Source organism: uncultured Veillonella sp. (genome assembly GCF_934230905.1).
GTDB lineage: Bacteria > Bacillota > Negativicutes > Veillonellales > Veillonellaceae > Veillonella.
The window spans coordinates 1-57,671 of record NZ_CAKQFJ010000001.1 but is presented as its reverse complement, the minus strand read 5'-3'; the positions used below and the strand labels follow the sequence as shown (position 1 = coordinate 57,671).

Genomic DNA, 57,671 nt, shown 5'->3' with positions numbered 1-57,671 from the left:
ATATACAGATCCTGTATTTTCTGGTGTAATACCTAATGCTAAAATTACAGCTGGCACTAAAGCTTGTGTAGTTGCCGCTTGACTATACAAAAGTGTACTAGCAAAAAAGAATGCTACAGCTAACAAAAATGGATAAGCTATTACCATACTTGATGCAAGTGCTTTGATTTCAGGAATATGACCTTTTACAAAAGTATCCCCTAACCAGGCTACACCAAGTACACATACACAAGCAGATAAACCAGATTTAAATGTACTTGTATTCACAAGTTGTGCTGTATCTAATTTACAGAAGAAGGTAATAGCAGCTGCAATAATCATCATGAAACCGATAATCGCATCATTTCGGCCAAATATAACTGGTGAGATAATACCAATATTTTTAGAAATAGCAGTTGCATAGAATACGATACAAATAATACCAATTAAGAAAATCAAGACAGATTTTTTAGCGCCTGGTTTCAAATGAAAATCAACGCTTTTTTCTCGAGGTGGAGCCACATGTCCTGCTGCCAAACGTTCTTGGTAAACAGGGTCAGAAGACAAATCATTATTTGCGAAGGTAGACATGATAAATGCTGTAATCATAACCGCAACAAAGGTTGTCGAAATGCAAATCGCAAGCAGTGTTGGATAGTTTACACCAAATGGTTCGAGAAACCCACTCATAGCTACAACAGCAGCAGATACAGGACTAGCTGTAATACCGATTTGGCTAGCTACCACAGCAATAGATAATGGTACAGAAGGCTTAATATTCTCACTTTTTGCAACCTCTACAATAACTGGAATCATAGAGAAAGCTGTATGGCCTGTACCAGCTAAAATTGTTAAGAAATACGTAACCGTTGGTGCTAAATAATTGATGTGTTTAGGATTCTTACGTAGAATATTTTCCGCAATGCGCACCAAATAATCTAACCCGCCCGCCAATTGCAACGCACAAATTGCTGCGATAGCAGACATGATAATAAGAATAACGTCCCAAGGGATTTGTCCAGGGAACATGCCCATGCCCAAACTCAACAATACAACACCAAGTCCTCCAGCATAACCGATGCCCATTCCGCCCAGTCGTACACCTAAGAAGATGGCACCGAACAAAATAATGACTTGCATAACTACATAAATGTCCATACGATGACCTCCTTTGAATTTATATGCTTATATATATAGTATCATAGACAGGCAATACAATCATCGTATTTTGAGAATATATAGAAAATAGTTTACAGTCATCAAGAAAACCCAACCATTATAAGATAATTGGTTTTAAATCTTCTAATACACCTTCTTCTTCTGTGGCTTTTTTAATGCTTTCACCTACAATACGAACCATATCTTCAAGTTGTTCTACAGTAGAAGCCAATGGTGGCATAAGAATAACAACATCACCAATAGGTCGACAAATAAGACCTTGTTCACGAGCAAGAACAGCTACTTTCGCACCTACCGCATCATTGGGACGATAGGCTTCATGAGTAGCGACATCCTTTTCAAGTTCAATGCCTACAATAAGACCTCGTTGACGTACTTCTTTTACATGTTGTAACTGTTCGATTGGTTTAAGAGCCTTTGTAAAAGCTTCAATTTTCTTAGGCAATCCTTCAATCACTTTTTCATCACGGAACACCTTTAACGAAGCCAACGCCACAGCGCAAGCTAACGCATTACCGGTGTAAGAATGACCATGATAGAACGTTTTCTTTTCTTCAAAACTGCCAAGGAATGCATCAAATACGCGTTTGGTAGTCAAAGTGGCCGCCAATGGTAAATACCCACCTGTAATACCTTTAGACAAGGTCATAAAATCTGGAGATACACCTTCATGTTCACAAGCAAAGAATGTACCGGTACGACCAAAACCGGTGGCTACTTCATCAACTATGAGGAATACATCATGTTTAGCCGTTAATTCTCGTACACGTTTCAAATAACCATGAGGCATAACAAGCATACCCGCAGCAGCTTGTACTAATGGTTCCATAACAAGAGCGGTAATTTCATCTCCTTCTTCGTTAAGGATGCGTTCAAGTTCAGCTAACGATTCCTCAAACGCTTTATCGCGATCTGCTACATCACGGTATACACCAGGGCTTGGCAAAGTCAAAGGTTTAAACAATAAATTATGGAATACTTGGTGGAATAATTGAATGCCACCTACTGATACTGTACCTAATGTATCCCCATGATAACCTGCATTAAGAGCAATAAATTTAGTTTTCTTGGTTTGCCCTACTTGTTGACGATATTGATATGCCATTTTGATAGCAACTTCTATTGCTGTACTACCATCATCAGATAAGAATACCTTCTCTAACCCTTCTGGTGCGAGCTCTACCAACTCTTTACATAGTTGAGCTGACGGAGGGCTCACCAAACCAAGTAATGTACTATGAGCAATCTTATCCACTTGATCTTTCAACGCTTGATTAAGAACTGGATGATTATGACCATGAATATTAACCCACAAAGAGGAAACACCGTCATAATATTTCTTGCCCTTATCATCAATTAAATAAACGCCTTCACCACGTTCAATAACTACAGGTTCTTGCTCTAACCAATCTTGCATTTGTGTAAATGGATGCCACACGAATTCATGGTCCCATTGTGCGATTTGTGAAAGTTGTTTCTCTGCCATCATAACACCTCATACGTAAACTCTATACATTTATACATATATTTATAGTTTTCTAAATGCCCCATAGAGCATGCCAAATCTTAGCCGAATCTATAAAAAAACGTCCCCATCCAAGTTTGATACGATCTTGATTAGGACCTTGATATGGAGGAACTACACCTAACACAGGAATCCCAGTATAGCGTGTCATATCTTCAATATTAGTCTTTAATAAAAATGGATCTACTACAGTCGTATCATTAACAATAATACCTTTGACTTCAATATGATGCTGCTTAGCATACTCATAAGTAAGAACAACACGATTAATAGAACCCAAGCGGCCATCAGCTACAAGTATAGCTGGATAGGCAATATCTTTCATAAGATTGGTAAATGTAATATCTTTTGTAAGAGGCGTTGTAATGCCACCAGCACCCTCTACAAATGTAATGTCATGCTGTGCCACAACCGTTTTTACATGGTCTACAACCTCTGAGTAATCAATGTCCACACCCGCCAATTCTGCCGCTAAACGTGGGGAATAGTCACCAGCTAATGCAATAGGATTTACCTCATGACGACGAGATTCAGGAATACCTACAGACTGCATCAAATAGGTAGCATCCTTACTTTCAAGGCCCACACACATTTCATCTTCATCCATCGTTACACATTGAGAAAATGGCACAGCACTAGACGATACAGGTTTAACCATACCCACATCAAAGCCATCATCCACGGCCAATGCACCAAGTAAACCTGTGATAAACGTTTTACCTACATCTGTATCCGTACCAATAATGGATACACCTAACTGTTTCATACAAGCACCTCTTTACCATATCGAATCAGTATTAACAACTTTCCATATATAGTCAGTTGACAATTCAATTACAGTATAAATCCTACAACCACAACAGTCAACTATACAAAACCCTTTAAAGTTAACAATCCAACTGTAATACATACAAAGGAATCCCGCTACATTGAGGTGCTAAGATTACTCCGATGAGACTAGTTTACATGCAAAACACATAGAAATAGAGGGTCCCTTTCCACAGGGACTTTGGCCTTCCTTTGGATGTATATGTAACTCGATGGGACCTAATTTATATCTACAGTTATAGCAAGAGCCGCTCATACCCTCGCAGCGACTTTGGCCCTGTTCCATAGGAACAGACCCGGCCGGTGGAGCGAGAGAGTATGAGCGGCTCTTGATAACCTAAATGTAAAATTGTAATAGGGACACATCGAGTAAATAATTAAACCTCAATATAACGGAATTCCCCTGTATCAGGATCCATCATCCCCCCATAGAATCCCATGCCTCTTGGGAATAGTGGATGATGACGCAAGAATTTTACAGTATATCGTACATTTTCTTCAGAAATATGGAAACGATCCATCCAATCGATTAGACCTGGTTCAATCATACGAATAGCATCTTCATTAATACCTTTAGCTTTCATAGCTTCCATAAATTGTTCTGCAGAAAAATCAATCATACCACAGTTTTCATGGCCAATAACAAGTACATCTTCAATACCCATACCATACGTAGACACAAGTAAGCTTTGAACGATATTATCAATCGGTTGTGTAACGCTATTACCAGCTGTCTTAATTGTAATGATTTCACCTCGTTCAAAGCCCAAAGATTCTTCAAGCATGCCCACTAAACGTGTATCCATACACGTTACGATGGCTAACTTTTTCGTAGGATGACTCGTCAATCCCTTTTGAGCAAGTTCTGGATGTTTTGCTACATATTCCTTATTTTTTTCAACAATACCATTAATATCAATCATAATGCACCTCGCATATTCTATGAGACATTTTGCTGTTCTCTACTTATATGAATAGGAATCATACTTCATTAAGCATAATTATCCTATATTTGATTATATAAAGTTTCTCCGTAAGATACAATACCCTCGATTAATTCCCTTACTTATGGTACTATTAAATTGTAGTTTATTTATACATCCTGCGCGATACCACAGGATACATGTACCATAAGTAAGTACTATGAGGAGGTTTTATGATGGGTATCAATGCAAAAACACTACCAGGCATTTTGCTCTGTGCAATCCTGGCTATTCCATGTTGGCTATTAGGACAATATTTCCATTTTATCGGCAGTCCAATTTTTGCAATTATTCTCGGTATTATTATTGGTTCTTTATTCACATCTTGGAAACGAGAAAAAACAGGTGCCGGTATCGGATTCACTTCCAAAAAAATTCTACAATGGGCTGTTATCCTTCTCGGCTTCGGGCTTAATATCACACAAGTATTACATGTAGGTTGGGTTTCTTTGCCAGTTATCATCTCCACCATTGCTACATCGCTTATTGTATCTTTCATTATATTTAAGGCTACACATATTGATTCTAATACAGCCGTATTAATCGGCGTTGGTTCGTCGATTTGTGGTGGCAGTGCCATTGCTGCCGCAGCGCCTGTTGTGAAAGCTAGCGATCAAGATATTGCCCAAGCGATTTCTGTTGTCTTCTTCTTCAACGTAGTTGCAGCCTTTGTATTCCCACCTCTTGGCGATGCTATTGGATTGTCTAATATGGGCTTTGGCCTATTTGCAGGTACTGCTGTTAACGACACATCCTCTGTAACAGCAACAGCTGCTGTATGGGATAGTATGAAAGGCACTGGTACACAGGTTCTTGAATATGCTACCATCGTTAAGTTAACACGTACATTAGCGATTATCCCTATTTGTTTAGGACTTGCTAGCTATCAAGTATACAAAACAAAACAGGCTGCTAAAGCCAGTGAAAACGCAGAATCCGTTAACATCACAGCTATCTTCCCTAAATTCGTACTCTACTTTGTAATTTGCTCTCTTATTACAACAATATTATCCTACGCTAACGTAGATATTCATTTCTTAGATATATTCAAAACCGTATCTAAATACTTCATTACCATGGCCATGGTTGCTATTGGGCTTAACACCAATCTTATTAAGCTCATCAAATCTGGTGGCAGTGCACTTGCATTAGGCGCTGCTTGTTGGATTTGTATCGCTCTAGTCAGCCTAGGGATGCAACATGTCATCGGTTTATGGTAGAATAAACTAAAGATAGATTTAAGACAGAATAGATTTCTATATAGTGTGTATAACACACTGTATGGGGATCTATTCTTTTATTAATCATATAAATTTACATTATATACATCAATAAAAAGGGGATTGTATGTACTTTTTACAAGGTTTATTAGTAGGTCTCGCCTCGTTTGCACCGATTGGAATGCAAAATCTATATATCATCAACACGGCCCTCGTCCAACCATTGCCACGTATTCTGTTGACCATCACCATCATTGGTCTATTCGATATGACCTTGAGTACAGCGGCCTTTTATGGTATAGGAGCTTTGCTCGAAACATGGCCATTCTTTAAGCTGATTATTCTGATTGCAGGCGGCATACTCGTAGCCTACATGGGATATAAAACATTTAAGGCTACACCTTCTCTCAAAAAGGTTGATACGAATATCCCCATCAAAAACATTCTGTTAATGGCTCTCCTCGTTACATGGGGCAATCCAAAGGCCGTCATCGATGCCTCCATGATGCTCGGCGCCTTTCGCGCTAATATTCCTGCTGAAAGCATCTATCACTTCTTCTTTGGATTCCTCGCGATGACACCCATCTGGTTTGGCTTTTTAGCGGGAGTCATATACCTTCTTGCAAAGAAAATCAAAATATCTCATTTAGTATGGATTAATCGCGCTTGTGGGTCCATATTAATCATATACGGCGTAAAGCTTATCTATGATGGAATCATAATGATGATATCGTAATGATATCATCCACATAAACACAAAACAGGTATTTCTTAAAACTACTACTGCTTATTACTGCATTTTATAGTAGTCTAGTTTCAAGAAATGCCTGTTTTTATTTTTATATAGAATTGTAATTAAAATTCATCTAATACTTGTAAAAAGATATCTTTAAATGCTTCTGCATACGTATTAAGATTCTGTGCATTGACATAAAAATAGTAATCTCTTTCTATGGGCTTACCATAACTTAATATACATTTACGTTCGATTCCAGGAATAGAATCTACTAAATATTTAAATCGATCTACTAACAATATACCTTGACCAGCAGCAACGAGAAAACGTGCTTCCTCTAGATTTTTAACATGTATAAAAGATCCAGCAAACCCAAGAGATTTACGATAATTATTTTCTTCATCCAGACGTTGATCTTCATCACAAACCAGAATCAGTGGTAAATCCAGAAGCTCTTTAAGCTCCACCGCGCCTTCTGTTGTATAGCCTTTCGGCACCTCTGCTATAACGGTAGCTGTACTAATGGCATAACTATTAAAATCGTAGTCATTTGTCATTTGCCAATAATCATTAAAAATAATATCTACTAAATTATCATCGAGCATCTGGTATAACTCAGAATGACTACCACTATACATACGCACATCGAGATCACGATACCGCTTTGTCGTGCGCATTAAAGCTTGTTGTAATGCTATACCACTATAGCGATTTAAGTAGCCAATACGCAAATATTTCCGCTCATTCTTACCAATACGTGCCGTCTCCTCCTGCAAATTTTTAATTCGTAGCATCATATGTTTACCATTACGATATAAGTACTCTCCTGCAGGAGTTAAATGAAAGCTCCGTTTTTCACGCACCATTAATGGCACACCTAAACTGGCCTCTAATGATTTAATTTGTTGTGAAATAGCCGATTGCGACACATAATTTTCATAAGCAGCCTGTGTAAAACTATTATGCTCTACAACAGAAACAAAATACTCCAATTGTTTTAATAACATGATAAACTCTCTCTATACACATAATTTCAAACAATAAACCTATTACTATCTAGAACCCTAGATACTCTCCCGTAATAGGCACCGCCACACAAACACAGCAGCTAAAAAAAAGATTCCCGCAGTACTCCAAAAGACGAGACCATAACCAAACCAATTGGCAATCATTCCACTAATAATAGGTCCCAATACATTCCCCATCATAGCTACACTAGATACAGCGCCAAATACAATACTTCGACGTTCTTTAGGTACCGCCTTCGAAATCAAAGTATTGGCTATAGGAGTGATAAATCCCATAAAGAACCCTGCAATAGTCCGAAATATACCTAAGCTCCACACATTAGGCATAAGGTATTGAAGGATAAAAAATCCACCTACACCACAGGTTGCTGTTAATAATATGTGAGGCATAGACATCCATTTAGTTAAGCGACCAATTGAAATAGAGGCCAAAGCACTGAACAAACCAGCCCCAAAAATAATAATACCTACAATAGTAGCTACAAACTCATCATTGACCTGCATATAATGTTTAATATACAGCGGCAATATAGGGCCTATACCAGTAATACCAAAATTACATAAAAATTGCATGATTACAAGCAAACGAACGCGAGGTATGGACAAAAACGATTGTATTAATGACCATTGTGACTCCTTCGAGTCCACCTTATGTGTATGCTGTAAATTAGGCATTAATAGATAAATACCTAATAAACACAAACCAGATAATATGGAAAACATAAAAAATGGAGCCCGATAGCCCAGTAAGTCAGCCGCTAATCCTCCCATGAGAGGACCAAAGACTAAGCCCATCACCATGGAAGCTTGATATAGCCCCATTGCCCATGGAACATGTTCCTCTGGTGTTATTAATACAATAATACCAAGTCCAATGGGTACAAAACCACCCACCAAGCCTTGTAATGTACGCAATACTAACAATTGGCTTGGTGTTTGTGCAAAACCACAAGCACCAACAGCTAGCATCAGAGTAGCAAGTATAAACATCATAACACGCCGTGGTCCAAGTTCGTTCGCTTTTCGCGACCAAAAAGGAGCACTTAATGCAACCATACAAGGGGTTACACCAGATACAAGTCCAGCCCACATAGCCGCCTCACCTTGATTGGTCAGCCCTAAGTCCACCAAATATAAAGGTATAAATGACAACACGCCAATAATGGTAATGCCTGCACCAATTTGTATAGCACAAATCAAATAGATAATGCGCTTCCATGAAATATCCATATAACCTTCAAGCTATTAATTATAATACATTATTTAAATATACTTACGTTCCTATTGTATCGTAAACAGACCAAAAAGACCATCTCTTCCAATCTGGTAAAAAACTAGGGGTACAAAAAAACTCTCATCTCTAAGCAAAACAATAGAGACGAGAGTTTTTATAGCAAGAATACATATACGAAATTCTTATTATTATTTTTGTTTGATCATCCAATAAATATAGTAAAGAACAACAGCATATGTAAATACATCGAGCGCTGGCATAAATGGCACCATCTTAGAAATGCGGCCAAATCCATGCACATGAAGGTTAGCTGCTACAATAGCAACCAAATTCAATCGATGAATCCATATAGCTTTTTTTCGAGACATGGATTTGGCCTTATTGCCAATCCAAGTAGTTAAATAGATAACACCGAATATCAATGCAATGAGCATAGCGGCAGTTGATATATAGCCGGCCCAAAATGCTAATGGATTATCTAACGCTTTAAGGAAGTATATATACCAATGGATACATACCATCACAACGCCTACAATCCCTACAATGCGATGAACTTGATACATTTCAGTAGGATTATATCGTGTAATAAACCATTTTGGTCGTGTTGCTATATATGTTAGTACAAGCCAGGAAATATAAGGTACTAAACCAAGATGAAGCTTCCAAAACCAGTGACCTTTACCAGTACCTAAATAACCATATTCAAGCATTCCCATAAAAGCTAATGATAATACTGCAATCCAAATCAAAATATGATATTTACTTTTATACTGTTTTTTTGCTACCTCTGCCATTACCGAGACTCCTCACATTTAATCCTCTATCATTTCACAGAACGTCATATAAATAATATCAATTTTCATTATCATAGTAAAGTGAAAATGTATTCCAATCTCACATAGAAATATGAAAGTTACTCATATGTAATAGTATAGAAACAATCATAACAGCTAAATGGATTATAATCAGCATAATAAACAGCAAAACCCTCGCAACTATGAAAGTAATAACTTTCACAATTACGAGGGTAATAAGAATGGTAGTATATCACAAGATATGATATAGACTATCAATTATTAAATTATTTGTGATCTCGTTTACGATATACAATAAACGGACGTGTCAAATAATTGAGTGGAACACTTAAGCAGTGTACTAAACGGCTAAATGGGAAGATAATAGCCACGACCATCCAAGCCAACATGTGGAATTTAAACATGAATGGGACACCTTCCATCAAGGATGGATCCGGCATAAAGGATACTAAGCTACGGAACCAAGGGCCGATAGATACGCGGTAATCAAAGAAACCAGATGCATTAAGCAACGTACCAGCCATACCGCTGAAAATAGCTAATGTTAAGAACAAATATAACCATTTATCAAGGCCAGATGTGTTAACTTTCATAGCAGGCACAGTAAAACGGCGTTTCATCAAAAGCAAGAAACCTACAATGAAAATAATACCAGCAACAGCACCCATATATAACGCACCTTCATGGTACATATGGTCATTAATACCAATAGCAGCCGTCCAAGTTTTAGGAATTAATACACCTACAACGTGACCACCGATAACGCATAGCAAACCAAAATGGAACAATGGGTTAGCAATACGCAATTGTTTTTTCTCTAAAAATTCACTCGATTTTGTAGTCCAGTTTCTTTCAAAATAGAAGAAACGAACCAAGGTACCTACGATTAAGAAGGTGAATGCGATGTAAGGCAATGCGCCCCAAAGAAATAGATTCATCGTGCACCGTCCTCCAATCCATTTGCAACAGACAAGATAATATCAAACAAGAATGCATAAGGCAGTTTAGCCTCAATGAAGCGTTCTCTAATGTATTCCAATTTTGGCTTACAATAGTCGTAAATTTCTTTTGCTTTATCTTCATCGATAACAGCACATAATTCAAGAAGTGCAGGAATATAATCCGGCATTTCTTTTGGCAAATCATAGCCATTTTCAAGGAAGAAAGCTTTGAATTTAACGAGTTCTTCTGCTTGTTCCCCTGTACCTTGTAATTCATAAGTCGATAAGTACATCGTTGTATTTTGACTGAAATCAAAGGTACGAACATATTGGTCTTCGAATTCTCTTTTATCAGATTCTTCTACATAGTCGAAGAATTCTAACAAACCTTGACGAAGTTGAGGATGCGCAACGGATTGCGCGTCCTCTCTCCACTCAGGTAATTCGTTATACCATTGTTCATCAGGATAGCGTAGAAGAAATGACGCAATAAGAGCGATTTTCTGAGCATCCTTCATTATTGACATCCCCCTGTAGGGCAAGCAAAACCACGATTGTGTTGCATTTCAAGGCGACCTTCGCGAGATACTTTTACATCAGAAGGAATAACAAAGCGATCATTATATTTAGACAATGCTAACAATTTGTACATACCGTACATTTGCTCATCTGTTAAATCAACTTTGTGTTCAATAGGACCGTCACCTGTTTCACGACGACGCATATATTCACGCATGTCGAGAACACGTTGCAATGTACGAGCTAAGATATCAGTATTACCTGCTGTAAACAGATTAGCTAAATATTGTACAGGCACACGCATTTCATGTGCATCTGGCAAGTATACATCAGATGTTACACGTTGCAAGATTGGGCTGAGTGGTGGCACATACCAAACCATTGGCAATGTACGGTACTCAGGATGCAATGGCAATGCCACGCCCCATTCTTTAACAAGTTTGTATACAGGAGATTTTTGAGCTGCTTTAATCCATGCTTCGGAAATACCTTCCTCGCGAGCTGCTTTAATAACTTCTGGATCATGAGGATCCAAAATCAAATCTAATGTATTTTCATAAATATCTTGTTCATTTTTTGTAGCCGCCATAGCTTCTACTTTGTCCATGTCGTAGAATACAACACCAACATAGCGCATACGACCTACACAAGTTTCAGCACAGATTTGAGGCAAGCCATTTTCTAAACGTGGGTAACAGAATACGCATTTTTCAGCTTTATTAGTTTCCCAGTTATAGAAGATTTTTTTGTATGGGCAAGAAGGAACACAATGTCTCCAACCACGACATACATCTTGAGATACAAGAACCACACCATCTTCATCGCGTTTGTAGATTGCACCAGATGGACACGCAGCCACACATGCAGGGTTCAAGCAGTGATTACAAAGACGTGGCAAGTAACGCATAAATACTTCTTCGTAATCAAATACGATATCTTGGCCCATCTTAGCTAAGTTCACATCGGAACGAGCATGTTGACCACCTGCTAAATCGTCATCCCAGTTAGGGCCCCAAGTCACTTCCATTTTTTGTTTAGTCACAAGGGAACGAGGACGTGCAACTGGTTGGTTGTTTTTACGACCACCATGAATCAATGTTTCATAGTCATATGTCCAAGGTTCGAAATAATCTTTCAATTCTGGTTGTTCAGGATGGAAGAATAATTTCATCAAACGATTTGTTTTAGAACCTGTAGAAAGAGCTAATTTACCGGAATTATCTAAAGTCCAGCCGCCCTTCCATTTTTCTTGGTCTTCCCAATTGCGTGGATACCCTACGCCTGGGCGAGTTTCCACGTTATTAAAGTACATATATTCCGCGCCTTCGCGGTTCGTCCATGTATTTTTACAAGTGATAGAGCATGTATGACAGCCTAAGCACTTATCCAAATTTAGGACCATGGATACTTGAGCTTTAATCTTCAAGCCAATCCACCTCCTTCAATTTACGAGCCACAATTGTCATATCACGTTGGTTACCAGTTGGGCCATAGTAGTTAAAGCCATAGCTCAATTGACCATAACCGCCAATCATATGTGTCGGTTTCATGTGAATATGAGTTGGTGCATTGTGTGTACCACCGCGACGATCTTTCTTAACTTGCGTACCAGGAACGTTAATATGACGATCTTGGGAGTGATGCATATAGGAAATACCGCGAGGAATACGTGGGGATACAACTGCACGAGCTGCCACTACACCATTTTTATTGAAAGCTTCTACCCAGTCATTATCTTTAACGCCAATTTCTGCGGCATCGTCTTCGTTAAGCCAAATGGTTTGACCACCACGGAATAATGTCAACATTTGTTGGCTATCGAAATACATACTATGTGTAGACCACTTATTATGTGGTGTTAAGTATTTCAATGTGATTTCTGGAATACCTTCTTGTTTGTAGTCACCTTGTACTGGTTTATAGCTCAATACAGGTTTATACAATGCCATAGCTTCACCATAATCACGCATCATTTCATGATCACAATAGAAGGATTGACGACCTGTTACGGTACGGAATGGTACCTTATCTTCTGTAGATGTTGTAAATGGTGAGTAGCGACGGTTTTTATCGTTCTTACCAGTACTTGTTACAGAGCTAATGATAAAACGTGGTTGACGAACCATGTCATCAAAAGTAATTTTTTCTTGTTCGCGACCTTTTGCGTTCTTTTCAAGACCAGAAAGACCAGTTTTTTCTTCCATCGCTTTCCAAGAGCGAACAGCCAATTTACCATTTGTACAAGAAGATAATGTCAATACAGCATTACAAGCTTCTTTACATTCGTAAATGCTTGGACGGCCATGTGAAATGAATTCTGGATTATCGATTGTACCATTTTGTGCATACAATGTTTGATATTCATCAGATACATCCCAAGCCATGCCATGAGCCCCCATTTTGTTTTCGATGTTAGGTCCCAAAGCAATGAATTTTTCGAAGATTCGGCTATAGTCGCGTTTTACATGAACGAGGTTAGGCATTGTTTTACCAGGAATTGGTTCACATTCACCTTTGCTCCAGTCGAGAACCTTACCTTCTGGTTGAGCCACTTCACCTGGGCTGTCATGACCAAGAGGCAATGCTACGATATCTTCGTATTCTGTGAAGCCAGACTCTTTTGCTACGCGAGATACTGTTTCTGCAAGGGTACGGAATGTATCCCAGTCAGATTTAGTTTCCCATGCGCAATCAACAGCCGCTTGGAATACGTGTACATATGGATGCATATCTGTAGAAGACAAGTCTTCTTTTTCATACCATGTAGCTGCAGGGAATACGATATCAGAGTATAGGCCAGTAGAAGCCATACGGAAGTCGATATCGATTAAGAGGTCAAGTTTACCTGCCCCATCAGCTTCACGCCATTTGATTTCTTCTGGACGTGTAGGTGCATCGTCATCTTCTAATACCGCATTTTTAGTACCTAATAAATGCTTCAAGAAGTATTCATGGCCTTTAGAAGAGGAACCGATAAGGTTCGCACGCCATACAAACAAGTTGCGTGGGTGGTTTTCTTTAGCCGCAGGATCTTCTACGCAGAATTGTAATTCTTTGTTTTTCAACGCTTGCGCCACATATTGGTTAATTTCTGCTTCTGTACCAGCACCAGCTGCACGAGCATCATTAATCAAGTCTTGGCTACCTTTATTGAAAGTAGGATACGATGGCAACCAACCTAAACGAGCCGCTAATACGTTATAATCGCCAGGGTGACGATAACGAGGCTTAGCTAATTTAGATACGCGGTCTGCCAAGTCGATGCAATCAGAACGGTATTGTTCTGTAGCAAAGTAGAACCAAGATGTACCATTTTGCAAACGAGGAGCTTTACTCCAGTCGTTAGCTGTCATGATACCGCCCCAACCTTCAACTGGACGAAGTTTTTCTTGACCTACGTAGTGAGCCCAACCACCACCGTTAACACCTTCAGTACCGCAGAACATGATAAGGTTCAAGATTGTACGGTAAATCACATCTGCATGGTACCAGTGGTTGATACCACCACCCATGATAATCATGGACCGACCTTTAGTTTTTTCTGCATTGTCTGCAAATTCACGAGCTGTAGCAATCGCAATATCTGCTTTTACGCCAGTAATTTTTTCTTGCCATGTAGGTGTGTATGGAGTGTCATCAGTATAGCTTGTAGCCACTTCACCACCGATACCACGATCGATACCATAGTTAGCAAGAATGAGGTCGTATACAGTAGTCACTTTCACAGGACCATCTACAGTTTGTACTGTAATAGTTGGAATAGCACGTTCAATAACACCTTCATGCTCTTCATCACCAAAGTACGGTAATTTAACAACAGTCACATCTTGGCGTTGGTCAAATACGGATAATTGAGGGTCAATTTTAGCCCCTGTATCGCGGTTTTCAAGGCGCAAGTTCCATTTTTCAGGATGTGTATGACGATCGCCCATTGTACCGTTTGGAACAACGATTTCGTTTGTTGTTTCATCAATCAATACAGTTTGGAAATCGGCGCCTTCTTCTTTACTACCCAAATCCTTAGCATTTAAGAAACGACCAGGTTGTACGGCACCGTTGATGTCTTCAACGCGTACAAGGAATGGCATATCGGTAAACTCTTTAGCATACTCTTTGAAGTATGGAGTTTCCTTGTCGATGTAGTATTCTTTTAAGATTACGTGGCCCATTGCCATAGCAAGAGCCGCATCAGTACCGGCTTTCACATTAAGCCAAGCATCGGAAGAAGTTGTGGATTCCGCATAGTCAGGAGATACGGACACAACCTTAGTACCTTTGTAACGAACCTCTGTCAAGAAGTGAGCATCAGGTGTACGCGTCAATGGTACGTTGGAACCCCAAGTCATGATGTAGCCAGCATTGTACCAGTCACCAGATTCAGGAGTATCTGTTTGTTCACCCCAAACTTGAGGGCTGGATGGTGGCAAATCGGCATACCAGTCGTAGAAGGACAATGGTGTACCGCCCATGAGGTTAAGGAAACGAGCACCTGCTGCATAGGACAACATGGACATCGCTGGAATTACAGAGAAGCCTGCGTTGCGGTCAGGGCCATATGTTTTTGCTGTATATAGTAAAGATGCTGCAGTGATTTCTGTCGCTTCGTCCCAAGTAGAGCGCACAAAGCCGCCCATACCACGGGCAGATTTATATTTTTTCGCCTTTTCAGGGTCTTCTACGATAGATTTCCATGCTTCGATAGGATTTTTAGCTGTTTTCTTTGCTTCTCTCCAAAGCTCAGCCAATTCGCCGCGTACATATGGATATTTTACGCGCAATGGGCTGTATAAATACCAAGAGAAGGTCGCGCCACGAGGGCATCCACGTGGTTCGTAATCCGGCATATCATCCGGTGTTTCCGGATAATCTGTAGCTTGGTTTTCCCAGGCTACGACGCCATTTTTAACGTAAATGTTCCAGCTACAAGAACCAGTACAGTTTACACCATGTGTTGTGCGGACTACTTTATCGTAGGACCAACGGTCACGATAAAAATTTTCCCACTCACGACCGCCATCTTCTGTTATTTGATGGCCGCTTGGAGATACGTCCTTCTTGCGAAGAAACTTGAATTTCTGAGACAATAAACTCATCTCGTGTCCTCCTTAAAACTACAAAAAAGCCCTTGCGTTAGCAATGCCAACAACAAGGGCGAATATCCACAATTATTCGATATTACTGATATTAGGGTCGATCGTGTCGCTATCTAAATCAAGTAATCCGATTAATGCATCTAAGTCACAGATTACCAGATGGTGTTTATCATAGGCTACATAGCCTAATTTTCGTAACTCACTGAGCATGCGGTTTAAACTTTCCCGAGATGTGGCAGCAAATTCAGCTAATTCTTGATTTGTTAAGGCGATGTCGATGTAAATACCGTCATCTCGCTTAATCCCATAGCTATTAGCTAAACGCAATAGTGTTGAATAGAATGCACCTTTTTTGCCATACAACAACAAATCTCTGTATTTTGCTTGTTGTCGCCGCATATGAAGTGTATAGATTTTCATCATCGCAATGGCCAACGAATGGTCCTTTGCAATGGCTGGTTCCAACACATCATAACGGATGGAATAGACCGAGCATTTTTCACGTGCAATCGCATTGAACACGTAAGTCCGGGTATTCGTCTCGTACAAAGGAATTTCGCCAAGTACATTATTTGGCCCCACCAAACGATGAGCAAAAATATGACCACTTGCCTCAAATTTCTTAATACTAAGTCGACCTTGACGAACAATAAAAAAATGATCTGCTATATCACCTTCGTGAAACAAAAACTCTCCTTTTTCAAGGTGAATTGTTTCCCCTGGTAAAGCAAGTAACTGGTTAATTAACTCCTGTTCCATACTATCACCGTGCATCTTTCAGTGTCATTTGTGCATACTGCTTGTGAAAGTCACCGTCACAAAAGATTATGCACAAAAGGCACATTTACTATATACTTTACGTATATTACTCCTATTATAACCGATTAATTCTCAGATAAGTGTGTTTTTCGTCACATTCACATTATATTCTGTCTTATATAATAATGGTGTGATTTTAGGCACACTCTTTATTATTATAGTACCATATTTTATAAGGTTTTTTAACGAGATGTGTCATATATTCGTGTGAAAAGATCTACCCTTTATCACATGTGTTTTAGTTAAAGGAGAGCTCTCATGTCAGAACTGAAAATGCCTCAAGTAGGCGCGAGTCGCAAAGAGATTGTTGCGAACTGGCAACCAGAAAACCCGGAATTTTGGGAAAAGTTTGGTAAAAAAATCGCCAAACAAAATCTTACTATTTCAACCATCGCATTAACGATTGCGTTCTGCATATGGTACCTATGGGCAACCATCGCTGCGCAACTTAATAATGCAGGATTTCATTTCACCACAGAACAGTTGTTTACACTAGCTGCCTTCCCAGGTCTCGTGGGTGCAACATTACGCTTTGTATACACCTATATGCCAGCCCTTGTAGGCGGTAAAAACTGGACATTCTTTTCCACACTTATTCTACTAGTACCTGTTGTATGGCTCGGCTTTGCGGTACAAGATCCAACGACATCATATTCCACATTTATGATCTTAACAGCACTTATCGGTTTAGCTGGTTCCAACTTCTCGTCCTCCATGGCCTACATCGGCAACTTCTTCCCTAAATCTGAAAAAGGTACCGCTCTTGGTATCAATGGAGGGATTGGTAACCTCGGTGTTTCTGTAATCTATTTCCTAGCTCCATTTGCTATGGGTTCTGCTGCACTCGGTAATGTATTCGGTGTAACGCCTGCTATCATCAAAGGCAACCCTGTATACCTAGCCAATGCCGCACTTATGTGGATTATTCCAATCATTATTACCTTATTATTAATTCTAAAATATATGGTAAACTTACCATTGCCAAAGCCAAATCCTAAAAGCTTGGTTCAAATGTTTAGCAATAAACATACTTGGGCTATGACACTGCTCTATACATGTGCCTTCGGTGCATTTGCAGGATACTCCGCTGCACTTAGCCTTTTAGTTGGCAAAGAGTTCCCCGAAATTCCATTCGCTTACATCGCATTCGTTGGCCCACTTGTAGGTGCTGGTCTTCGTCCTGTAGGCGGTTGGTTATCCGATAAAATTAACAGCGGCACAAAAATTACATTTATTGGCCTCATTGGTTTATGTATAACAACTATACTCATTGCAGTAGGCGTTGACATTCATAACTTCCCATTCTTCTTTGCCATGTCTGTTTTAACATTCGTATGCTGTGGTTTTGTTACAGGCTCTACATTCCGTATGATTCCACACATCTTCCACGATGGTCTACAAGCCTCTCTAATCACTGGCTTCGTAGCTGCAGTAGCAGCTTATGGTGCATTCGTTACACCTAAAATCTTCGGTTTCGTATACTCTACATTTGGTAATATCCACCCTGCATTTGCAGTACTACTTGCATTCAATATCGTAACCGTGGCTGTATGCTTCTGGTTCTATGTACGAAAAGGGGCAAACATGAACGTATAAATTCATGTTCTACCTTATAGCTGTATAGAAAATATAATTTACATCATTAAAGAAAATATAATTCACCCTTAATTTGGGTAATGAAATACCCCCTCAGTCGTCCTCCACCGCCTTAACGGCCTGCGGCTAGGCCTTGGCCTAGCAAAGTCGGACTCTCTGAGGGGGTTATTTCATTAGAAATTAGATGTGAATTAGATTATCTACATGGTGAATTATATTTTCTATTACAGCAATTACGGTTATCCATGAATTTATGCGTTCGAAACAGATACAACGGTATACGGCCAAGGGCCTCGACCTCGGCCGTATACCTCTTCTAAAAATTAGTAAAGGCCTGTACTAATTTCAAAAGGTACACATATATGAGAGCTTGTATAACACTATATTGCTATACTTCTTATGTTGTTTTTATGTTGTTATTGATGTATACTATAAACATAAAGAGCGCCATTGACGTGTGTGAGCGTTAGGCTCATCTAAAAATTTGGGAAATAAGATGCGCCTAACGTGTAAGTATTGGTAGTACTTATTACGTTAGGCGTTATCTTAAGTTTATTTGAATAAACTTAAGATGGAAATTACTATTGAAATTACAAAAAGAATTATATAAATCTTCTCGAATTTACTCATAGCATCACCACCTTTCGGTGATGAACCTAACTCACGTCAATGACTCCTGTTATTAGTATAGCAGAGTTATAAATGATGTAATAGATTAAGTTAATAAGCTTTTGATTAAAAAATGAAGCGTCAGGCCTACCTGACGCTTTTATTCTTTCATAAATAATTATTAGTTAATTAGTCTAAAACGTAGAAAATAAAACTCATCATTTAGATTTACTAATTTAAAGTTTACCTCTAATGAAATAACCCTCTCAGTACGTCCGACTTTGCTCTGTCTTTTACGCCTACATATAAAAAAGACCCTCTTCAGAATCCGACTTTGCCCCTGTTCCGAAGGAACAGACCTGGGCGGTGGAGGATTATGGAGAGGGTCTTTTGTTTATTTTATATTATATTATTTTACTTCTGCCCAACCTAAAGCAGCACGTTTAGCATCAATATCTGCTAAGATTTTTTCAGCTACTTTAGCAGGATCTGTATTAACATACATAACAGAACCTAAGATGTCTTTAGTGTCTTCTTTCAACCATTTTGTTACAGCATCAGAGCCTTGTGTAGGTGGTTCAACACAGTGGTAAGAGTTAATCCCCATCAAGCGGAAGCCGAGAGATGCATCGATACCTTTTTCGTTAGACCATTCAGGACTAGACATAGCAAATGGTAATTGAGGCAAGTTAAGACCTAATTCTGCTGCGATACCACCGAAGATACCGGAGGAACGTGCATTATCTACACATTCGCCAACATGCCATACTGGTGGTTGATCATCACCCAAGAACTCTTGCAATGCAGGACTACATTTTTTAATAGCATCTGTATTACAGTAACCAAGTTTCATTAATGGGAAGGATGCACAACCATTTGTTAAGATGATACAACCGTTTTTAATAAGTGTATCAACGATATCTACAGTAGCTTTTTCGTAGATAACGCGTGGGTTGGAACAACCTACTACGTTAACGATACCACGAACTTTACCAGATTTTAAAGCCTCTGCCAATGGTTTGAAGGAACCATAATGTTTAACAGTGGATTCTGGAGAGAAGCCAACTTCTGCAGTGATTTCGTATGGAGGAATAAATACAGGCATACCTTTACGCAATTCATGCGCTTCAAGAGCACGATCCAAAATTTTACGAGCCAATTCTTTTGTTTCAGCTAAGTTAGTGTGGTGATGATCGTAACCGATATGCTCAGCACCTGGCAAACGAGCTGCATCAGATGTAGTAATAACTTTTGTGTTAAAGCAACGTGCTACGTCCATGATAGCAGGATATACGTCTTGAACGTCAGCTACCCAGCAATCAAGAGCGCCTGTACCAAGTACAAGTTCAGCACCGATAGCATTACACAATGGAATTACATTTTCATAACGGTACATGCTGGATAAGCCAGAGCAGCAAATACCATAGAATTGAATACCTTTAGCGCCGATAGCTTTTGCTTTTTCTAAATACTCTTCGGACGCACCGATTTTACAAATTTGAGAAACCAATGTTGGTAAGTGACCATGAACAGCGATATTTACATAACCTTTTTTCAAGGCACCGATGTTAACTTTAGATGTACGGCGGCCGCCTTGTCCGAACAATGCATCTGTTGCGATATCAGCAGCTACTACGCCTGTAAATGTGAAAGCAAGACCACAACGCAAGAATTGTTTCATGTTGCTTTCCCAATCGCCATCTGTACCTACGCATGTACGATGGTATGCATCGAATGCTTCATTGTACGCGGAAACAGGCAAGATATCCAAGTTTTTCCAAACTTCGCGACGTTCAGCAGGAGCTAATGCGGTAATTGTTTTATATTCACCTGGCAATGCACGGCTCAAATCTTCGAGCAATACATCTGCTAAATCATTAGCCACTTCTTTCAAGGAACGACCTTCTTCAGGGATGTTGAAAGCCTTACATACAGTACGGATTTTTTCTTCCCCTAAAATTGGAATATCCAATTGGTCATTAGCAGCCGCTTTCAAAGAAATCAAAATTTCACGAGCATGCGCACCATGTTGAGTTAAGCCGCCTGCAGCAGCACGTGTCATATTACGAGCTACAATAAGGTCAGCATCGGCACCGCAGACACCACGAGGGCTCTTAGGTGTAATTTTACAAGGGCCCATGAAACAGATACGACAACATACACCAGCAATACCAAATGTACATTGTGGTTGTTGTTTATCAAAACGATCAAATACAGTATCACAACCGATTTGCTCCATACGAAGAATCATTTCACGCACAGCAGGATCTGGTGTTTGTTCAATTACATCTTGTTTTGTAGGCCATGTTTTGCGATACTCAGCAACAGCTTTCATATAGTCATTTACACCATGCTCATGAGGCACGCCTGGTTCATGAGTGTGTGGCACCCATTTATCTGTAGGCAGCGCCTTTTCATGGCTATGATCGTGACCGTGATCATGGTCATGATCGTGATGATGATGACCACCACAATGGTGATGATGTTCACCATGACTGTGATTATGGTCATGGGTATTTTTATTTTCCACGTCTTTACTCATTTTGAACCTCCTAGTGGCCTACATAGGCCTACTGACGACAATAAGGATACATATTCCAAATCATAACGTAAGGTAAATTCCACCTAAGTTATGGGCTTTAAATCCTATCTAACAAATATGTTTTAATGTACTATAAGTATATTTTGTGAACGGACAATTGTCAATTGAATTTTGCACATATTTCAAAAAAATATTACTATATCCCCCATTATAACAATGTTTTTCAATCATATCGCTCATAAACTCTTCATAAAACAATATTCCGCCTAATTCCCCAGTTTTTTAGGATTTAAGACAGTAATGAGAAATAATCATCCCATTATACTATCCCCCCTACACCGATGCACTAAAAACTTTAATGTATAAGCTTAAAGATAAGGAAAAACAACCCCTCACAAATAACTTCGAGCTCCGCGTAGCGCAGTAGCGTGTCTGTATTAACGTTAGTCTACTAAAAACTTTAATGTATAAACTAAAGGATAAGGAAAAACAACCCCTCACAAACGACTTCGGGCTCCGCTTTAGCGCAGTAGCGTGTCTCCATTAACGCAGATGTGATAAAAACTTTAATGTACTTACTGAATAAGTAAGGATGAAAAAATCCTCCTCAAACGACTTCGGGCTCCGCGTAGCGCAGTAGCGTGTCGGCTTGAGGAGGATTTTTTTATCCGCCACCGTATTTAGGTATTACATTAAAGTTTTTAGTACATCAAGTACTTCTTGTGGCAATTCATTTTTACCGCCTTTGAGTTTTTCCACGTATTCAGAGCGGAACTCAAATGCTTTGTGTAATTGGTGATGGTATTCACGCACTTGGAATGGTGGTTCGAAACCTGGAACCTCTACATAGGAAAGGTTTTCATATTTATAGAATGGTTTGAAGTCCAATGTGCCTTCTACCAAACGTTCTAATAAATCAAGAGTCACTTCTTTAGGGATTTTCTTTTCTAAGAAGAAGCCTGTATTCATGATGTAGCAATCTACACCACAGTCTTTAAATAGTTTTTTATAGCTTTCATAATCACGTACTAAAGGATATGTACGGAATGGATTAGCATATGGTTCAATAACGAGTGCATTTGGGTCCACGTTTGCATCGAGTTTTTCAGCAGTGGAGCGACGTGTAGCAAGTGTAGCGCCCATAGTAGAAGCCAATATTGGATCATCAATTTTAAGGATTGGTGGCAATGTTTTATCTTTCATCAACCACACAATAGCATTCACTGGTTCATCAACTTGATTTACACGATTATCTGTCCAGAAGTGAGATTTAATCGCACGACCGTTATTATTGCGCACATCCTCAGCCAACACAACCTTGTTGCCATTTTCATCTAGGGTTACACCTACATTTTGCAATGTTAGCAAATATTTATTGGCAGGATGTTCCACAGGATAATCTTGCATTTTATCAAAATAAGTCGGTTCCATAGCTACAGAGGATAAATCATTTGTATTGATGATATACGCATCATCATGCAAGATGGAAATATCATAACGACCATCGTGTTTTTCATGTGTTAATGTAGATTTACCAGAACCAGATAAGCCAAATACACCAATTGTGAAAGCTTTACCATTGTTAAGATTATACCGTTTCATACCGCCATGGCAAGCCACATAACCATAACGGTTTGCCAACGACCACACCAGTGTTAATGTGCCTTTTTTATGTTCCCCGAAATAACGCATTCCAAGAATCATCGCACAGTTATGTGCTGGATCAAAAATAGCTAAACCACCTGGATGACCTGGCACAACATAATCAGGATCAGAATAGATATAAATATCCCCTTCTGGAATATCTTTACTATTGTTATAAAATTCTTTCACCGCAGCGTCAAAGAATTTAAAGTTCATAACCCAAGAATACATGATAGATGCATGATCCTTTGGAATCATAAGATGAGCACGAGCAGTAAATTTTTCATCAAGACCAACTACTACCTGTGTAGAAATCCATTCTTTGTTACGGCTGTCATATACAGCATCACGAGCAATGCCGGCCAATTCAACTTCATCAATGCCTTCATCACCAATAATACGGCGAGCCTTTGCATAACGACCGGTAGTTTTCCCATCATTCGTTACAAGAATCTTTGCATCAGCTGGCAAGCCTTGTTCTTCAGGTTTGAATACAGGCATATCAAGAACAATAACACCAGGTTCTTCAGTGGCAAACTGATATGCTTGTGCCACAGATGTTATTGGTGTTACATTGTTTCCATAAAATGCAGTTTCAATAGTACTGCGCATCTTAGAAAATAATGGGTTTGTTTTAATTTCACTTTGCTTCCAAACGCGTCTTGTCGACATAGTATCCAGATCCTCACCTTTAATATGTACATAATTTCTCTTGTAAAAATAGTTTAAGATAAGAAAATACCGCCTCGGCAAATACTTTCATTATTTTCTATTTTACCTTTTTCAAACAAATTTGTATACATAAAATAGACGAATTATAAGAAATTAATGCATGCTTATCTGGAATTAGTGCAACATATTTATTTTCTAGCTTTATTAATGAAGGCATCGATTTTGCCGACTAGCTCATCTACATTAAAATCACCACGCTCTGCGATCATCTTTATAGTAGCCACCTTAGCCATAACCTTTACCATCGGAGTTTTCAATTTCTCAAACTTAGGGTTCAAAGAAATTAAATAATCTACCACTTCAGGACTTTGTTTGATTAAGTTAGATAGCGTAGTCTTCGCATCGATATGGAATCTCCCATCTGCATCGATAGTAAGTGGTTCTTCATCGACCTCTTCTGCAGCCTCTTGAGCTAGAGATTTATCATTACCATTATTATCTGTATTTCCTACAAAATTAGTCTTATCCCAAGTCAACAAGGTACGAGAACCTTCAAGTTCACGAATATGAGTACAATCTTGCATCATTTCCAATACGCCTCGGAATTTACCATTTTCATCGCGCACGGCCGTATAAATAACATAGATGAATAAACCTGGTTTGTTAATCCAAAATTCCGCTTGGCTTTGTTCACCAGAACGGAATTTCTCTACGATTTCTTCTACCACATGAACAGACTTCGCAGGATGACAATTTTTCACCTCACGCCCAATAACGTTGGCGCTACGTGGGAAAATACGATGTGGTGTATCACTGTAGAACTTAATGAGTTCATTTTCATCCACATAGGACAAATCTACTGGAAGGTGACGGAATAACAAATTGATTTGCTCCAATGTCAATTTGCCAGTGGCTACATCTAGAACAGCATCCTTACCAACGGCAGCACCGCCTACAGGACCAACATATTTGGATAATAGTCCTGCCAAATCATTTAGGAACTCATTAGATACAGCACCGTTTTGACCGGAGTTATTTGCATTTAGTTGCGCCGCAGAATCATTGATACCAGGCACTACATAAAGGCCAGGATTATCAATGATAGCATAGCCAATTTCGTGGTCATTTTTGCTCATACGCACAAATTCTTCATCACTTAATAATTTAAAGGATGTTGGCAACAATACCTCTATCTCTTTAGCATTCAAATCAAGCAGTTTTTCTAAAGTTTCTGGCACGGATGCTAAGAATTTATCGTATTTATCTTCACGAAGCAGTGCATAAGACGCAGAGATAGAGTCACGCACAGCATCATCAAAGGTCCACATAATACGCGTTGGACGATCAAAACCATGCTCCTCAAGCATTGGATATAATTGATTTTGCTTACGAGACAAATGAGTACGCCACTGTGCTAAAGAGTCAAAAATTCCAAGCCACGGATTTTTAATAAAGTTCTCTTGTTTTAACAATTCTTTTGCTTCAAGAACTACTTTTTCTACAGCATTGATTTCTTCTAAGTACACCCACAACGGATGATTTTCAGGATATTCATTTTCAGCTTGCACTAATACACCGTCAAATAAATTTAACAAATCATCCATCTTTTCGAGGATTTCATCGTCTTGATACACACCTTTCAAGCTTTGCTCCGCGTAAGCAAACTCATCAGGTGTACAAGTGCCTAATTTTTCTTTCAAAATGCGGTTGCCCTCTTCTAAGGACAATTTGCCATCTAAATAATCTTCTTTAACGGATACAATAATTCTATAACGTTCATTGTTAATATCTAATTTCTGTTTTAATGGATTCATATGTGTATACCTCCAAAGGTTGATTAATGATTCTGATTTCATTATATCATTTTGATAGTAATTTTCAGTTGCTACAGATACATATTTAGATACATTCGAAAAATTTTAAATTCATAACCACAAAAACAACCCATAGAATATACTATATCTCTATTTATTCCAACATAATTAAGCCAAAAATACTTTCACCAGAACATAAAAAAGCGCCCATACTAAGTATGAGCGTCTTTCATTAGTTTTCAAAATTAATATATTCAGTTTTAGAAGATGCAACAGGATTACCATTAGAATCTGTAGCAGGATTAAATCGCCATGTAGAGATTTTTTCTACAAGTGCTTCGTCAAGAGCACTAACACCACTAGACTTTACAACCTCTATGTCTCCTACAGAGCCATCTTCATTAATGGTGAAACGCACATCAGCACTATGAGCTGCACCACCATAACTAGCGATATTAATTTGATCTAAGGACGGTGTAGATATCGCTACAGGAAGTTGAAATGGAGCCGCCAACACAGAAGCTACCATACTAATTACAAACAACGCACTCAACAAAGTACAACGCAACACTTTATTCATCATATTCTCCTTATTTAGCTGTTACAGCATGTTTAGGTAGAGTAATCGTCATGCCAATAATAGAAGGATGTGCTTTTTTATCTGTACCAATAGCTGGTGTAAATTGCCATTGTTTAATGGCCGCTTTTATCGCTTCATCCACAGGACCATACCCAGAAGATTGTTCTACAAAGACATTTTCAACTTTACCTTGCTTATTAATTAAGAAACGCACTCGCATATGATCTGCTACAGCAATGCCACTTGGAATAGTCGGCATAGTTGGTTTTACAATATTTACTTCACGAGGTGCTTCGATAAATCTGCCAGCAGCCGCATCAGCATGCGTTGGCATCATAGCACCTACCGCAAATGTAAGAACAGCAGCACAAGCAAATCGAGTTACTATATTCATGGTTTATTCCCCCTCTAGATTAATAATCATTGATATATACATATAATACTCGATTTAAATGAAGAAAAGAATACCTAACCACAAAATATACTCGATTAATTTTAATACTCTGTCTATCATTATTCTTATTGATAATTTTTATCATTTATGTTATATTTATATTGAACAAAGTAATCGGATTATACATCAAGTTGATGCAACAAATTAACAAAAGGAGGTTCATCATGAAACGCAGAAAACGTATCCAAATAAAGATCATGATGGTACTTGGTATAGTAGCCCTCCTAGGGCCAAACCATATACAAGCCCTTTTCCACTGACAACGTATCGTAAAAGGAGCTGACATCTAATTAGATGTCAGCTCCTTTTATATTGGCTATTCTATAAACTAAATAGTCATCGTTAGTGATTCCAGATTACAGAATCGATTGAAAGCTTTACTAAATTATAGCTTCTAATGGAATAACATGAGGCATACCTTTATCATCCATATAAATTTTTGTCTTAATACGATATACGTCTTCCATCATAGATTCTGTAAAGATATCTTGTGGTATCCCTTGAGCATATACTCTACCCTCTTTTAGGACAATAATTTCATCAGCAAACATAGCCGCCAAATCTAGATGATGCAATGTAACAAGTGTTGTAAAACCATGTTCTTGCGTTAAATGCTTCAATAATGTTAATAAATCAAATTGCTTATGCAAATCTAGTGCGCTAGTAGGTTCATCAAGAATTAAGATCTGAGGTTCTTTCACAAGGGCCTGTGCCATGAATACAAGTTGTCGTTGACCACCACTAAGCTCCATAATGCTACGGGAAGCAAACTGTTGTAAATTTAACCGTTCTAACGCCTTTTGTGTTGCTTGAATATCTTCCTCTCTTACACGGAAAGACATAGAACCCATACGTCCTAACATAACGACTTCAAAAACAGTTAGATTCACTTTACAATCATTATCTTGAGACAAATAACTAACGGTACGGCTGAAATCCTTATTAGAATATTCAGTTACAGATTTGCCATTAATGGCAACGTCACCTTTACCTTTCAAGATTCCCATAATGGTTTTTAGAAGAGTCGATTTACCAGCACCGTTGGTACCAATAAGAGCGGTTAATTTACTAGTTTTAGCGGTAAAATCAACGCCCTTTAATATCTGTTCCTCTTCTTGAGTAGAATACCCAAATGTTAGATTATGAACTTCAATCATTTGAAATAGCTCCTTTTCCTAGTTAACACCAACGAGAAGAAGAATGGTACCCCGATGATTGCGGTCACAATACCAATTGGGAACATCGCCCCAGGAATTAGCATTTTACTAGCAATAGAAGCAATCGATAAAATGGCCATACCACATATGGCAGATAGAGGCAAGAAATAACGCTGATCTTCCCCAACGAGCATACGTGCAATATGCGGTCCTACGATACCAATGAAACCAATGGTTCCAACGAAGGAAACAGCAACTGCAGTAATGATAGAAATAAAAATGAATACTTTTACACGCAAACTTTCAACATTAACACCAAGGCCGGATGCCTTTTCATCACCTAATTTTAATGCCGTTAATCGCCAGGATTCACGCATCATTAACGGAAGCATGATAACAAGAACAATAAACACAATAAAAATGTTAATCCAGTTTGCTTTTGCCAAACTACCCATAGTCCAGAACACGATGTTTTGAAGTGCTTCAGGAGAGGCCATATATTGCATCAAAGATTGAAGCGCTTGAAATAAAAACATCATGCCGATACCGGCAAGAATCATTGTTTCAGAAGAGAAATTCTTAATCTTATTAATAGAATAGATAAAGAAACTCGTCAAACTAGCAAAGACGAAAGCACCGAATGGCACCATAAAGACACCCAAAAATTCTAATGCACTAGCCCCTACTACGACCATCAAAGAGGCCCCAAAACCAGCCCCAGCCGATATACCAAGCGTATACGGACTAGATAATGGGTTGTCTAATATGGTCTGCATGCCGGCACCTGCAATACCGAGTGAGGCGCCTACCATTAACGCCATAATAGCTGTTGGCAACCGAATTGACCAAATAATAACATATGCATTTCTAGAAACCTCTGATGGATCCACTAATGCTAACCATACATCACTCAAGGTCAAAGATGCTGGACCTACAATGATATCAACAATAAAACTAACGGCACAGATTAACAGCCCAATCAAGATAAATATAAGCTTTCGATAACTGTGCTTTTTATAGTCGTACTGAGGTTTTACCTCTTCCACTATACCAAAACCTTTCTTAGTTCAAATGCATAAACCAAATACCACCATATGAGAATGGTAGGAATTTGTCATAAAACTCCTTAAGTGTGCCCTCTGGATTCACATCAGCAAATTCTTCAGGATAGAATGTTTTAGCTAAATATTCCAATACTGCCACATCATATACTTCACGAGGTAATCCATGGTGCGCAGAGTAAACATGTTTAGATTGCACCGCTTTCAATTCAGGCCAACCTTGACGTTCCGTTGTAAATGCTTTCAATAATGATTGGGACTGTTCTTCATTAGCATCAAAGCCAAGACGCATCGATGTAGGTTTTTTAGGCCAATAGGATCCCATAATCATAATGATATCTGGATTTCTTTCTAAAATAAACTCTGGGTTAACAGGGCCTGCTGATTTAACAACATCTTTTGTAATCAAATCGCCACGAACCTTTGTCGCTAAAGCACCCCAAGCCACTTTATCACTATAGGCATAACCTAAACCTTCTGGACCTTCATTACCCGTTTCAATATATACCGTAGGTTTTGGTTTCGTAATTTTACTTAATCGATCCATAACATTATTGTAGTGATCAGTATAGAATTGTTTAATTTCTTCAGCACGGTCCTCTTTACCTAACGCTTTACCGATAACTTCAATAGATTTTTGATGATTTTCAAGCTTTTCTGCATGATAATCAATATAAATAGTAGTAATACCAGCAGCATCCATTTTTGGCTTATAATCAGCTTCATATTGCTCTTTAAGATACAATGGCATAAAGATAACATCTGGATTCAATGCAATCACTTGTTCAACATCAAATGTTTTGTCATTTACATTACCAATGATAGGTATCTTTTCTAATTCTGGTACGTCTGCCTTGTAGTGATTCCACATATCGGCACGTAATTTACTGATATTAGGATCCATACCAACGATAGTCTTAGCCACATCTTTACCTTCTAATGCAGCCATAGTTAAAAATGCACCGCCAGAACCACTCAATTGAACGACTACACGCTCAGCAGGTTTTTTCAACGTAACCGTTTGACCAGATACATCCGTAATCTCGATAGGTTTACCATTTTGCGCCCCATCTTTTTTCGCACTTCCGGGACCTCCGCAAGCAGTCATCAGCACGCTCATAATCAGTAAAAAAACAGTAGCGATATACGCTATATATTTTTTTCTCTTCATCATATATGTACCTCATTTCATTACTATAAAAGCTATCTAATACAACTCCTAGTACACCCTCTTACACAACCTAACAATATGATAACACATTCCCACCTCTCAAGGATTAAAAATGGTTTCAATTCATATGCATAAACCAAATGCCACCATACGTGAAAGGAAGGAATTTATCATAAAATTCCTTAAGCGTAGCCTCTGGATCTACATCGGTAAATTCTTCAGGATAGAATACTTTTGCTAAATACTCAAATACCGCCACATCAAATACCTCTCGAGGAAGACCATGATTAGCAGAGTATACTCGTTTATTTCCAACAGCTTTTAATTGACTCCAACCTTGACGTTCGGTAGTGAAAGCTTTTAATAGTGCCTGTGACTGTTGTTCATTCGCTTCAAAACCTAACCGCATCGAGGTCGGTTTCTTTGGCCAATAAGACCCCATAATCATAATGACATCTGGATTTTTTTCCAACACAAACTCAGGATTAATAGGAGCAGATTTTTTTATAGCCTCTTTCGTGATAACATCACCACCAGCCATAGTTGCTAGTTTCCCCCAAGAGTAATTAGCACTAAAACTATTACCAAACTCTTGTGGGCCACCCATGCCGACCTCTATATACACAGTTGGTTTCGGTTTATTAATAGTTTTAACCCGATCCAAAACTTTTGTTAAGTGGTCAGTGTAGAATTTTTTAATCTCTTCTGCTCGTTCTTCTTTGCCAAGCGCTTTGCCAATAGCCTCAATCGATTTTTGGTGCTTATCTAACTCCTCTGCATGGTAATCAATGTAAATAGTTTCAACACCTGCTGCATCTAATTTGGGCTTTGCATCGGACTCATACTGTTCTTTCAAATCAACAGGAATAAAAATAACGTCAGGATTGAGGGAAATAACTTGCTCTACATTAAACGTTTTATCACCAACGGTTCCCACTTCTGGTATCTTAGCTAATTCAGGCATCTCTGCAACAAAGTGATTCCACATATCTGCTCTGTATTGCTGTAAAGATGTATCCATTCCAGCAATAACCTTTGGTGTATCTTTTCCCATAAGAGCCGCAATAGTGAAAAATGGACCACCAGCACCACTCCATTGTAAAACTACACGCTCCGCTGGCTTTTTCAATGTTACTGTACGACCTGTAACATCTGTAATTTCAATAGGCTTATTAGTCAGAGATGTATCTTTTTTTACATCATCGCCTACTCCACAAGCGGTAAAAAGTACACTAGCAATTAGGAGTAAAACCGTGGCTAAATAAGCCATAAAGCGCTTTCTCTTAACCATACAAACTACCTCACAACTCACACTAAAACAAACTATTCCTACATATAAAAAGCCCGTTCCTCAAGAAAAGGAAACGGGCTATAATCTCAACTAGACTAAACAGCACGCCTAATAAGCTATTATGCAAAATGAATTTTCACCTATACATTTCATAATGAAATCCACATATACAAATCCCCATCCCCGTCACTCGCAAGTCAATTGGCAATTGTTAATTAGGCAGTTCTCCTGGCTCCAGTTCATCGTTACTTTGCGCCTTCCCAAAAACTTCAGTGACCGAGAACATTTCGTTCTCTATGCAAAATATCTCGCTGTTACAGTGGCGTGACCGCTTTGGCTTATACCAAATTCTCTATTAAGTCAATAGACACCTAACCCAATCATATATAGTTTTTCTCATCGTAGCATGCAGTATCTCCAGTGTCAACAAACGTATAGGGGTATCACTATGGATATATATACCTTCTAAAATACAATACGCATCTGATACCATCTAGCTCCACCATGATTAGATACGGAACCACCTTCATTAACAAACCCAAATTTTGCATAATAATGAATTTTTTCTTCTTTACAGGTTAAAATAACGCCCTTTCGATGTTCCTCTTTTGCCAGCTCTATGAAAGCCTCAATCAACTGACCACCTACTCCTCTATTTCTGTATTCTGGCATGGTATTTAGGCCAAATATCATCTGCCAAGCACCATTTGGGTTATGGAGAGATGCATCAGCAAACATTTCATCCGTTAGAATTTCATCATCTGTGACAAATCCATCAATAAAACCAATTGGAGTGTCGCCGTCAAAAGCAATTAAAAACTGACCAGCATAATGGTCTAATCGCTCCTTAAAAGCCTCACGAGGCGCCGCCTCTGCGGGCGGAAAACAGGTCGCTTCTATATGTGTAACAATGTCTAAATCATCGACTATAGCTTTTCGAATCTTCATATTAATCAACCAACTCCTTCCTCATATAGATAACATCATCCATAGGGTTATGATAATACGCCACCATGCCAAGCACCACATCATTATCATCGATAGCCATCAATAAAGTTTACATACCCTTATTTCCTTAAAGATATCTACTAGTAACAACAAAATAGTAAGAATAAATTAGAGCAACTACTACTTTCGCAAAAGGCCTTTCACCATAACGATGAAAGGCCTTTGTATTTGTTTTCTTTAAATACTATATTTTTCTAATTTTTATTCCCACTCAATTGTAGCAGGTGGTTTAGATGTAATATCGTACACGATACGGTTGATGTGTTGTACTTCGTTTACGATACGACGGGATATTGTGTCCAATACGTCGTAAGGAATGCGTGCCCAGTCAGCAGTCATGAAGTCTGTTGTTGTTACGCCACGCAATGCCAATGTGTAATCATATGTACGGAAGTCACCCATAACGCCTACGGTACGTGTAGATGTTAATACGGCAAAGTATTGGTTGATACTACGATCAAGGCCAGCTTTTGCAATTTCGTCACGGAAGATGTAGTCCGCATCACGCAAGATATCGAGTTTATCTTTTGTAATTTCGCCCATTACGCGAATAGCCAAACCAGGACCTGGGAATGGTTGACGCCATACGAGGTAATCAGCCAAACCAAGTTCGGAACCAAGTTCACGCACTTCATCTTTAAAGAGATTACGCAATGGTTCAATAAGACCTTTGAAGTCTACCACTGCAGGCAAGCCACCTACATTGTGGTGAGATTTGATAACTTCTGCTTCGCCAGTACCGGACTCGATAACGTCAGGGTAGATTGTACCTTGCGCCAAGAAGTCAACAGAGCCGATTTTACGACCTTCATCTTCGAATACGCGGATGAATTCTTCGCCGATAGCCTTACGTTTTGCTTCTGGATCTTCAAGACCAGCCAATTTATCTAAGAAACGTTTTTCAGCATCGACGCGGATGAAATGCATACCGGAATCTTTGAAAGCTGCTTCCACTTCATCACCTTCGTTTTTACGCATTAAACCATGGTCAACGAAGATACAAGTCAATTGGTCGCCAACAGCTTTAGAGATAAGAGCGGCTGCAACGGAGCTGTCTACACCGCCCGACAATGCCAACAATACTTTGCCATCGCCTACTGTGTTGCGAATGTCTTCAATAGCCGTTTTTGCATAGTTTGCCATTGTCCATGTGCCGGTGAAACCACATACTTCGTACAAGAAGTTATGAAGCATTTCTTTACCATGTTCAGTGTGCAACACTTCTGCATGGTATTGCATAGCGTATAATTTGCGTTCTGTATTTTGCATGGATGCAACAGGACAGTCTTTTGTATGTGCAACGATTTCAAAACCTTCTGGTACCTTTGCTACATAGTCAACGTGAGACATCCAAACGACTTGGTTTTCATCCAAGCCTTTGAACAATGGAGATGTGGTATCCACTTTAGTCGGTGTTTTACCAAATTCACGGTTGTCCGCGGATTTTACTTCACCACCCAATGTATGCGCCATAAATTGCATACCATAGCACATGCCAAGAACTGGAATACCAAGTTCAAAGATTTCTTTTTCAATTTTAGGGGAATTTTCTTCGTACACACTGTTAGGGCCACCAGTGAAGATGATACCTTGCGGTTTCAATTCCTTAATTTTTTCCAATGCTTTGTTGTATGGATATACTTCGCAGTATACATGATTTTCACGTACACGGCGTGCAATCAATTGATTATATTGACCGCCGAAATCGACAACAATAACAAATTCCTTGTTTTCCATAGTTCCTCCGTATGCATCTATTTATGAAAGTATATTCACCAATGTATAATGTCCATACATTCCTGTACTGGGGGTGCGCTTACTAAGTAAAACGCTAATTTTTCATTACAGTCTATTATACCATAGGAACCATATGGACTCCATATATTCCGTATGAAACTTATAATTTACTTTTTAACGTTCGGATTTCTTATGCATCTGTACGGCCCCAACAGGACAGATGGAGTAGCAATCACCACAACTGATACAGCCGTTGCCAACAATAAATTTTGTAGCTCCTTCGGTAATGCATTGTACAGGGCAGTCTTCCGCACAAGCCCCGCATTTAACACAGGTATCGTCTATATCAAATTTTATATAACCCATATGACATCACCTCTCTATGGAGCATAAGATATAAGTATTGATTCTATAACGGCATTATGTTTTATGTGATCCGTATTATTTTATGTAATCGGCGTTATCGTTTATTACCTTCCAATTCACGATTATATGCAATAGCCGAATAGAGTGCTTGAGCTACACCACAATGATTGTTATCCATTGTTTCATATCGTGCGGCAGCTTTCACATTATCTCGTGCATTCCCCATAGCTACGCTAGCACCAGCAAAGCGGATCATGGATAGGTCATTTTCACTATCACCAATAGTCATGACTTCATCCGCTGTATATCCCCAATGATTAGCCAATGCCTCCACTGCGGTTCCTTTTGTCGTATGAGGTAACACAAATTCTAAGTTGCCTTCACTCGATTCAAGAACATCGTAAAAGCGTTCGCGACCTTTACCATCCATGGCAGCCCCTTGAAATTCATCTCGTAAATCGGTCAAAATACGTTCAGATAGAGCCTCATCACCATAAAAGATCTGAATTTTTTCAGGTCCTTCTGGTAACGATTCTAAGTGAGCAAGTAAATCCGGTACCATTGTACGCGTTTTCAAGATGAAAGGTCTAATATTCGGTCTAAAAAAGTGTTCTGCTTGGGCAGTTTCATTACCAACGACAGGATATTGTCCGAAAATCTCAGCTTTCACATAGGCCTCTACAAATACGCCATAATTCATCAATTTTCGTACTAACCCTAAGGCACGAGCTTTATCAATAGTAATATGTAACAGTTCTTTTTGCTCTTCTTTATCCATGACGTAGGCACCATTAGTACATATAAAGTACCGAAGGCACGGCATGGCCTCGATAATATCATCCATCTCATGCCAGGCACGCCCCGATGCAATAGCCACGCGAATACCGCTTTCACGAGCAGCACGAACCGCATTGACCACCTCTGGATCTATGGACTTAGCATCATTGACCAAAGTACCATCCACATCAGATGCAATACATCGAATCGGTACATCCCCAGTAAGGCCTATATAATTTTTAATTTCTAAAGTTTCAGTTGCAGACATGAAACCTCCTGTAATACAACATCGATAAATTGATTAAAAAATATGAGTCATCATCGCGAAGAATTTACCGTGCCAAATGACATCACCATAACTAGTTTATTTGAATTTCTTGAGTTTAAATACATGCCTGTCATCGCTGAAAGAGACAATGAATTCTATCTACGATATTACAGCTCCCCCCGATAGATATAGAAAGCACTTTATTTAGTTGCATTAAATTCATCTACAATCTCTTGTAAAATTGCTGGATTTTCAACTAAGTTCAATACTGTACGACTAATAATATTGGCGCCGTCCACAATGGTTTGTTCAATGGTCGGTTCGAGCATGGCATCCGCAAATTCTTTAGCATGGCACACTTTATCTGGGCCGGCCAAGCGCAATTTAGGATGGAACGCTGCACATTGATAACTCACGTTACCAATATCTGAACTACCACTAATATCGGCTGGACCTGGTTTAAAATCGAGGCCCATGTCGGTCATCACTTCTTCGATGAGGTGTGTGCCGCGATGGTTTTGGTTCATATCATCGTAAGGGTTACCGTAAAATTCAACGTCTACAGTTGTACCAGTACAAAGGGCAGCGCCTTCAAAAATCTTTTTGATTTGCTCAGATAATCCGTTCAAATACTCCCTTTCTGTATGTCGCACGGTCACTTCTAGTTCGCCATAAGCAGGAATGACATTGGATGCGGTACCGCCGTTAATGATCCACGTGCCGATGCGAGATTCTGGTCGCACTTGTTGGCGCATCATATCCATGGCGTGAATAGCAAGTTGTACACCGTTTACCGCATTAATGCCGTTCCAAGGCTCACCTGCTGCATGAGCCGATTTACCATGATACTTAGCACGGAAACAATCAAGTGCCAAAAACTGTGAATTGGGGCGTGTTTCTTCGCCGTCGAGATGCACCATAATGGCAAAATCATAGGCCTTAAACACGCCAGCGTTACACATATCCACCTTGCAGCCCATCGCCTCTTCATCTGGCGTGCCAATAATATCGATATCCATGTTAAAAGCAACGCCGTCTTGATGCATCTTATGTAATGCAAGCGCCGCCAATACACTCATAGATCCGCTAGCAGAATGTCCACACGCATGACCCACATCTGGGAGCGCATCGTATTCACACAATATGGCTAAACGGCCTTTGGGATTATCTACTTTCACAGCAGACGCCTTAAAAGCTGTGGGTAAATTACAAAATTCATAAGTTACATCCATACCATGCTTTTCAAGAACAGCACCGATAGTTTTTACAGATTCAAATTCTTGGCTAGAAATCTCTGGATGCTTCGCCAATGTATAGTTAATGGTGAAAGCCTCTTGGGCGAAGCTTTCACAAGCAATTGAAAATTGTTCAGTAAGAGACATATATCCTCCCAAGGATTTATATTTATAACTAAGCTCAACGAATACAAGATACCCATTGACCACATAATTTGTTCACGTATCTTTAATTATACAATGTTATTGCCTATTGGTTCAAAATTCCGTACAATAGAAACAGAATATTATGTTTGTATCGTGTTTGAGGAGGATACTATGTTTAAATTCAAAAAATTGACAGCTATCGCACTCGTAGCCGTTGCTGCTATGGGTTTATTGGCTGGTTGTGGCAGTGAAAAAAGCAAAATGACACACGACGAAGGTGTGCTACGTGTAGGTTCTGAAACTACATTCCCACCATTCGAATTCACTGAAGGCGATAAATACGTTGGTTTTGACGTTGATTTATCCGAAGCCATCGCTAAAAAATTAGGCATGAAAATGGAATTTAAATCCATGGGCTTTGATGCTTTAATTCCAGCAGTTCAATCTGGCGATATTGACATGATTGCAGCAGGCATCAACGCAACACCAGAACGTGAAAAAGCATTGGACTTCTCCGATGTATACTTTGATAAAGGCGGTTTTATCACAGTTGTTCGAAAAGACAACACTACAATCCACAACATGGACGAGTTGGCAGGCAAAACTGTAGGCGTTCAAATCGGCACTGTTCCTGCAGATATGGCAAAAGCCATTCCTAACACAACAGTAAAAGAAATGGACTCCAACTCCAATATCTTTATGGAATTGAAAGCTGGCACAATCGATGGCGCCATCATCGATAATGCAGTAGCTATGTACTACCTCAAACAAGGTGCTGACAAAGACCTTAAACTCGTAGGTGAACCTACTCAATCCCCAGGCACTGTTCTTGGTGTGAAAAAAGGCAACACAGAATTACAACAAGCTATCAACAAAGCACTTAAAGAACTTAAAGAAGACGGCACATACCAAAAAATCTATGATAAATGGTTTGGTGACGCTAACAAAAAATAATTTCTAGTCAGCAGCTAGAACGATAATCAAAAGATACCCCACGAAAAAACTCCACCGGCCGGGTCTGACCCCTTCGGGTCAGGGCCAAAGTCGTTTTTTCATGGGGTATCTTTTTTCATATATATCCTACTTTTGCCTAGAAAATTATTTCTTTGTTATACAAATAAGAGAGTGCTGCGCTACGCGGAGCCCGAAGGGCGTAGTCAGACCCGGCCAGTGAAGGTTCTCAGGACACGCCATCACACTCTCCTGTCAAACGGTTGGGTTGGCAATAACGGATTTTATCAATTTCACTACTATTATATTCCGCGTATCGGCTATGGATTGAGAGATAGAACCGATGGACTCAAAAATCCGACTTTGGCCCTGTGAGCCCGAAGAGCGTAGTCAGACCTGGCCGGTGAAGGTTCTCAGGACACGCCATCACACTCTCCTGTCAAACGGTCGGGTAGGCGATAACGGATTTTATCAATTTCACTACTATTATATTTCGAATTAACACTAGAACAAGATAGTTGAAGGTGATGGTGCCTCTGAAAACGACTTCGGGCTCCGCACGGACCGTAGGCCCTCCTTTCTATCGGTCGGGTTGGCGATAACGTTTTTTTCAATTTCACATTATTATATACCGAATGTACACCAAGTGTAATGCGCAGGGCGACGAAGTGTCCTGAAACCGACTTTGGCCCTGCGGAGCCCAAAGGGCGTAGTCAGACCCGGCCGGTGAAGGTTCTCAGGACACGCCATCACACTCTCCTGTCAAACGGTCGGGTAGGCGATAACGGATTTTATCAATTTCACTACTATTATATTCCGCGTGTCGGCTATGGATTGAGAGATAGAACCGATGGACTCAAAAATCCGACTTTGGCCCTGCGGAGCCCGAAGGGCGTAGTCAGACCCGGCCGGTGAAGGATTTTTAAGTCCGTCGGTTCTTTTCCTCTTCTACCATTTCCTACCGCGGTATATAATAGTAATGTATTGTATAAAAACGAAAGGAGGGCCTATGGCTCAATACTTCACAGACCGCCTACAACGGGTCTTCCACTTAATTTTTATGTCCTATAATAAACAATCCGCTCAAGATGGGCTCCGTATATTAGAGTCGATTGTAAATAATCAATCAAATGATACTAAACCGGCTCAGCATGAACTGCGCTCAACGAACGCAACACCAGAGAGCGCTTGTGCTATCGATGCAAAGGAACTATACCAAAAAGCATTATCAGCTGAGGAACGTGAATTAGGAGATGCTTATGCCCTATTGGCACGCGTATACGCAGGCCCCCGTTTTACCTGGGCTGAGTCCGGTTTTCCAGAAGATAATATGCGCACCTACCAATGTTTGCATGATAGTATCCGTCGTCACAGCCCGATTGGTACATTACAAGCATTACGCATAGCTGGATCAATTACACCTACGGTAAGACGAGATATACAATTGACCTTTGATGATGCATTCCATATTATTTATGATTATGCCAAACAAGATGATGCCTATTGTCAATATATTATAGGTAATGTCTTTTTTTGGGGCGATTATCATATCATCAATCCTGCTAAACAACTATTGCATCCAAAAAAAGCGACATTTGGTCAACGATTACGACATGCTATACGAAACAAAAACTTACGTAAAAGCCTATCAACCTTGCGTGGCATGATAGACGAAGATGCATTACAAAGAAAATCTCGTGAACAAGCCAAATTCTGGTTTAACAAAGCCTTAGACCATGGCCTTGCTATGTTTCAAGGAAACTTGCGCAATATTTATATTGATGAAGGGGATTACGAAAATGCACGTCGTGTGGCTCATAAAGCAGCCGACCTAGGTAATCCTACCATGATGTTATACACCGGTCTTGACCATCATGAAAAAGGTGAATTTACAGAGGCTTTCACATGGTTTAAAAAGGGGGCCGACCTCGGCCAACCAGAATGTATTTCCGAACTGGCCGATTACTATTACCATTTTTATACGCAACCGACCTTGCGCACTGCTATCCCGTACGATCCTATAAAAGCTACTGAATTATATCAACAAGCAGCGACAAAGGACTTTAATGATGCTGGTTATGCAGCGTTACAAGCTGCATTTAACTATATGTTTCACATTGGCAATCTTCCGCTTGATTGGGGCCTTATTGCCGATTTAACACACATGGCGGCTACTAAGGATCGATTTTTATTCTCCTTACCATATATGAGTTACATGCGCATTCATGGTATTGGGGTGACCCAAAATACCCACTTTGCTGTTCAATCCTTGGCTCGAGTATTACAGGAAGAAAAACGTGCCCTCCAAGAGGAAAACCGCGTTCTTTTTTATGATATTACCCGTGCTTTAACGAGAGTTGCCTTGGGCTATGCCTATGAAAAAGGCTATGTAACAGGATCACCTGACCTTGATAATGCAGTTCATTATTATGAAAGCTCACATCAATACATCCTGTCTCATATTGCCAATTGCGGAGAGGAAATTAAAGATATTCCTGTCGATGATGAAGCAGCTGAACGATTGACGGCTTTTGAAGAAATAGATGGTCATTGGCATTACAAGGAAGGGGTGACCGAATCCTCAACAACTGTTCGCCCTGCCCCAACCACATGGCCACAAAACGCAGCACGATTGTCTGTCAATATGAACGGCTTTCAATGGGACACAACATTATATGATATAAACACCATCGATAAGGCGTTAGCAACACAGGACACGGTAGTACTTAGCTTTTACAATCATTGCCTATCTATTCCAGATATACTACACAACATTTATAAATTAGAAACGAAATCGATGCCTCGTAACATGTATCAAATACGGTTGTATGGTTATGATCCAACCGAGAAACATGAAACTATTTACAAAGCGGTACTTACCGCTGAGGAGACGAATCATCTGTGGCATACACTATATGAAAGTCCCCACATTCCAGAACTTTCAGATGCATGGGCTATTGAAAAAAATGAGGAAAAGGCTAGTTGGCATTATGTACTCGATGTAGATCAAGAGCCATTCTTGTTGGAAGAATATGATGATGCCAACGCTATGATTCAAGCAGCCTTAGACGGTCTAAAAAGCAATCAATACAAACAAATCAATATTCGTACCCACGACTTCATTGGACCATCTTATTTTATCTTTAAAGGTAAGGGATCTACACCATTTAGGGTACAACTGTATTTGAAAGAATCGGTACGGCACATAATTAATAAGCAAGGTAAGCAACAAGATATTCCAGGTAATACATACCTATTCGAACAACACTTTGGCAACGAAGTATCCTTGAACTACTGGATACAACGGACTATTACCACCTTAGACATTCCGGAACTAGATAACTGGAAGCCGCTAAGCGTACCAAAGGATTTGAAATAATAAACAAAATAAAAAGAACGCATACAAGGCCTCAGTATTTAATCTATCGATTGAATACTGGGGCCTCTATGCGTTCTTTTTATTAAATTAAGGCTATGTTATCATACCTTATAAACCAACATCAGTAACACCATGTTCATAGTATTCTCTGGCCATATTACAATTGATTGATAGGTGCTAAATAATCGTATTCAATATCATCAAAGGATTCTACAATCATATCTTGGCGGCGTACCTTATCTAATATTTTAGAACGAGCAGTAGTAATTCTATTATCACTATGTTTACCACCCCAGAAGGCAAATTTAGATGTACCTAATGTATATTTCACAGTACCATACATACCTTTAGACATATTATTAGCATTGTTATACCCAATATCTAAGGATATATGTGGCGTTAACTGTAATTCAGCACCGATTTTAATTCCCTTATAGTGATTTGCATTCCGCACAGAAAACCATGGAACGGACCAATGGCCCGGACGTCCCCAATTATAATTTTGTTCATGGCCAAAACCTTGCCCCTTCCAGCGATATCCATTTACATAGGCACGAGCCCAACGAGCATTCTTAAAGGATCTAGCAAAACCGATTTCATAGCCACCTAGTGCTCTACCGCCTTTATATGTATAATAATTCTCTGATGGAATAACACCGTATGGACTATCAGGTAAACTAAACCCTTCTGGATAACCATTAGGATATAAGCGTTTAGGGTATGGATTACCACCACCACCTTTTACAAGATCCTTATTACCAAGCCCCCTGTACACATTAGCATATACCTCGTTGAGTCCGTTTACATACTCTACGCCGCCGCTAATGCGATTGTAATTGTCTTTAAAAGCTCGATCTACGAATGCATTGACACCTACATAGGCATGTTCATTTCGGCTCAGACGTCTATATCCAATACCAACAGTACCAATAACCCCTAATGTTTCTGATGATTTTTCATCCGTATTTATTTTAGTGTAACTAGATTGCCCATGCCGATTGATTGTTAATTCAGGGAGAAGGTAACCACGCATTTCTTTCGATGCTATTTTCTCACCGCCACGTCCAATGCGCCCCTGTACAAATAGAACACTTTTACTGTTCTCATCATAATGAGAAATAGGGTGCAATGTTTCTATATAGGATTTCGTTAAATTACCATAATCAGACTGCTTATTATAGATTGAATTTTGGTCATCCGTTAAAAAATGTCCATTATCTAATTGGGACTGGCCTCCGGTCTGTATACCTACAGCAATATCCGTACGGTCCATCCAAGTGGAACGAACAGCATCACGTTTAGACTCATCTATTACTATAGCTTGCTGTGTAGATTCTACACCATTGGTATTATGAACATCTGCTGCAATGTCCGTAGCAGATAGGCTCACAGCCATGGCTCCTAAAACCATGGCTTTCAACATTACATTATTTATCATTATAAGCTCTCCCTCTTACATCAATTCTTACCCCAATGTAATCTCTCTAGATTATATTAATATTACAAATGATCACGTGGTACTACTACCCAATACTCATCATAAGACCTACCTATCATCATAGGACTACGATTTACCTTATCTAGCATTCTAGCACGAGCATTCGTAATGATATCCTCACTATGTTTGCCATTATGCCAAGCAAACTTAGATTTACCCAAAGTATACTTAATAAAACCATAAGCACCGCTAGCATATTTACTATCCGATGTATAACCTAAATCTAGTGATATATGCGGTGTCACTTGTAATGTGGTACCAACTTGCCACCCAGAACTATTACCAAAATCAGAAATCTGCGAAGGTCCACCACTATGTGATGAAATACCAAGTCCCTTCCAATGATAAGCTCCTATATGCACACGAGCCCAGAGAGCATTCTTAAATGAACGAGTATAAGTTATATCATAACCAGATAACACCTTTTGAGACTCAGACACATCGCAATAATAAGTCCCACCATTCAAAGGAAATGGGAAAAAAGGCTCAATCACATTCTTATTATATGATTGAGATTTTATATTTCCAAAATCTCTATATACATTAGCACGAACCTCATTAAGACCAGCCACATATTCTAATCCTCCACTAACTCGATTAGCATTCTCAGAGAAAGCACGATCAACAAATGCATTAATGCCTACATAAGCATGTTCATGTTTACTAAGCTGACGATACCCTAAGCCAATATTACCGACAGTACCTAAAGATTTTGTCTCATCATGTCGTTCTGGATTACGCATTATATCCGCAACACCTAAAGCGGGATTAAATTGATACCACGCTCCAGCACCATCAAAGTAACTAGTTTTATGAGATTGCCCTCCTTTACTACCGATACCACCTTGTACAAAAAGTACAGACTTAGAATTCTCATCATAATGTGTGAGCGGTTGTAGTGTCTCGATAGCAAACTCTGTTTTCACTTTAGATTCTGTCCCCACTACGACATCTGTACGATCCATCCAACTCGATTGCACCGCATCATGCTTTGCTGTATCGCTCACTTGTGGCGCAACATTGGCCGCTCCCACTACAGCACTTGTGCTACACACTATGGCCCCCATAACCATAGATGTTAATACTAACTTATATTTCATTACGAAACTCCTTTCCTTTTAGTTTTATAAATTATCATCAATTTTATAAGTGATCATTAGGTCTTACATACCAATCTTCTTCATATGTATGGCCTATTGTTAACGGACTACGCTCTATCTTATCTAACATTCTAGCACGAGCATTTGTAATAGCATCATCACTATGTTTGCCACCATGCCAAGCAAACTTAGATGTCCCCAATGTATACTTAACAAATCCATAGGCACCACTAGCATACTTACTATCCGAAGTATAGCCTACATCTAGCGATACATGTGGTGTTACTTGTAACGTAGCTCCTGCTTTCCATCCATGATTGTGACCAACTTCAAGGGACTTCAATAATGCATCAGTATGGTTAAGAACACTACGACCGTTCCAATGATATGCCCCAACATAAGCACGAGCCCAACGAGCATTTTTAAAGGTATGAGCGTAACTTATATCATACCCAGTCATGGTCTTTTGAGTCTTAAATACCGTATAGTTAGCTGGCGCCCCATTCAAATCAAATGTAAAATAGTCCGGAGATAACCGTACCAAATATGATTCAGGGTTTGCATCCCCTAATCCTCTATACACATTAGCGCGGACTTCGTTAAGACCAGATACATATTCTAATCCCCCACTTACACGATTAGCATTCTCGGAAAAGGCACGATCCACAAAGGCATTAAGACCTACATAAGCATGTTCATTCTTACTAAGATGGCGATACCCTATACCAATATTAGCTACAGCACCTACCGTTTTAGTATTTTCATATTTTTCTGCTATAATCCGTTGATCACCTTTACCAGTAACAGGATTATAAGGATACCAAAAGCCTTCAAAACCATGGAAATAACTAACAGACTGCTCTTGACCACCTCTACCGATACCACCTTGTACAAAGAGTACGAACTTAGAATTCTCATCATAATGAGTTAATGGTTGCAATGTGTCCATAGATACTTGCATACCGGTCTTAGCTTGTGCCCCTACCTTAATGTCGGTACGATCCATCCAGTTAGAATGGAGAGCATCCTGTGTATCTGTTCGTTGTACATTTTGTTGTGTGTTATCTAAAGCTTGTATATGCTGAGCATCTACATCCGCTGCAAAGCCTACAGCACTAATTGAACAAGCTATGGCACCAAGAACCATAGCTTTTACCACTAATATTCTTTTCATTTCTCTCATTCTCTCTTTATTACGTTTTTAGACGACAATTCATCTATAATTCATTTTTATTATATGTATATTTTTAGATATAATCAATAAAAGTACTTATATTTAAACCAATAATAAATATCGTTTAAACATTAAAATTGTATGTTTTTACATGCTAATATACAAAAAATAGACATAAAGAAAAACCCTCAAAGCTAAGTATATATACTTAAACTTTGAGGGTTTATGAGGGTTTTGTAGACTTTATTATTTAAATAAAGGCAATAATGCGTTTACCAAACCAGTAAGAGCAGTCATAACAGCTTTAATGATTGTTACTACCATTGCATATTCCTCCTTCTCATATACTCATTTACTAAACTAACTATAAATATCATAAACAAGTTTGTTAATCTTAACATGAAACGAGTAGATTTTTACACATAAAGGTTTCATGAGGAAAAACAGACGATAACAATTATCATCATATATTCAAGGAAAACGGTAGTATGCAATGAATTCATAAATCTAAAAAAATTCTTAATTTTTTGCTCGTTCTTGTATCAATTGGCCAATCACATGTGCCCGATCCATGCCAAACTCTGGTTCTACTAATTGATTATATCTATGTTCTACAATCTCCATACAACAATTAATAATACCACAGATTGATTGAAATACAGAAAAATGGCCCCTTTAGAAGGCGACTTTTGGCCTTCCCCACGAAAGGTCCTATAATAGAGAACGTAGTTTTGGGACTAATAAAAATATCCCCTTCGAGAAGTGACTTTGGCTAGACCGCTAGGTCGTTAAAGCCGGTGGAGCTTATCGGAGGGGATATTTTTTATATTGTGTTAAAATAAGTCGCTATTATAGAGCTTTCACTGCTTCTGCACAGCAATGGCAAAGTGTAGGGTATTCGCTATCTTGACCTACTGTATCAAGGTGGCACCAGCAGCGTTCACATTTTTTAAATTTAGATGGAGCAACTACTGTAGCTACGCCTGTTTCTTCGTCTTTTACAGCCTCTGCTGGTGCAGTGCCATTAACGATGTGAGCTTCGGATACGATAACAAGTTTAGCTAAGCTTTCTTCACCAAGAGCGTTCAATGCGTCGAATGCAGCGCCTTCAGCATATACTGTAACGGATGCATCCAATGGGTGACCGATTGTTTTGTTTTGACGAGCAAGTTCCAATGCTTTTTGTACGGATGTACGCAAGTCTAACAATTGGTTCCATTTATCAGCCAAAGCTTGGTTGAAGTGTTCAGGATGACCTTGTGGCCAATCTTGAAGCATAACAGATTCAGGCATGCCGTCTTCTTTAGGCATGTATTTCCAAACTTCTTCAGCTGTGAAGGAAAGTACTGGGGATACCATAGCCACTAATGTTTTCAAGATTTCGTACATTGCTGTTTGAGCTGAACGACGAGCTACGCTGTTTTGGGTTTCAGTATACATAGTACCTTTCATTACATCAAGGTAGATGGAGCTCAAGTCTACTGTACAGAAGTTATGAATTGCATGATATAACATGTGGAATTCATAGTTTTCGTATGCATCAGTAACCTTTTGACGTACTTCTTCTAAGCGCAACAAGGCCCATTTATCGAATTCGGACAAATCTGCATACGCCACTTTATCGGTGTTTGGATTGAAGTCATCCAAGTTACCAAGCAAGAAACGGAATGTATTACGGATCTTACGATATACTTCAGATAATTGTTTTATGATGTCTTTGGACAAACGTACGTCTGCTTGATAATCCGCAGAGGATACCCACAAACGCATAACATCAGCACCATATACATCGATGATGTCGCTAGGTGCTACTGTATTACCTACAGATTTAGACATTTTGCGACCTTCGCCGTCCACAACGAAGCCGTGAGTCAATACAGAGTTGTATGGTGCATGACCAGTTGTTGCTACTGCCGTTAACAAGGAAGAGTTGAACCAGCCGCGATGTTGGTCAGAACCTTCAAGGTACATCGCACATGGTACGTCTAAGCCGTTAACTTCAAGTACGCCAGACCAAGAAGAACCAGAGTCAAACCATACGTCCATGATATCTGTTTCTTTTTTGAACTCATCATGACCACAATGAGGACATGTGAAACCTTCTGGCAATAATTCTTTTGCACTATGAGCCCACCAAGCATCGGATCCTTCTACGGCTACTTTTTCTTGCAATGCCTTAATAGTATCATCGTTGATAATATGTTCGCCACAGCTTTCACAATAGTAAATAGGAATTGGCACGCCCCAAATACGTTGACGAGAAATTACCCAGTCACCACGGTCACGAACCATGTTATAAATACGATCATGACCCCATTTAGGAATCCATTGTACTTGATTATCGATAGCATCAAGTGCTTGTTGACGGTACCCATCTACAGAGGAGAACCATTGTTCTGTAGCACGGTAGATGACAGGGTTTTTACAACGCCAGCAGTGAGCGTATTGGTGACGCAAGCTAGATTTATGAAGCAATGCATTATTGTGTGCCAAAATTTTAATAACAGGCACTTCTGCATCATGGATTTCTACGCCAGCCAATGGGAATTCAGTATCGCCATAACGATTGTCGTCGACTTGTTTCGTGTAGTTACCAGTTTCATTAACAAGAGATACGATAGGAAGTTCAGTTTTGCCTTCCTTGTTATAACGCATAACGATGTTAAAGTCGTCTTCACCATGTGCAGGAGCTGTATGTACGCAACCAGTACCAGCTTCAAGTGTTACATGGTCACCACACAATACTGTGGCATTACGTTCAACAAATGGATGTTTGAATTCAGCCAATTCTAAATCTGCACCAGAGAAGCGATTTACGATTTCGTAATCGTCAATACCGATATCTTTCATAGCTGCTTCAACAAGCCCAGTAGCCATCAAGTAATATTCTTCGCCTACTTTTACCCAACCATATTCAAGTTCAGGGTTGACGGAAATTGCTACGTTGGCAGGCATTGTCCAAGGAGTAGTTGTCCAGATAACAGCATATGCTTGTTTTGGATCTACGCCAGCTGGCAATGTCACTTTTTTCTCGGATACGTAAGGGAATTTTACGTAAATGGAGAAGGATTTTTTCTCAGCGTATTCGATTTCTGCTTCTGCCAATGCAGTTTCACAGTGAGTACACCAGTATACAGTTTTAAGACCTTTGTAGATATGTCCGCGTTTTGCCATTTCGCCGAAGATGCCAAGTTGTTTTACTTCGAACTCTGGACGCAATGTCAAATAAGGACGATCCCATTCACCTAATACACCAAAACGAATGAAGTCTTGTTTTTGAGTTTCTACGCATTCTAATGCATATTCCTTACATTTGTTGCGCAAGTCCAATGGTGCCATTTCATGACGGTTAAGGCCAGTGTTTTTAATAACCGCATGTTCAATAGGTAAACCATGTGTATCCCAACCAGGAATATAACGAGTATAGTGACCAGTCATAGTCTTATATTTCATGATGATGTCCTTCAACGTTTTGTTGAGGGCATGACCGATATGCAATTTACCGTTCGCATATGGAGGGCCATCATGCAAAATGAAAGGTTTTGCGTCTTTACGCAATTCCAAACGTTTTTGATAAATTTTGTTGTCTTCCCAGAACTTTAAGATTTCTGGTTCGCGCTTAGGCAAATTGCCGCGCATTGGAAATTCTGTTTCAGGCAAATGTAACGTCTTACCGTAATCCATGATGTGCTCCTTTTACATAAAAAAATCGCCCGCCCCCGAAGGGACGGACGTAATATCCGTGGTACCACCCTACTGACCTTCTGTGAAAGCTAGATGCCATCTCGCGTCTGCGAATGACTATGCTTCATTTTGTGAAAGCCACTTAAACATATAACGGTGTTCACCGGCAGGGTTCCTGCTTGCTCCAAAGTGATCCGCACATCTCTAGATTTCCAAACCTTTCAGCCCATGAGTTTAGTCTCTACTAAATCCGTCTGAGACGTGCCGTCTTTTTCAACGCAATATTCATATAATAGATAATTATAGGGCCCATAAGGGTAGGTTGTCAACTAGGAAACCATACCTCTTATTAGTACATATGCATGCAAAACAATGTAAATAATTCGGAACGGTATAAGAAAACCCCATACAAAGTATGGGGGTCAACTGAGACAACCGAGAGACGAACATTCCGTCCTTTAATGTCTCTAAGACGTTATCTGTAAATAGAGTATATCAATTAAATTTTATTAATGTCAATCAAGTAACGCAAAACAAAATACACTATCTAATTAAATCCTATCAAACCCATCATATGGCAAGTCATATGTCTTATAATCATAGCCGGTAATCCGCCACATCTTATTATCCATTTGAGTCATCTCTATCGGAAATACTTTAGTTTCATTAGTCTTAGTATCCAATGCACGAATTTCTATATTAACAACTCCATTGTTCCTATTTTTCTCTTCTATAGAAATTAATTCATATCGGCCTACCTCTTTTAACGTTTGCAAATTATCTTTAAATGGATCTTTAGGGTCAGGTCTATGTGGTATATGACTTTTTAAATCTTGGTTAAGTAATACCTCTTTTACATCTAAATAATAATTATCAATTGCTGTAAACAGCAACGCTTCTCCAAGGTTCAAAATCTTAGTTTCTCCTTTTGAATTAGTTTGAGATATATTCCGCCCATCAGATTCTTTCAACAGTTTTTCAATATACGGATCAAACACCTTATGTAAAATACCTTCACCATCAACCATCGCAAAAAATGTATCTGTATCACCATCCTGAATCGCTTTATAAATTACTCGAAGAGAATATTCTGGGGACTGCTTATACACAAATTGATAATACAGTCCATATCCAGCACCTACAAGTATACCAATCACTACTACAATACTCAGCACACCCTTAACAATTCCAAACTGTTTAAATTTCATTAACATTTCATCGTTCCTTTCAACTACATATATTGCCTAGGTTTATCTAATTAATGTACAATATAGCATAACTAGCATTTTATAGATAGTTTAAATTTTGTAGTTTGAAAGAGAGGACTATTATGAGACGATTATGCCTTATGATTCTAAGTCTATGTATGTTAGTGTTATCTGGGTGTGCCACAATTAACTCAAATATCACAATTAAAAATGATGGTAGTGGTGTACCTGGGATGCAACCGTAAATTCCCAATCAGGTCCATTAGAAAAGAAAACCATTACCGATGCATTAACCAAAAACAATGTACAAAACTATACATTAAAAGCACCTAATGCAGAAGGAAAAATGCAAACAGTCGAAGAATCAGACACAACATCTCGCCCCGTCTGGAAAGTAGAAGTAAAATTTGCCAATGGCACTGAATTAGAACAAATGCGTAATGCTATTACAAGCCAATTTACAGGAAAATCTAAGGAGCCTGCTTTACAAAAAACGGCTGACGATGCATATATTATAGATTTAGGTACGGCTGCCGGCCAAACTAATATTACTGTAGATGGCGATATTATTAAAGAGAGCGTACAAGATGGTGCCATTAAAGGAAATACAGTAACCTTCCCTGAAAATAGTAAAATCCATTTCACCTTCAAGCCAAGTCATAGTTGGTTGCTCTATGGAGGGATTGCTCTTGTAATCATCATCGTAGGTGGTGCTGGTTATTGGTTCTATTTACGTCGTAAATACTATGGTGACGCTGCCTAAGGAGACTACTATGAAAAGAAACATTTTAATTGGGTTACTACTAGCTTTTATGATGATGCTCATCACAGCATGTGGTAGCACTGGTAATGATGCTAGCAAGTTTGAAGGCACTTGGATTGCTTTTGATAAAAATAAAGGTGTCTCTGAGTTAAAAGTAGAAAGCTTAAATAAACAAGCTATTGTTTCTTTAACCAACTATAACTATAAAGCTTTGATGGATTCCTCCTCAAGCGGAATTTTCGATGCACGAATGCTTCGAAAAACTGGAGAAACAGTACCTGTTCACGCTGACTATCTTTTACAGAGAAAGAATGGAGTTATATACAATGTAGTTGGCAATGTGTCGAATAATCGTATAACGCTAAATAAAGACAACACAAATATGTCTATTTTATACAATGAAAAAGATGATACATTAATTATCGAAGATATTGTATTCCATAAGCAATCTGACGATAATTCGGTAAAAACATATTTACCAAAAATGCAAGATGCTATAAAAAATAGTAACATCGAAAATAACAAAGAATATATGAAAGATTCAATTCAAAAACCAACAATTCAATTTGATTTCTCGTTTGATGATTCTATTTTAGATGGTGCACAATAAGGAGGTTTACGATGAAGAATATATTAAAACTCAGCCTGCTTATAATTGCGCTTATAGCTCTATTAATCACATCTGGTTGTGGTAAAAATACATTTGAAGGTACTTGGGTTGGTTATGACGGAGATAAGACAATGTACAAACTATCCGTTCAAGAAAACGGGGACTCTTATCTCATCACCGAAGATGCTTACACCTATGAACCAGAAAAAGGTTATCCTATGCCAACTAGTTATTTCCTATCCTTTATCCTTAATGAAGCAAAGCCTAAAGATGTTACATTTGATATAAATTTTGTACTTACTAAACAAAAGTCAGACTTATCTAGTGCTACAGCTCAACTCAACAAGGATAAAGATCAATTGATTGTAGGTAAAGGTCTTGGTAACATTTATTTTATTGAAAAAGATAATTCTTTGTTATTCAACGGTATCCGCTTTAAAAAGGAAACGTCTCAAGACGTTACTGATACTATTTTAAAACAACTACAATTCGCCATGAATCAAGAGTTAAAAATAGAATATCACAAATACGGAAAACGTGGTCTCAATAAATCAACAGACCATGTTACATTAGGCAAAATCACTTTTGACGATAGTGCTTTAACAGACAATAAATAATAAAATGTGCCCCCATACATTAATCTGTATGGGGGCACATTTTATTTACAGTGATGCCTCAATTCAGAATCTATTCAATGATAGATTTTGGTATGGCCTTGTAGATATACAAGGAAATATATCCATCAACCATACTATGCACAAAAGCGCCGCCTCCAACGAGGACGAATACAACGTACATCAAATCGATATTCGGTAATGTAGTAGTTGTATAGAATAGTAAGCATGCAACAACTTCACCAATAGCATGAATGATAGCGCACACAAAGTTAAAAGTCAAAAAAGAAAGAGCATTTGATAATACTTCCATGTGATTTTTAAGATACCAAGCGCCGAACAAAGCAAAAAAGATATGTGTTGCTGCACGCATAACAATAATAAGAGGAAATCCTGCTACAAAGAATCCTAACGTGGATCCAATAACTACACAAGCCGCCGATTTACGTGATAAAAACATAGCCAAAAAGATTGGCACATGGCTGGCCACTGTATAAGAAGCCGGTGGTATGACGACTTTCAATGGCATTACGATAGGTATCATAATTGCTAAAGCCATTAATAACGCAGTAATAGTGAGATTTCTGTAAATAGTTGATTTCATGGTAAACACCTCATTCTAAAACTATACTAAATACAAACTAAAAAATACCTCACCAAATGCGATGCAATGTCGTAAGCGTTCTTTTACCGCACATGATATAGGATCATGCATCTGACTATATGACAGAAATCAGAGAACTAGTCAAGATGCACGGCCTTACATGACTACAAACGTTCAATAACAGCTTGTGCCATTTCTGTCGTACCCACACGTTTTAAACCGTCGCGATAGATATCGCCTGTGCGATAACCATCAACGAGAACTTGTTCAACAGCCTTTTCAATAGCGTCAGCCACTTGAGGTAAATCAAGGGAGTGACGGCACATCATAGCAGCGGACAAGATTGTACCCAATGGATTTGCCAAATTTTGGCCCATAATATCTGGTGCAGAACCGTGGATTGGTTCATATAATGCTGTACCAGTCCCCATAGATGCGGATGGTAAAAGCCCAATAGAGCCAGAGATAACAGCACCTTCATCGGACAAGATATCGCCAAATAAGTTAGTTGTAACGATTACATCAAACTGTGCAGGATTAACAACGAGTTGCATCGCTGTATTATCTACATAGAAGTAATCAGTCGCAATATCTGGGTTAGCCGTTGCTTTCTCTTGAGCAATTTTACGCCATAAACGAGAAGAAGCTAATACATTAGCTTTATCTACAGATACAACCTTTTTATTGCGTTTACGAGCAGTCTCCATAGCAATATCCATGATACGCTCTACTTCGTAACGGCTATATGTTTCTTTATCCCAAGCAAACTCATTAGCACCTTCACCTTGTGCCTCTTCGCGTTCACCAAAATAAATACCACCAGTTAACTCACGAACGATAACAAAATCTACATCTTGTACCAGTTCCTTTTTAAGTGGAGAATATTCTTGCAAGGATGGATAAATTTTAACGGGACGCAAGTTACAGAACAGACCTAACTCCTTTCGAAGGCCAAGAATTGCCTTTTCAGGACGAATAGAAGGATCTACATTATCCCATTTAGGACCACCTACAGCACCAAGCAATACCGCATCAGCCTTTTTACAAGCCTCAATAGTATCCTCAGTCAAAGGCACACCATATGCATCAATAGACGCACCGCCCGCTTTTTTATCAATCCAATTAACCTTTACACCGGCTTTATCAAAAGCCACATCACATACAGCCTTCGCTGCTGCAATAATTTCAGTACCGATACCATCACCAGGAATCAATACGATATTTTTTTCGCTCATTCTTATTTCCTCATATACTACATTCATCCGAGGCAAGGTGAAGTCCTAAAGCTCCAGCTAGCTGGAGCGTCAGAGCATCACCGAGGCTCGGCTACGTGCTTATTTGCGATGTTTCGCAAAGTTTACAAGACCTCCTGCTGCCGCAATATCTTGAATGAATTGTGGCAACTCAGTGCCTTGGTATTGTTCGTTTTTAATCAAGTTGTACACGATGCCTTTGGACAAGTCTACACCAATAGCATCGCCTGCATCGATACGATCTACTTGATCACCAATTTCAATAACTGGTAAGCCAATATTGATAGCATTACGGAAGAAGATACGTGCAAAGGAGTGTGCTACAATAACAGGCACGCCTTTTGCTTTTATAACGCCTGGTGCGTGTTCACGAGAGGAACCGCAACCAAAGTTTTTGCCAGCTACCATGATTTCGCCAGCTTTCACATTAGGAGCGAAGGTTGTATCAATATCTTCCATCGCATGTTCAGCCAATTCGTTCCAATCAGCAATCGCTAAGTAACGAGCTGGAATGATTACGTCTGTATCTACATCGTCGCCATAGCGCCAGATTTTTTTACTTTCAAAATCCATATTAAACCTCCTCAGGGCCTGCAATGCGGCCTAATACAGCACTTGCTGCCGCCACGTAAGGGCTTGCCAAATATACTTCAGAATCAACGTGACCCATACGACCACGGAAGTTACGATTTGTAGTAGAAACAGTTCTTTCACCAGCTGCCATGATACCCATGTAACCACCAAGGCAAGGACCACATGTTGGCGTGGATACAGCACAATCTGCTTGAATGAAGATATCCAACAAACCATCTTTCATCGCTTGGTCGTATACATCTTGAGAACCAGGAATTACAATACAACGAACGAATGGGGCCACCTTACGACCTTTGAAGATTTCCGCAGCTGCCACTAAGTCCTCATAACGTCCATTTGTACAAGAACCGATAATAACTTGATCGATTTTGATATCTTTGTCGATTTCATTGATGTAATGCGTATTGGATGGTAAATGAGGGAATGCCACAACTGGTTGCAATTTAGCCAAGTCAATTGTCACTGTTTGGGCATACACCGCATCAGGGTCAGCATTAATAGGTTCTACAGGACGGTTTACGCGACCTTTGATATAGGCTTCAGTGATTTCATCATAAGGGAACACGCCACATTTACCGCCCGCTTCGATAGCCATGTTACAGATGGTAAAACGGTCAGCCATAGTCATATGTTGTACGCCTTCACCACCGAATTCAAGGGCCATGTAACGAGCGCCGTCTACGCCGATTTTACCGATTAAATCAAGGATTACGTCTTTACCAGTTACCCATTTGTTAGGTTTGCCGATAAGTTCAACCTTAATTGTTTCAGGTACTTTGAACCAAGTTTTACCTTCTGCCATAGCAACGCCCGCATCCGTGGATCCTACGCCTGTGGAGAATGCATTTACCGCACCATATGTACAAGTGTGAGAGTCAGCACCAATCATCATTTCCCCAGGACCGATAAGGCCTTTTTCTGGCAAAATAACGTGCTCAATACCCATTCTACCGACTTCAAAGTAGTTTGTAATGCCATGTTCACGTACAAAATCGCGCATGACTTTCGCTTGTGTAGCAGATTGAATATCTTTATTTGGTGTGAAATGGTCAGGCACCAAGTAGATTTTATGACGGTCAAATACAGGCTTTTCAATCTTTTTAAATTCACGAAGCGCTGGTGGGAATGTGATGTCATTCATCAACACAGCATCCAAGTGACACTCAATGATTTGGCCTGGTTTTACCACATCAAGACCTGCGTGGCGAGCCATGTTCTTTTCAGTAATGGTCATACCCATAATATTATTCTTCCTCCTGTTGTTCTAGCTCCATAGCTAGGAAAATAGAATTAACTGCATTAATATATGCATTTACACTTGATTTAACGATATCGGTGCTGATACCACGACCGTGGTAAATGCGCCCTTTATATTCAACCTTGAGGGTTGCTTCCCCAAGAGCATCCTTGCCGGCTGTGATGGCACGGATTTGATAATCTTTCAAACTAATTGGCAAGCCCACCACACGTTCAACCGCTTTAAGGGAGGCATCTACAGGGCCATCGCCTACCGCAGCATCGGCTCTTTCACCTTCTGGCGTATTGAGGCGAACATCAGCATACGCATAACCTTTTTCACCCAATTTGTAGTATTGAGCAACAAGCTCGTAGGCTTTCTTGTGATCCATGTGTTCCACAACAATAGCGATGATATCATCATCGTATACATGTTTTTTCTTATCTGCCAAATCTTTAAATTTAGCAAACAATTCATTGATTTTTTCTTCTGTGAAAGTTTGATGGAATCCCAAGTTTTTCAAATGGTCTTCGAAGGCATGACGGCCAGAGTGTTTACCAAGGACGATACTTGTCTTTTCAGCACCTACAGATTCAGGCGTCATGATTTCATATGTTTCAGGGTTGCTCATCATACCATGTTGGTGAATACCAGATTCATGAGCAAATGCGTTAGAACCAACAATAGCTTTATTTGGAGGAACTGCCACGCCTGTTAAGCGGCTTACCAATTTAGACAATTTTGTAAATTGTTTTGTATCGATGTTCACTTGTAAGTCGTGGAAATAGTCATGACGTGTTTTAAGAGACATCACAACCTCTTCGATACCCACGTTACCGGCACGTTCACCAAGACCATTAACTGTACATTCTACTTGGCGAGCACCAGCTTCGATAGCAGCCAAGGAGTTAGCATTTGCAAGACCAAGGTCATCATGGCAGTGAACGGAAATGATGGCATTTTCAATACCTGGTGTATGTTCTTTGATGTAACGAATCTTAGATGCGAACTCTTGTGGCATCATGTAACCTACTGTATCTGGTACATTAAGGATAGTAGCACCACCAGCAATAGCTACACCGAACACTTCGCACAAGAAATCCATATCTGTACGAGATGCATCTTCGCCAGAGAACTCGATTTCATCAAACTTGCCTTTAGCAAATTCCAAAATGGATTTTACCTTTTCTAGGACTTGTTCTCGTGTCATTTTCAATTTGTATTTCATGTGAATTTCGGACGTAGCGATGAACACATGCAAACGACTACGTTCAGCATCTTTCAATGCTTCAGCTACCTTTTGCACGTCCTTTTCATTGGCACGAGCCAAACCACAAATCGTAGCACCCTGTACTTCACGAGCAATCGTTTGCACCGCTTCAAAATCCCCAGGAGATGCGGCAGGGAAACCAGCTTCAATAACATCAATACCAAGGCGTACGAGACCTTTCGCAATCTCTACCTTTTCTGGTGTGCGAAGTGCAACGCCCGGTGTTTGTTCCCCATCACGAAGGGTTGTATCAAAGAAATATACGCGATTTTGATCCATAATTTCCACCTTTTTCTTATCATTATTTAACAGTATAAAAAAAGCCCCTCAGAACAACAATCGTTGCTCAAAGGGGCGTTATATTCATAACACGGTACCACCCTAATTGGGACTCGTTTTGGGTATAACGGAACCACCGTCGATGACTACTGCTGTATTCGCCACCAAAGCTCACGGGAGAGTGTCAGCGTACAACCTCTATTGCCTCGCACCAACCGGCAACTCTCTGAAAGCAGGATTTGTAAACCTTTATACCCATTCATAGCTCATATTTAAGATATAAGGATATTGTACTGTATTCTATAGAGTTATGTCAATTAGGATATGATGAAGTTTTACTGAGTCAATATAGTACAACGATAAACGCCTAACGTATAGAGGAGTGCATTCCTCTAACACGTTAGGCGCCATCATAGTTTTATCAA

At 39.4% G+C, this 57,671-nt stretch carries 45 protein-coding genes, 1 riboswitch and 1 other annotated feature (1 of these 47 running past the window's edge); of the genes, 9 read left to right on the top strand and 36 right to left on the bottom strand.

The window, feature by feature from the left end:
* From Q0E20_RS00225 to Q0E20_RS00210, 4 genes are all read right to left on the bottom strand, one after another.
* A protein-coding gene (locus Q0E20_RS00225) for an anaerobic C4-dicarboxylate transporter (protein ID WP_295994582.1) crosses the window boundary here: on the bottom strand, positions 1–1,137 show its 5' portion. Its footprint begins 204 nt before the window's first position; the window shows 1,137 of its 1,341 coding nt (coding positions 1–1,137); it begins with the start codon at positions 1,135–1,137; the stop codon falls past the left edge of the window.
* Between the two features lie 118 nt (positions 1,138–1,255).
* Complete coding sequence (gene bioA, locus Q0E20_RS00220) at positions 1,256–2,644, bottom strand: adenosylmethionine--8-amino-7-oxononanoate transaminase (RefSeq protein ID WP_295994691.1); 1,389 nt, start codon at positions 2,642–2,644, stop codon at positions 1,256–1,258.
* A 52-nt stretch (positions 2,645–2,696) separates the two neighbouring features.
* Positions 2,697–3,449, bottom strand: a complete 753-nt coding sequence (gene bioD, locus Q0E20_RS00215; protein ID WP_295994581.1) for a dethiobiotin synthase — start codon at positions 3,447–3,449, stop codon at positions 2,697–2,699.
* A gap of 439 nt (positions 3,450–3,888) precedes the next feature.
* Positions 3,889–4,434 carry a carbonic anhydrase gene (locus Q0E20_RS00210; protein WP_295994579.1) on the bottom strand — a complete coding sequence of 182 codons (546 nt, stop codon included), beginning with the start codon at positions 4,432–4,434 and terminating at the stop codon, positions 3,889–3,891.
* A gap of 236 nt (positions 4,435–4,670) precedes the next feature.
* Here Q0E20_RS00210 and Q0E20_RS00205 point away from each other — a divergent pair, with 236 nt between their 5' ends.
* The gene (locus Q0E20_RS00205) at positions 4,671–5,714 is read left to right on the top strand and encodes a YeiH family protein (RefSeq protein ID WP_295994688.1); all 1,044 of its coding nucleotides are present in this window, start codon (positions 4,671–4,673) and stop codon (positions 5,712–5,714) included.
* 127 nt (positions 5,715–5,841) lie between these two features.
* The gene (locus tag Q0E20_RS00200) at positions 5,842–6,450 is read left to right on the top strand and encodes a LysE/ArgO family amino acid transporter (RefSeq protein ID WP_295994576.1); all 609 of its coding nucleotides are present in this window, start codon (positions 5,842–5,844) and stop codon (positions 6,448–6,450) included.
* Between the two features lie 119 nt (positions 6,451–6,569).
* Here the strand turns inward: Q0E20_RS00200 and Q0E20_RS00195 are convergent, their stop codons facing one another.
* From Q0E20_RS00195 to Q0E20_RS00160, 8 genes are all read right to left on the bottom strand, one after another.
* On the bottom strand, positions 6,570–7,457 hold the full coding sequence (locus tag Q0E20_RS00195; protein WP_295994573.1) for a LysR family transcriptional regulator: 888 nt from the start codon (positions 7,455–7,457) through the stop codon (positions 6,570–6,572).
* A 57-nt stretch (positions 7,458–7,514) separates the two neighbouring features.
* Complete coding sequence (locus Q0E20_RS00190; RefSeq protein WP_295994570.1) at positions 7,515–8,708, bottom strand: MFS transporter; 1,194 nt, start codon at positions 8,706–8,708, stop codon at positions 7,515–7,517.
* Positions 8,709–8,900: 192 nt separating this feature from the next.
* Positions 8,901–9,506, bottom strand: a complete 606-nt coding sequence (locus tag Q0E20_RS00185) for a hypothetical protein (RefSeq protein ID WP_295994568.1) — start codon at positions 9,504–9,506, stop codon at positions 8,901–8,903.
* Between the two features lie 287 nt (positions 9,507–9,793).
* Complete coding sequence (gene narI / locus Q0E20_RS00180; protein WP_295994564.1) at positions 9,794–10,465, bottom strand: respiratory nitrate reductase subunit gamma; 672 nt, start codon at positions 10,463–10,465, stop codon at positions 9,794–9,796.
* A complete protein-coding gene (narJ, locus tag Q0E20_RS00175; protein ID WP_295994560.1) occupies positions 10,462–10,986 on the bottom strand; it encodes a nitrate reductase molybdenum cofactor assembly chaperone in 525 nt (174 codons plus the stop codon). Before narJ ends, narI begins: the two co-directional genes overlap by 4 nt.
* On the bottom strand, positions 10,986–12,413 hold the full coding sequence (narH, locus tag Q0E20_RS00170; RefSeq protein ID WP_295994556.1) for a nitrate reductase subunit beta: 1,428 nt from the start codon (positions 12,411–12,413) through the stop codon (positions 10,986–10,988). The genes narJ and narH overlap by 1 nt, the downstream gene beginning before the upstream one ends.
* On the bottom strand, positions 12,403–16,080 hold the full coding sequence (locus Q0E20_RS00165; RefSeq protein ID WP_295994553.1) for a nitrate reductase subunit alpha: 3,678 nt from the start codon (positions 16,078–16,080) through the stop codon (positions 12,403–12,405). Before Q0E20_RS00165 ends, narH begins: the two co-directional genes overlap by 11 nt.
* A 72-nt stretch (positions 16,081–16,152) precedes the next feature.
* Complete coding sequence (locus tag Q0E20_RS00160) at positions 16,153–16,854, bottom strand: Crp/Fnr family transcriptional regulator (protein ID WP_295994549.1); 702 nt, start codon at positions 16,852–16,854, stop codon at positions 16,153–16,155.
* Between the two features lie 303 nt (positions 16,855–17,157).
* Between Q0E20_RS00160 and Q0E20_RS00155 the strand changes: the two genes are divergently transcribed.
* Positions 17,158–18,495 carry an MFS transporter gene (locus Q0E20_RS00155; RefSeq protein WP_295994546.1) on the top strand — a complete coding sequence of 446 codons (1,338 nt, stop codon included), beginning with the start codon at positions 17,158–17,160 and terminating at the stop codon, positions 18,493–18,495.
* 1,018 nt (positions 18,496–19,513) lie between these two features.
* Here Q0E20_RS00155 and cooS read toward each other — a convergent pair.
* The 14 genes from cooS to Q0E20_RS00085 all read right to left on the bottom strand — a co-directional run bounded on the left by cooS (position 19,514) and on the right by Q0E20_RS00085 (position 37,028).
* Positions 19,514–21,646, bottom strand: a complete 2,133-nt coding sequence (cooS, locus tag Q0E20_RS00150) for an anaerobic carbon-monoxide dehydrogenase catalytic subunit (protein WP_295994543.1) — start codon at positions 21,644–21,646, stop codon at positions 19,514–19,516.
* A 687-nt stretch (positions 21,647–22,333) separates the two neighbouring features.
* The gene (locus Q0E20_RS00145) at positions 22,334–23,962 is read right to left on the bottom strand and encodes a phosphoenolpyruvate carboxykinase (ATP) (protein WP_295994542.1); all 1,629 of its coding nucleotides are present in this window, start codon (positions 23,960–23,962) and stop codon (positions 22,334–22,336) included.
* 188 nt (positions 23,963–24,150) lie between these two features.
* Entirely contained in the window at positions 24,151–25,776 is a 1,626-nt protein-coding gene (locus tag Q0E20_RS00140) for a PAS domain-containing protein (RefSeq protein ID WP_295994538.1), read from the bottom strand.
* Between the two features lie 232 nt (positions 25,777–26,008).
* Positions 26,009–26,356: an energy transducer TonB gene (locus Q0E20_RS00135; RefSeq protein ID WP_295994687.1), complete on the bottom strand. Its 348-nt coding sequence runs from the start codon at positions 26,354–26,356 to the stop codon at positions 26,009–26,011.
* 10 nt (positions 26,357–26,366) lie between these two features.
* A complete protein-coding gene (locus Q0E20_RS00130) occupies positions 26,367–26,750 on the bottom strand; it encodes an energy transducer TonB (RefSeq protein WP_295994534.1) in 384 nt (127 codons plus the stop codon).
* Positions 26,751–27,190: 440 nt separating this feature from the next.
* The gene (locus tag Q0E20_RS00125; protein WP_295994531.1) at positions 27,191–27,967 is read right to left on the bottom strand and encodes an ABC transporter ATP-binding protein; all 777 of its coding nucleotides are present in this window, start codon (positions 27,965–27,967) and stop codon (positions 27,191–27,193) included.
* The gene (locus tag Q0E20_RS00120) at positions 27,964–29,013 is read right to left on the bottom strand and encodes an iron ABC transporter permease (RefSeq protein WP_295994527.1); all 1,050 of its coding nucleotides are present in this window, start codon (positions 29,011–29,013) and stop codon (positions 27,964–27,966) included. The genes Q0E20_RS00125 and Q0E20_RS00120 overlap by 4 nt, the downstream gene beginning before the upstream one ends.
* A gap of 16 nt (positions 29,014–29,029) precedes the next feature.
* Positions 29,030–30,202, bottom strand: a complete 1,173-nt coding sequence (locus Q0E20_RS00115) for an ABC transporter substrate-binding protein (protein WP_295994524.1) — start codon at positions 30,200–30,202, stop codon at positions 29,030–29,032.
* 115 nt (positions 30,203–30,317) lie between these two features.
* Positions 30,318–31,490 (bottom strand): ABC transporter substrate-binding protein, encoded by a 1,173-nt coding sequence (locus Q0E20_RS00110; RefSeq protein ID WP_295994522.1) that lies wholly within the window; start codon positions 31,488–31,490, stop codon positions 30,318–30,320.
* A gap of 200 nt (positions 31,491–31,690) precedes the next feature.
* Positions 31,691–31,880: riboswitch (cobalamin riboswitch) on the bottom strand.
* Between the two features lie 75 nt (positions 31,881–31,955).
* Entirely contained in the window at positions 31,956–32,438 is a 483-nt protein-coding gene (locus Q0E20_RS00105) for a GNAT family N-acetyltransferase (RefSeq protein WP_295994518.1), read from the bottom strand.
* A 261-nt stretch (positions 32,439–32,699) separates the two neighbouring features.
* Positions 32,700–34,235 (bottom strand): glutamine-hydrolyzing GMP synthase, encoded by a 1,536-nt coding sequence (gene guaA, locus Q0E20_RS00100; protein WP_295994515.1) that lies wholly within the window; start codon positions 34,233–34,235, stop codon positions 32,700–32,702.
* A gap of 174 nt (positions 34,236–34,409) precedes the next feature.
* Positions 34,410–34,601, bottom strand: a complete 192-nt coding sequence (locus Q0E20_RS00095) for a 4Fe-4S binding protein (protein ID WP_295994514.1) — start codon at positions 34,599–34,601, stop codon at positions 34,410–34,412.
* A 94-nt stretch (positions 34,602–34,695) separates the two neighbouring features.
* Positions 34,696–35,646, bottom strand: coding sequence for a Cof-type HAD-IIB family hydrolase (locus Q0E20_RS00090; RefSeq protein WP_295994511.1), 951 nt, complete (start codon positions 35,644–35,646; stop codon positions 34,696–34,698).
* Positions 35,647–35,846: 200 nt separating this feature from the next.
* Entirely contained in the window at positions 35,847–37,028 is a 1,182-nt protein-coding gene (locus Q0E20_RS00085; protein ID WP_295994509.1) for an amidohydrolase, read from the bottom strand.
* Positions 37,029–37,199: 171 nt separating this feature from the next.
* On the opposite strand from Q0E20_RS00085, the gene Q0E20_RS00080 reads away from it, so the two are divergent.
* Together Q0E20_RS00080 and Q0E20_RS00075 are read left to right on the top strand one after the other, a co-directional pair.
* On the top strand, positions 37,200–37,982 hold the full coding sequence (locus Q0E20_RS00080) for a basic amino acid ABC transporter substrate-binding protein (protein ID WP_295994506.1): 783 nt from the start codon (positions 37,200–37,202) through the stop codon (positions 37,980–37,982).
* 1,006 nt (positions 37,983–38,988) lie between these two features.
* The gene (locus tag Q0E20_RS00075) at positions 38,989–41,358 is read left to right on the top strand and encodes a tetratricopeptide repeat protein (RefSeq protein ID WP_295994504.1); all 2,370 of its coding nucleotides are present in this window, start codon (positions 38,989–38,991) and stop codon (positions 41,356–41,358) included.
* Positions 41,359–41,515: 157 nt separating this feature from the next.
* Here the strand turns inward: Q0E20_RS00075 and Q0E20_RS00070 are convergent, their stop codons facing one another.
* The 5 genes from Q0E20_RS00070 to Q0E20_RS00050 form a co-directional block, all read right to left on the bottom strand.
* The gene (locus tag Q0E20_RS00070) at positions 41,516–42,796 is read right to left on the bottom strand and encodes an inverse autotransporter beta domain-containing protein (protein WP_295994503.1); all 1,281 of its coding nucleotides are present in this window, start codon (positions 42,794–42,796) and stop codon (positions 41,516–41,518) included.
* 62 nt (positions 42,797–42,858) lie between these two features.
* A complete protein-coding gene (locus Q0E20_RS00065) occupies positions 42,859–43,956 on the bottom strand; it encodes an inverse autotransporter beta domain-containing protein (RefSeq protein WP_295994501.1) in 1,098 nt (365 codons plus the stop codon).
* A 43-nt stretch (positions 43,957–43,999) separates the two neighbouring features.
* Entirely contained in the window at positions 44,000–45,130 is a 1,131-nt protein-coding gene (locus tag Q0E20_RS00060; protein WP_295994499.1) for an inverse autotransporter beta domain-containing protein, read from the bottom strand.
* 849 nt (positions 45,131–45,979) lie between these two features.
* Positions 45,980–48,814 (bottom strand): isoleucine--tRNA ligase, encoded by a 2,835-nt coding sequence (gene ileS, locus Q0E20_RS00055; protein WP_295994496.1) that lies wholly within the window; start codon positions 48,812–48,814, stop codon positions 45,980–45,982.
* A 551-nt stretch (positions 48,815–49,365) separates the two neighbouring features.
* The gene (locus tag Q0E20_RS00050; protein WP_295994493.1) at positions 49,366–50,022 is read right to left on the bottom strand and encodes a hypothetical protein; all 657 of its coding nucleotides are present in this window, start codon (positions 50,020–50,022) and stop codon (positions 49,366–49,368) included.
* A gap of 122 nt (positions 50,023–50,144) precedes the next feature.
* On the opposite strand from Q0E20_RS00050, the gene Q0E20_RS00045 reads away from it, so the two are divergent.
* The 4 genes from Q0E20_RS00045 (at position 50,145) to Q0E20_RS00030 (ending at position 52,012) form a co-directional block, all read left to right on the top strand.
* A complete protein-coding gene (locus tag Q0E20_RS00045; protein WP_295994490.1) occupies positions 50,145–50,267 on the top strand; it encodes a hypothetical protein in 123 nt (40 codons plus the stop codon).
* A 101-nt stretch (positions 50,268–50,368) separates the two neighbouring features.
* Complete coding sequence (locus Q0E20_RS00040; protein WP_295994487.1) at positions 50,369–50,785, top strand: hypothetical protein; 417 nt, start codon at positions 50,369–50,371, stop codon at positions 50,783–50,785.
* Between the two features lie 10 nt (positions 50,786–50,795).
* Positions 50,796–51,395 carry a hypothetical protein gene (locus Q0E20_RS00035; RefSeq protein WP_295994484.1) on the top strand — a complete coding sequence of 200 codons (600 nt, stop codon included), beginning with the start codon at positions 50,796–50,798 and terminating at the stop codon, positions 51,393–51,395.
* A gap of 11 nt (positions 51,396–51,406) precedes the next feature.
* Positions 51,407–52,012: a hypothetical protein gene (locus tag Q0E20_RS00030; protein WP_295994481.1), complete on the top strand. Its 606-nt coding sequence runs from the start codon at positions 51,407–51,409 to the stop codon at positions 52,010–52,012.
* Between the two features lie 70 nt (positions 52,013–52,082).
* On the opposite strand, the gene Q0E20_RS00025 is transcribed toward Q0E20_RS00030, so the two are convergent.
* The 5 genes from Q0E20_RS00025 to Q0E20_RS00005 form a co-directional block, all read right to left on the bottom strand.
* On the bottom strand, positions 52,083–52,613 hold the full coding sequence (locus Q0E20_RS00025) for a hypothetical protein (protein ID WP_295994478.1): 531 nt from the start codon (positions 52,611–52,613) through the stop codon (positions 52,083–52,085).
* 164 nt (positions 52,614–52,777) lie between these two features.
* Positions 52,778–53,848 carry a 3-isopropylmalate dehydrogenase gene (gene leuB / locus Q0E20_RS00020; protein ID WP_295994476.1) on the bottom strand — a complete coding sequence of 357 codons (1,071 nt, stop codon included), beginning with the start codon at positions 53,846–53,848 and terminating at the stop codon, positions 52,778–52,780.
* A gap of 99 nt (positions 53,849–53,947) precedes the next feature.
* The gene (locus Q0E20_RS00015; protein ID WP_295994473.1) at positions 53,948–54,439 is read right to left on the bottom strand and encodes a 3-isopropylmalate dehydratase small subunit; all 492 of its coding nucleotides are present in this window, start codon (positions 54,437–54,439) and stop codon (positions 53,948–53,950) included.
* Position 54,440: 1 nt separating this feature from the next.
* Positions 54,441–55,700, bottom strand: a complete 1,260-nt coding sequence (gene leuC, locus Q0E20_RS00010; RefSeq protein ID WP_295994471.1) for a 3-isopropylmalate dehydratase large subunit — start codon at positions 55,698–55,700, stop codon at positions 54,441–54,443.
* 4 nt (positions 55,701–55,704) lie between these two features.
* The gene (locus Q0E20_RS00005; RefSeq protein WP_295994468.1) at positions 55,705–57,255 is read right to left on the bottom strand and encodes a 2-isopropylmalate synthase; all 1,551 of its coding nucleotides are present in this window, start codon (positions 57,253–57,255) and stop codon (positions 55,705–55,707) included.
* A gap of 59 nt (positions 57,256–57,314) precedes the next feature.
* Positions 57,315–57,518: a binding site (T-box leader), on the bottom strand.
* Positions 57,519–57,671: the final 153 nt, after the last annotated feature.

Coding starts and splice junctions, on each gene's coding strand:
- bioA (WP_295994691.1), bottom strand. CDS start 2,644: ATGGCAGAGAAACAACTTTCACAAATCGCACAATGGGACCATGAATTC.
- bioD (WP_295994581.1), bottom strand. CDS start 3,449: ATGAAACAGTTAGGTGTATCCATTATTGGTACGGATACAGATGTAGGT.
- Q0E20_RS00210 (WP_295994579.1), bottom strand. CDS start 4,434: ATGATTGATATTAATGGTATTGTTGAAAAAAATAAGGAATATGTAGCA.
- Q0E20_RS00205 (WP_295994688.1), top strand. CDS start 4,671: ATGGGTATCAATGCAAAAACACTACCAGGCATTTTGCTCTGTGCAATC.
- Q0E20_RS00200 (WP_295994576.1), top strand. CDS start 5,842: ATGTACTTTTTACAAGGTTTATTAGTAGGTCTCGCCTCGTTTGCACCG.
- Q0E20_RS00195 (WP_295994573.1), bottom strand. CDS start 7,457: ATGTTATTAAAACAATTGGAGTATTTTGTTTCTGTTGTAGAGCATAAT.
- Q0E20_RS00190 (WP_295994570.1), bottom strand. CDS start 8,708: ATGGATATTTCATGGAAGCGCATTATCTATTTGATTTGTGCTATACAA.
- Q0E20_RS00185 (WP_295994568.1), bottom strand. CDS start 9,506: ATGGCAGAGGTAGCAAAAAAACAGTATAAAAGTAAATATCATATTTTG.
- narI (WP_295994564.1), bottom strand. CDS start 10,465: ATGAATCTATTTCTTTGGGGCGCATTGCCTTACATCGCATTCACCTTC.
- narJ (WP_295994560.1), bottom strand. CDS start 10,986: ATGAAGGATGCTCAGAAAATCGCTCTTATTGCGTCATTTCTTCTACGC.
- Q0E20_RS00165 (WP_295994553.1), bottom strand. CDS start 16,080: ATGAGTTTATTGTCTCAGAAATTCAAGTTTCTTCGCAAGAAGGACGTA.
- Q0E20_RS00160 (WP_295994549.1), bottom strand. CDS start 16,854: ATGCACGGTGATAGTATGGAACAGGAGTTAATTAACCAGTTACTTGCT.
- Q0E20_RS00155 (WP_295994546.1), top strand. CDS start 17,158: ATGTCAGAACTGAAAATGCCTCAAGTAGGCGCGAGTCGCAAAGAGATT.
- cooS (WP_295994543.1), bottom strand. CDS start 21,646: ATGAGTAAAGACGTGGAAAATAAAAATACCCATGACCATAATCACAGT.
- Q0E20_RS00145 (WP_295994542.1), bottom strand. CDS start 23,962: ATGTCGACAAGACGCGTTTGGAAGCAAAGTGAAATTAAAACAAACCCA.
- Q0E20_RS00140 (WP_295994538.1), bottom strand. CDS start 25,776: ATGAATCCATTAAAACAGAAATTAGATATTAACAATGAACGTTATAGA.
- Q0E20_RS00135 (WP_295994687.1), bottom strand. CDS start 26,356: ATGAATAAAGTGTTGCGTTGTACTTTGTTGAGTGCGTTGTTTGTAATT.
- Q0E20_RS00130 (WP_295994534.1), bottom strand. CDS start 26,750: ATGAATATAGTAACTCGATTTGCTTGTGCTGCTGTTCTTACATTTGCG.
- Q0E20_RS00125 (WP_295994531.1), bottom strand. CDS start 27,967: ATGATTGAAGTTCATAATCTAACATTTGGGTATTCTACTCAAGAAGAG.
- Q0E20_RS00115 (WP_295994524.1), bottom strand. CDS start 30,202: ATGATGAAGAGAAAAAAATATATAGCGTATATCGCTACTGTTTTTTTA.
- Q0E20_RS00110 (WP_295994522.1), bottom strand. CDS start 31,490: ATGGTTAAGAGAAAGCGCTTTATGGCTTATTTAGCCACGGTTTTACTC.
- Q0E20_RS00105 (WP_295994518.1), bottom strand. CDS start 32,438: ATGAAGATTCGAAAAGCTATAGTCGATGATTTAGACATTGTTACACAT.
- guaA (WP_295994515.1), bottom strand. CDS start 34,235: ATGGAAAACAAGGAATTTGTTATTGTTGTCGATTTCGGCGGTCAATAT.
- Q0E20_RS00095 (WP_295994514.1), bottom strand. CDS start 34,601: ATGGGTTATATAAAATTTGATATAGACGATACCTGTGTTAAATGCGGG.
- Q0E20_RS00090 (WP_295994511.1), bottom strand. CDS start 35,646: ATGTCTGCAACTGAAACTTTAGAAATTAAAAATTATATAGGCCTTACT.
- Q0E20_RS00085 (WP_295994509.1), bottom strand. CDS start 37,028: ATGTCTCTTACTGAACAATTTTCAATTGCTTGTGAAAGCTTCGCCCAA.
- Q0E20_RS00080 (WP_295994506.1), top strand. CDS start 37,200: ATGTTTAAATTCAAAAAATTGACAGCTATCGCACTCGTAGCCGTTGCT.
- Q0E20_RS00075 (WP_295994504.1), top strand. CDS start 38,989: ATGGCTCAATACTTCACAGACCGCCTACAACGGGTCTTCCACTTAATT.
- Q0E20_RS00070 (WP_295994503.1), bottom strand. CDS start 42,796: ATGATAAATAATGTAATGTTGAAAGCCATGGTTTTAGGAGCCATGGCT.
- Q0E20_RS00065 (WP_295994501.1), bottom strand. CDS start 43,956: ATGAAATATAAGTTAGTATTAACATCTATGGTTATGGGGGCCATAGTG.
- Q0E20_RS00060 (WP_295994499.1), bottom strand. CDS start 45,130: ATGAAAAGAATATTAGTGGTAAAAGCTATGGTTCTTGGTGCCATAGCT.
- ileS (WP_295994496.1), bottom strand. CDS start 48,814: ATGGATTACGGTAAGACGTTACATTTGCCTGAAACAGAATTTCCAATG.
- Q0E20_RS00050 (WP_295994493.1), bottom strand. CDS start 50,022: ATGAAATTTAAACAGTTTGGAATTGTTAAGGGTGTGCTGAGTATTGTA.
- Q0E20_RS00045 (WP_295994490.1), top strand. CDS start 50,145: ATGAGACGATTATGCCTTATGATTCTAAGTCTATGTATGTTAGTGTTA.
- Q0E20_RS00040 (WP_295994487.1), top strand. CDS start 50,369: ATGCAAACAGTCGAAGAATCAGACACAACATCTCGCCCCGTCTGGAAA.
- Q0E20_RS00035 (WP_295994484.1), top strand. CDS start 50,796: ATGAAAAGAAACATTTTAATTGGGTTACTACTAGCTTTTATGATGATG.
- Q0E20_RS00030 (WP_295994481.1), top strand. CDS start 51,407: ATGAAGAATATATTAAAACTCAGCCTGCTTATAATTGCGCTTATAGCT.
- Q0E20_RS00025 (WP_295994478.1), bottom strand. CDS start 52,613: ATGAAATCAACTATTTACAGAAATCTCACTATTACTGCGTTATTAATG.
- leuB (WP_295994476.1), bottom strand. CDS start 53,848: ATGAGCGAAAAAAATATCGTATTGATTCCTGGTGATGGTATCGGTACT.
- Q0E20_RS00015 (WP_295994473.1), bottom strand. CDS start 54,439: ATGGATTTTGAAAGTAAAAAAATCTGGCGCTATGGCGACGATGTAGAT.
- leuC (WP_295994471.1), bottom strand. CDS start 55,700: ATGGGTATGACCATTACTGAAAAGAACATGGCTCGCCACGCAGGTCTT.